We start from the raw sequence: 57,671 nt of genomic DNA on the forward strand, positions 1-57,671 counted from the left end.
GGGTGGTTTATTGTTTCGCACACTAGCGAGCTCAACTAGGTCTAAAGACAATAAAAAAAAACTGAGCCAAAACATAAGTTTTGACTCAGACCTTTTGTTTAATCTGCAATATGCGCATTAACATGCTCTAATAGCTCATACTGGATTATTTAATACAAATTGAATCCAAAAATACATGTCCTTCGAAGTTATCAAACCGCTTTGACGCATATTCAATTTGCTTTTTTTGTTCAGTACTCTCCCAATTCTTAATATCATTCATTAGACATTCATTTGAGTCATACGACTTAAAAAACAAATTCTTTTTATCTGATCTATTTTCATTCAACACCCATTTATTTACGTACGTAGAATTTTTTAACTCTTTTGGAACCCACATCGTAAAATCTGTGTTATTTCTTAATATCCATTTCATAATTAATCATCCACCTTAATTTTGATGCCACTGTTCAACTGCGTTCTTATTAGTAATGAAGCAAAATTGCTGTTTAGCTGCTTAAAATCTTCAGCTGCAATCTCAGCTTTAACTTAAGAATCCTGTGTGGTTCATCAATTACGGCGATAACTCTATGTCCGCTTTAATGAGCCATTTTAGAAAGAATAAAGGAAACTATTAATACAACTATCACTGCGCCTATAATTGAAGGGATGATAGCCATTCCTGCGAGACTCGGCCCCCAAGAACCTAAAATTGCTTGCCCGACAGATGCTCCGACTAAACCGGCAATAATGTTACCGATCCACCCCATTGCTGCACCTTTGTTAGTAATTGCTCCTGCAATGACACCGATAATGGCACCTACAATTAAAACCCATAACCAATACATATTTTATTTCCCCCTAAGGCCCCTTACAGGCCAGTAATTTTGTAGCCGTTTCTAACACTATTTCAATAATGCCTCTAAAAATTGATACTTAATAACAAACTTAAAAAAAATAAGCCAATCCTTAACCTGTTCCACCACCTTCTAAATCAGCTTTTGTATAATCGTTGTCACCCTTAAGCTCATAGAAACCGGCCCTCCCAGTAAATAAAAATATTAAGCTTGGTTTAATTTGCCAACTTTTGGTTCAAGCTTACATGTAAGAGTAGCATTTACAATTACAACTGTCAAAGATCTTGTTTGCAGTTTTAAAATTATAAACGTTTTTTTGAAGTACTTCATGTAAAATCTGTTTCTCAAAAAAGACACAAAAAAACAGTCCAGCAAGATAAAGTTTAAGCTTTTTACACTTTTCTTTTCATCTTTTTTCGATCTAACTAACTCTATCTTTAACAATCTTGGAGTTTTCCAACATCACTATTGACTTCATTAATTATCTCGCTGGACTGCTGTAAAATAAGGGATTTCCCAAACTCTAACCTCTTTTCTAACTGCCTTGCGACAGCTCTTTTTGTTCGGCTAACATACAAGTACATCGCCGAACCTTCGATTATAGCGTTTGCTATAATCCCTTACACTTTGTAGTATACAGTATTTTGAATTTTTTGCAAGCGTTTGCAACTACTAATAAAATGCCCATTTTTAAAATTACTTATTGACATATCACCTCTTCTATAGCATACTATGAGCAACTTTTAAAGAGAGGATGAATCATATTATGAAATTTACTTTTAACATCTGGCAAAGCTGGCGTAGCTGAAAGTAAGTTTACCATTTGCGTAGACTTGCTTTAATTCTTTGGTTTTAAAGAGAGTCTATGCTGGTATGATGATTCCTGAACGACAGAGATCTATCTAACCGCGTAGTCTGCACACTATGCGGTTTTTTGTTATTTCATTTTATCCATACACTCTCTTCTTGCAATTATTAACTAGTAAAAGGAGAACATAAAAATGACAACTACAATAAAAAAAGGTTACTTTGGTGAATTTGGCGGACAATTTGTCCCCGCACAAGTAAAAAAAGCGTTAAATGAACTTGAAAAGACATATTTCAAATACAAGGATGACAAAGCTTTCAAAGACGAATTAGCATACTACCTTCACGATTATTCGGGCCGCAAAACGCCTCTTTACTACGCTGAAAGTCTGACCAAATACCTTGGGGGCGCCAAAATATATTTAAAGCGCGAAGATTTAAACCACTTAGGTGCTCATAAACTGAATAATGTTTTAGGCCAAATACTACTTGCCAAACGTCAAGGCAAAAAAAAAGTTGTTGCTGAAACCGGCGCTGGGCAACATGGTGTCGCAACAGCGGCAGCAGCAGCTAAGTTTGGGATGAAATGTGATATTTTCATGGGCGCTGAGGACACTGCACGGCAAAGACTGAACGTTTTCAGAATGGAATTGATGGGAGCAACAGTACACTCTGTTACAGCAGGAACAGCAACCTTAAAAAATGCAGTTGATGCGGCTTTAAATTATTTTGCTGAGCATCTTGATGACACTTTCTATGTCCTTGGTTCTGCAGTTGGTCCTTATCCTTATCCAATGATTGTTAAAGATTTTCAAAGTGTAATCAGTAAGGAAGCCCGCGAGCAAATTCTTAGCAAAGAGGGACGTTTGCCAGATGCAGTCCTTGCCTGCGTCGGCGGCGGTTCGAATGCGATCGGAATGTTTGCAGAGTTTATTGCTGACAAAAATGTTCGCCTGATTGGAGCTGAAGCAGCTGGCAAGGGCGTTAATTCTCCAGAAAATGCTGCAACGATGACTAATGGCACAATTGGAATTTCTGATGGTATGAAAACTTATGTTCTGCAGGACGAAAAGGGAAATGTTTTGCCAGCATATTCAATTTCGGCTGGACTTGATTATCCAGGTGTTGGCCCTGAACACGCATTTCTCAAGGATTCTCACCGTGCTGAATACGTACCAATCACAGATAAAGAAGCAGTAGCTGCTTTTGAACTTCTTTCCAAAACTGAAGGAATTATCCCTGCATTAGAAAGTGCCCATGCTCTTGCAGAAGCAATTAAGCTGGTCCCGACAATGGATAAAGAACAGCTCGTTATCGTTAATGTTTCTGGACGCGGTGACAAAGATGTCGAACAGGTTGCACGTTTCATGAAAAAATTATGATTAGCAAGATTCCTGAGATATTTCAATACGCAATATTGTAAATTAGTATCAAGTGCGAATTACTCGTAGCACAGAAAAAGACTGACTATTGAAACATGTCAATGTGCTTATTGCAGATTAAAATAAAGTGGCTGGGTCAAAAGTGAAATTTTAGCCTAGTTACTCTACTTATTCCGGATAAACGTGTGACATAAGTCAAAATTTTCCGTCTAACCTCGAATTACTCATAGCAAATTATTCGCTATGAGTAATTTCTTGTTAGTACTCAAATTTTACCGACTTATGTCACACTCTCTTTATTACCTGCCAATATTCAAACTTTTCAACCTGCTCAAAAGATTTTAAAATACTGCGTACAACAATTTTCCAACCTTACGAACAGAGTATCTTTTCCTTATTTGCTATTGCATAATCCTTTAGTTGTGCATCTCAAACTAAAGTTCACGTAAAAAACGTTTAGCAACCCAGTAATACCATTTTGCGGCTGGCAATAACCCTGCATCATCAACTTTCAAATCAGAATGATGCCAGTCAGAGCTTGCATTACTGCCAATAAAAGCAAAAACACTGGGGACTCGCTGGCTGAAGTATGAAAAGTCTTCGCCGGCATTAGAAGGCTGAGGAAAAACTAATTTTAAATGTTTTTTTGTCTCGTCAGCCGCGATGCGCGTCAACTCCTCATCATTATTGACGACATCAGGACCGGCTATCCACTCGACAGACGCACGTACTCCAAAAGAAGCAGCTTGTCCAGCAACTATTTCTTTAAAGCGTTCCTGAGCTGTTTGCCTTGCACTCTTGGAAAAAGTACGTACGGTCCCTTCAAACCACGCTTCTTCAGGTAAAACATTCCATGTATTGCCTCCTGCAATATGCGTAACTGAGACAACTGCGGATTGTTGGGGATCTTCACTTCGACTCACAATTGACTGCAAAGCACTGACCGTAGTTGCCAATACCAGAATTGAATCTCTGCCCAGTTGTGGCATTGCTGCGTGAGTGCCGATTCCGTGAAAGACTACTTTAAATTGATCTACTGCTGCCATCAAACCGCCAGGTAGAATACCGATTTCACCGGCATTCAAGTCTGGTTTATTGTGAAACCCGATAATAGCATCCATGTCCTTTATTCCGCCTGCTGCCTCAACTTCTTGTGCACCTGAATGGGTTTCTTCAGCCGGCTGAAAGATAAGCCTCGCGGTTCCGCCTAAAGAATCTTTTTCAGCGGCTAAAAGTACGGCTGCACCCAACAATGCCGCCATGTGAAAATCATGTCCGCAAGCGTGCATTACTCCAGTATTTTGCGAAGCAAACGGTAGGTGTGTTGTTTCTTCAATAGGCAGCGCATCAATATCCGAGCGTAAACCGACTATCGGCTGCCCCTTTCCAATTTCAGCAATTACTCCTGTGTTCAGGCTGCTGGGCGTAATAATCCGATACCCAAGTTTTTTTAACTCCTGTGTTAAAAACTTAGTTGTTGTGAATTCTTGATCTGAGATTTCAGGATGCTGATGCAAAAAATGTCGCTTTTGAATTATTTCTTTTTCAAGTTGTGTATCTATAACCATGTTTGTCTGCTCCTTACGTTAACGTATTTTTATGTCAACGAATTAATAAATTGATCAATTCGTTTTGAAGTTTGTCCAGCTAATAACTCTCTAGCGTCCCCTTGATCAAGAATTTCTCCTCTTTCAAGAAAAACGGCATTATCAGCAATTTGACGTGCAAATTCCATCTCATGCGTTACCAGTACCATAGTGATTCTCTCTTGGGCCAGGCCAGCAATAGTATGCAGCACACTTCCAACTAACTCAGGATCTAATGCTGAGGTAGGTTCATCTAATAAAACGACACGCGGCTTAACTGCGATTGCACGTGCGATAGATACTCGCTGCTGCTGACCCCCAGATAATTTTACCGGGTACTGGTCAGCTGCCTCACTCAGCCCAACTTTATTCAGAATTGATACAGCCTGTTCGTCAGCACTTTTTTTATCAGCCAGCCCGCTATAAATCAAGGGATTAGCCACATTTTCTTTAACAGTTAAATTTTTAAACAGATTAAACTGTTGAAAGACCATGGAGGAATTCTTTCTTAAGTCACGGATAGTTTTAATATCAATTTTTCCTGCTCTTGCGCTTACGTCTGCAACCTTAATAGAACCTGCAGTGGGTAATTGCAAGAGATTTAAAGTACGCAGCAGGGTAGTTTTTCCAGAACCGCTGGGCCCGATAAAGACAGTCACAGTTCCAGCTTCAATCTTTAAATTAATGTGTTTCAAAATCTGTTTCTTTCCCAAATTGACCGAAAGATCTTTCAACTCGATTAGCGCCATCTAAATCCCTCCGATATGGTTTGCCTAAAGCCCGTTCTGCTAACCCTTGCAGCCAAGTGTAAATAATGATTAATATCCAGTATAAGATACCGACTGCTAGGTAAGTCTCAAAGTATCTAAAAGATTCTCCTGCTAACATCTTTCCTTCTCCGAATAGTTCAGTCAGTCCCAAAGTAAAAGCCAACGAGGTCTCTTTTAGTAAACTGACAAAAGTGTTACCAGTTGCAGGTAAAGCATTTAAAGCTGCTTGTGGAAAAATCACATGTCTAAATAATGTAAAGCGAGGAATATTCAATGATTGCCCTGCTTCTATCTGCCCCACATCGACAGAAGCAAAAGCAGCTCGAAAAATTTCAGCCAGATAAGCAGATTCCTTAAATCCCAGACCCGCAATAGCTGCTAATAAAGCAGGTACTCCACGCAATGACGGAAAAAGCTGCGGAAGGCCATAGTAAATTAAAAATAACTGTACTAAAGTCGGCATTCCGCGAAAAAGAGAAACATAGATATTAGCAAACCATTTTAAAAAAGGAAAAGCTGTCAGTTGCAATGAAGTGATAATCATTCCAAGCAAAACTGCCAAAAGCATTGCAAAAACTGCCATCACTAAAGTAATAGGAAGATATGCAGGCAATTGCAGAAATATTTTGATAAAATACTGCCAACTAAAATTCACTTATCATCAGCCCCTTTGCTTTTTTGTAATAATCAACTTCTTTAAACGGTTATTTTTTAATTCAGTTAACGCTTCTACATCCAAAACTTTCAGTAAGTAGACTGTTTCGTGATCCGCATATTTTCTTACCCGCTCAAATGGCTGAAAACCTAGAGTTTGGTATGCTTGCTGCAGCCATGGATGCTCACTTGCAGTTCCTAACGTAACCGCTGAAGCATGCAGTTCTTGTTGAATATACTTGGAAATTACTTCTTCTATAATTTTTTTAGCATACCCTCGCCGCGTAAAAGCCGGTGAAGTCGCTATCCAGCCTAAATGAGGCAATTGAAAGGGGCCTGGATTTGCAGACCACGGTAGCCGAACTGAAATTGTCGTTACTAATCTGCCGCCAATCCAATAGCCAAAGACTGGGGTAGTTTTTAAATGAGCTATGACTTTCTCTTCTTCAACAGCTGCCGCAGTAAAATGAATTCCTAAGATCTCATCACTTTGGTAAGCTTGATGCAGTAAAGTTGTTAATTCAGCAGCATTTACTGCCCTTATTTTCTCAAGATGCATCTTCAGCACTTCCTTTAAACTAAAATGATTTCCAGCTGTTTAAGAAAAAAGCTTTTGCATTTATACACAGATTGTATAAGGCAAAAGCTTTCAAACAGAGCTGTGCTAACTTTTGAAAGAGATTAATTCCAACTAATAATCAGACACTGCTGTAAACAGGTTTAAATATCATTACAACTGATGAATGGAACTGCTCATTACCAATTTTCCGCACTATTTTAAATTTTGAGTGATATCGTACCCAAAATACTTATTGGAAAGTTTTGCAATCGTTCCATCTTGCTTTAATTTGGCAATCTCACTATTAAATTTTTCTTCCAGTTTCTTGCCCCTCACATCCTTAGTAAAAGGAAATGCAATCTTTACCGTGGCAGCATTTCCATTAAGGATCTTCCAGTTATATCCTTTTTTCTTGATGAGAGCAGCTAAATTATTACGTGTGTTTATTACCCCATCGACGTGTCCAACTAGCAAAGCCTGATAAATATCATCACGTCCTTCAAAAGTTTTAATATTAATTTTTGAATCGTATGCTTTTAAATTTTCAGTATTATTAGAAGCAACTGCGCCCGCCACCGTTTTTCCTTCTAGATCCTTCAGAGTTTTATAACTTGTCTTTTTTGCAACTGCTACAGTTGTCTCTTCAGTATTATAAGGATTAGAAAAACGATATTTTTCAGTCCTTTCAGTAGTAATGGCAACATCATTCGCGATTGTATCAATTTTGCCGTTATCTAATTGACCAAATAAACCGTCAAAATCTCCAGTAATCCAATTTGATTTATAGCCCAGCTTCTTAGCAATTATATTTGCTAAATCAACATCAAAACCTACCAGCTTCCCATCTTTTTTATAAGCAGTTGGAAAACTGGTTCCTGTTGCTGCAAACGTAAGTACTTTTTTATTTTCATTAGTTGAACTAGTTCCTTGAGTTTTCCCCAACTGAACTGTCGTCAAAAAAATCAATATTGCAGCAATAATTACTCCAGCTCCGATTAATAAACCTTTTCTTTTCATATTTTTTCCTCATTATTAGTTTAATATTCCGCCACTGTAAAATATATTCCTACGTTATTTGCCCAATTGTTGTTTCAACTCGCTGACCATCCATTTGGGATTCGTGAACTTCGAGCAAAAATTAATCCATTCAGGTCCTGAAACCATAACCTGCAGGTGTAATTGCTCCAACAGCTTTTTGCGACTAAGCGGACACTTTGGAGAACCTTCAGGAAAAGAAACCTGAACTGATTCAAAATTCCCTGACTTAAGTTTCACCGTAAGCTTTGTTGGGCGTGCAGCTGAATCAGATGTTTCAAGATCGTTCTTATGACTCACACAAGGCTGCCACTTCACAAAATTTTTTGATACTTTAGGACATTCAAAAAGTTCGTCACTAACATCGCCACTTCTAAAAACCTGCCAGATAATGTATTCAATTGAAAACTTGCCTTCCTTGCCTGTCATCGGCAACCGATATCGCAGCGCATGGTCTCCTCCGCTTGGAAAATGGACATTTACAGTTTGACAATCTTTTGTTCGAATTCCCCTTTGATAAAGAATTTTAGCTGCATCATAGCCTGACATTGCTGCTGAACAAAAAGGGTGTTGTTTAAACCACAAACCTGGTTGGCTGATCTCCGCGGGATGCAACCATAACTTACACATTTCTTGGGCTGAAAAATCTATTCCTGCGATCGTTTTAAACCAGCCGCGCGTATTGCTGAAAGGATCCTCGTTAGCCTTAAATCCGTTTTCAACAAGTACATAAGCGCTAACAGCATCTCGTGCAGCCATCCCAGCATTAAATGGTTTACCATCGCTTCCTGCTTGAATCTCAAGCCCGCTTGTTTGAGTTGCAGCTAGTGAAAGCAGACTGCACATTTGTTTTACCGTTACTTTTTTGTATACTCCAACTGCTGCTGCAGCTGCCAAGGTTCCGATCATCCCAGTAGTATGCCATCCTCGCAAAGCAAGTTGCGGATTCAACAATTTACCAAATTTACCAGCTAACTCGACACCCTGGATAAAGGCCCACAAAAAATCTTTTAATTTATCGTCAGGTGCAGTTATGGAAAATAATGCTGACATAATTACAGCACTAGGATGGCCGCGAAAGTGTGCTTGAGTATCAAATCAAGAAAATGAGCTGTAAATCCATTTACAAAGGCAGCTCTTTCCGGTGTTAAAGCATCGTTAGATATTATGGGCAGCCTCTCATTTTGTCTCTTATAAAAACTCAGTAATTGCTGTACCTCTTTCAACTTTTCAGCACGCCGTAACACAGTTAAATAGTTTATTAGTGCATCCTGCGCATAATTAGTGAACCAACCATTTTCAATTTTGTTCAGTAAAGTTTCTGCAAGCAGACTAGTATTTGTTTCCTGAAAAGAACTATTCAAATCGGTTTCGATCATTTGGTTCCTCCCAAATGCTCAAATCTGGTCCTTTAGGAATGATTCTTTTTAAATCACTGATTGGTGTATGATCTACCTGATAGAAACGCTTCTTAATTGCATCGAAATCAGTATTGTTTTTAAATGCCGGCAAAGAGTAAAGATCTTTTGCATAATTCCAAAGGTTAGGATAGTCAACTAAACGTTTTTTATTTACGTAGTATTTTTGGTAAAAAACTGTGTCAAAGCGGACTAAAGTTACAAATAAACGGATGTCCGAGTCAGTAATCTGATTGCCAAAAAGATATCGTTGATTATTCAAACGTTCTTCCAACCAATCCAGCCGGTTAAATACTCGGTCATAATATTTTTCATAATCGGCTTGAGAGCGTGCCAATCCTGCTTCATTAACTGCAGCATTTATATCCGTATAAAGAATTTTGTTTAGTGCATCAATATCTGCTTGAAGATCTTCTGGATAAACATCTGGTGCTTGAGGAGCCTGGTACTCTTTCCATGCAATTGCCAGTTCATCAATCAAGGTATTGTAATTATTGTTGATTACCTTGCCAGTTTCAACATCTACAAGTGCTGGTACAGTCGTACGAATCTTATATGTCGGATCCGCTTGCAGGTAGCTTTCAGACAAAGCCTTGATATGCAGAACCGGATCTTCATTATTTTCGTCCAGTGTAAAGAACCAATCACCGACAACACCCGCTGGACGCAAAGGGTCTACGACCCCTTTTGAAATTACTTCATCCAGCCCCAGAAGATCAATTGCGATTGCAATCCTTGTAGCCCAAGGGCAGTGCTTAGACCAAATCAAACGGTATTTTCCAGGTTTTACAGCAAGCGTGCCATCCGTAAAAAGCTGATTAAATTGTGGTGCTTGACTTAACTCGTATTTTTTTCGTTCATTAAAATTGGATTTAACTGGCTGATTATCATAGTTTTTCTGCTTTTGATCAGCCCGAGGGTTGGCTACTCGGCTTTTCGAAAAGTCTATCGGGCAAGCAGAAAGTTTTTCTGTAACATCAATTTTTGTTAATTCACTAGCTAAAACAGTTTCTTTTATTTTAGTCATTGTTTATTCCCCGCATTCATAAATGTAAAGTGGTTTAACGTTCACAACATTTCACGACAAGTAAAGTAATATTTACATATCGCTTTTAAATAGTGTTGATAAAAAAGTGTGTACCGCTAAAAATTATTATCTACATTCGGGTACTTCTCCGTCCGGCTCCCCGCCATAGTGCCAGCCATTTATTGACTTTATGCTGTCTTAATCTGCACATCTTCAATCTCCTCCAAATAAAAAACCCCGCAGTCGTTTTAGACTACGAGGCGATTTCATCGCGGTACCACTCGTCATTCAAATACTGAGTTCCCTCAATATTTCTTATTGGATCTTTCAGCTTCAAGCTTATTATCTCTGCACTTTAACGGGCACTGCCGCCAACTGCTTATTTTTCAACTCACAGCTGGAAAACCTCAGAAAAGACCATCTTCAAGTGTATTTCATTGGCTAATCTCAGCTAGTAAGCCTCTCTGTTTATGAAAAAAACACTTTACTCATCTTTTGATAAATATTTTTCAATACAATAATTTAATGCCGTTTAGTTTGGGACTGGATTAAAACTTATGTTTTGGCCCAGCTTCTTTATATTCAGTTTCAATAGTCAGCCCTTTTCGTTTATATATGACAAACAAAAAGCCCCTTACAAACTATTACAGCTTGTAAGGGACGAAAAAAATCGCGGTACCACCCTTAATTCGTGTCAACCAAACAAGTTGACACCTCAACAGTACATCTTAATACTTGGGAAATTAACGGTTCCTACCGAACACTCAGCTTCCACCGAATGATTCTTTTTCAAAGTTCATCTTCGCTCTTACATTCAATATCCATTTTCAGCTTTCCTGGATTCTCTACAAAAAAACGTAAAAACTACTCTTCTTTTCATAAGATGATTAATATTTGATTAATAATGTTAAGTGAATTCTAATCTGATTTCATGACCTTGTCAACAGTTTTTTGAAATAATTTCAAGACAATTAATATCATCAAAAGATGCCTAGAAAGAAAAATATTTGCGTTAAATAAAAACACTACATATGCACAACCACCCTTAACCAAGACATTCAGCAAATTTCACTTTTTAATACGCACACTGCTTAACAGATTTCAAAAATTTTTAGTAGTTCAATTCAAAAAAATATACCGCTAAAGTTGTTTCAAACACTGTTATTAAAAACTTTAATTGTAAAACCAACTTCATATAGTTAAAAAATCATAAGCACAAACTATAGTAAAATTAAGTTCACTCAATTCAATTCTTTGCTAACCAAGAACTCTCCTTCAACCCCTATCCTATAATTGGTATATGTGTTAAATTATTGCACATAGAAAAAAATTCTTTTAAAAAAGAGGTTATTAAGCTAATGCGAGTTGAAAAAGATTCAATTGGTACAGTAAATATTCCAGATGAAGCTTACTATGGAATTCATTCTAAAAGAGCACAATTAAATTTTCCTATCACAGATGAAAAAGTCCATCCGTTACTGCTGAAAAGTTTACTCTTAGTAAAAATAGCCTGTGCACAGGCTAACTATGGAGCAGATAATCTTTCCTATAAAAAGTATCAGGCAATCACTACTGCCGCAAAACAAGTCTATGCTAATTTTACTGATTACCAAGCTGAATTTATTGTACCTGCAATCCAGGGCGGAGCAGGTACCAGTACCAACATGAATGTTAACGAAGTTGTTGCTAATCGTGCTTTGGAATTAATGGGTCATGCTAAGGGTGATTACCATTTCTTACACCCTAATGATGATGTCAACCGTGGTCAATCAACCAATGACGTTTATCCAACCGGTGCCCACCTAGCATTACTGAAACTCAATCAAACATTAATTACAGAGATAGATCAACTTGTTACTCTTCTCAGCAATCTTGCTGTAAAACATCAAAAAACTCTTAAGTTAGGAAGAACTCAGCTGGAAGATGCTGTTCCAACTACCTATGGTGCTGCTTTCAGTGCATACAAAAATCTTTTTAGCCGTGCTTTGCAACGTATCAAACAAGCAAATGAAGCTTTGTTTGCGATTCCGCTTGGAGGAACTGCGATTGGCACGGGACTTACCGCTGTGCCTCAATATATTACAAAAGTAGTTCCTTTTTTAGCTAAACTAACGGGATTAGACTTAAAACAAGCTGATAATTTACCGGATGCAGTACAAAACACTGACTGTTTTTTAATGACAGCAGATGCATATAAAAATCTTGCAGTTGGTCTTTCAAAAATGTCTAATGACTTGAGATTGCTTGGGAGCGGTCCACGAGCTGGTCTTGGAGAACTGGCTTTGCCTAAAGTGCAAGCTGGTTCTTCAATTATGCCGGGTAAAATCAATCCCGTAATTCCTGAAGTTATCAATCAAATTGCTTTTCAAGTCATTGGTTACAACAGCACCATCACTATGTGCAGTGAAGCCGGTCAATTAGAACTAAATGCTTTTGAGCCAGTAATGTTCCACGATCTCTTTGATGCCGCGCAATTACTGCAAAAAGGAATCAGGACTCTCAGCGACAGGTGCCTCAAAGATCTTAAAGTCAATACAAAGCGCTGTGTACAATTAACTGAAAGTTCAGCAGAGATTGCCACAATCTTAGCTCCCAAATTAGGTTATGTACGTGCAACTTCACTTGTCAAAACCGCTCTTGAACAAAATACTTCCATCCGGGCACTTCTAAAAGAACAGCTCAAGTTATCGCCAGCTGAAATCGAAAAATTACTTGCTCCTCAAACTTTGTTAGGCAGTTTAAATAATATTAAAAAAGTACAGCCCACAAGTTCTGCTCTTTAATTAGTTGTTGGCTTATTTGTTTTTTCAATTAAATCTTGCACTTGAAAAGATGCAATATTATTGAACATTGAAAAGCATGCTACTTTAAAAAGATATCATCTCAAAATGAGCTATATCCCAACTAACTTTAAGGGATATAGCTCGGTTTTTAAAAACATATTGGTAGCTTGTTACTAAGAAATCTTTGCAGCAAAAAAATCTTTGCAGCAAAAAAATCTTTCGCTATACCCTGTTTCTTAATTATAGCCATTAAGTTTTTATCCTTGGGAGACTTGCTACTCTATTGCTAAAATCAACCAGTTTGCTCAAATTCATTTTTTATCAATCAATAATCTTGCTGGCAAAACAAGCAGTAGCAGTGTCATTAAAACCATGCAGCCTAACCCAATCCAAAATCCTGAACTAATTGCCGAACTCAAAAGACCAGCTAATGACCTAAAAATTGGTTTAAGTATCTGCCGAATTTCCAAGGGGAGCTTTAATAAAATCTTTGCTAAAAATCCAGAATTTAAATAATAGTTTCATGTTTAAGAACACCTATCATTGATGAAGGTGTTTGCTGCCATTTAAAATTATTCAACCAATTTTGAAGATGATTAGTCACAATTGTCATGGCAATTGTTGGTAAGGCCGTCATCCCAATTGTTTTAAAAAATTGAGCAGCTCCTGTAACTGCCCCGATTTAATCTTGTTTAAAGTTACTTTGAGCTAAGGATGAAAATGTTGGAATGCAAGCTCCCATTTCAATGCCGACAACCATTAAGCCCAATAAGATTATCGAACTGTTAGTTGAAATCGTTAACTTGGTTAATGGATAATTGCCAGCAATGCTTAACAAGCCACCTAAAATGGTAATTACCTTATATCGTTTAGTTTTTTCAACTACAATTCACTAACATTGAAATTATCATTGCAATCATCATAGGTGTTAAGAAACTGCTTGCAGGTTGCGATGAATGATGGTGAACTGTTCTTAAATATAACGGAACAAACGTTAAAATGACTGCTAACACGCCATTCGCCAAAACTTGGGCCGAAAACACTCGTAACAATTCCCATAGAACCAAGAATTCCTATATATTTAGTCTGCTTAGTTGGTGAAAACAATAGTCCAACCGCAGCCAATGAATTAGAAATTAACACACCACCGCCAATTTCTTAAATTGCTCTACCGCTAATCAATACCCAAATGTTGGAGGCAGCTGCAGCTAACAATGAACCAATCAGAAATGTAAAAATTCCAAATAAATAAATTTTTTTAAAACCATAAATATCTGATAATTTACCCAGTAATGGAATCGCAATCGCCATTGTTAAGAAATAAATTGTAATTGACCAAGTATAATACTATTCTCCTTGAAGAGCTGAAATAATCTTAGGCATGGCAGTCGAAACAACCAATAAGTCCAAACTTGATGCCAAGATTGCTAGACTTAGTCCGAATAGAATGCTAAAACGCTGTTTTGGTTTCATTGAGAAGCTCCTTTGACTTGTTAAACCGACCAGTTGGTTTAATTTTTGCAAAATAAAAATAAATTCTAAAAAAATATCTATTTATCACTTTTGCTAATTATAAAAGTAAAATGTCGTTTCAATATTTGATCAGCTGTTGGCAAACCAATACTTTCTGAAGCATAACTAATCATTACTCCTTCAACCAGATCCATAATCACTTGAGCTAACTCAGACATTTGACCAGCAAGATCAAATCTTACTAATTGCTTAATGATAGCTGAAAGAATTTGCTTTTCTGATTTTTAACGTAAAATTTTTACACTCTCTAGTCTCTGAGTTGCTTCTGTGATAAAAATCAGAAGGTTTATAATTTCTTCCCGTTTTTCTGCAGACTTAATCAGCTTGAGCAAATAATTTCAATAAGCCTCTAAAAAGGCCCCCATCGAAGAAACAGTTTGGCAAAAAAGCCTTGAGTCCCAATCTGATATGCTCACGACAAATAATCTTGAACTGTCTGTTCATATAAATCATCTTTGGATTTAAAATAATGGTAAATAGCTCCCTTGGACATCCCTGACTCTGCTACAATTTAATTCATCGAAATACCATTATAACCATGCTTGATAAAAGCAGTTAATGCAACTTCAAGAATCTTTTTACGACTATTTTGCATATCAATCTCCTTATAAACCAACTGGTCGGTTCTTGATAGTTATAATCGCATAAATAAAATTTTCGATACCAGAAAAATCACAACTTCTAAATACCTTGTGAATTTTCAAAAGTAAAAGTTTCAGCATAATTAAAAAACCCTGCTTCTGGAATATAAAAACGCCCTAAAGAACTTAATCTTTAAAGGACGTAAATTTTACTATGCTTTTCTAATTTATCAATACTCATTATTTTTTTAAATATGATAACGGTTTGTTAACCTCAACTTTAGTTCCATAGTACTTATCTTTAAGGGGTGCCTGAATAGACTTCTTCATCGTATACCAGATCTCAGCAGCATGCTGCGAAGAAGAAATTCCAGTATTACAATAACCATTGTGTTCATAAAAACGGATCCGTGATTGCAAGCAGGTTAACACTATACTTTTGCGACCTTTTGTCCGGGCTGTTTCTTCCAATGCCGCCAGAAGATGACTGCCGATATGCTTTCTTCGCCATTGAGGGGCAACTGCAATTGTTAGGATCATCTGATTACCGCCGAATGGCAAATTGTCAACTGCCCGTTCATACATCCAGTCTGAAAGCTCGCTTTCTTGCACTGCAGGTCCGCAGACAAAACCGATTGCAGCGCTATTTTCACGTGCTACTAAAAATGTTCCCGCAAAATGAGCAATTCTGTCCAAATACTGAATACGAGTACCCGCCTCAGCGGCAGAAAAACCAGCTTGTTCAATTGCGATAATTTGGTCTATGTCTTTAGGGGTAACTGTAGTGATCTCCATTATCGTCTATCTTCTCTTTTCTGACTAATTAAGAGCAAAAAATTATTATTTCAGGCTTCCTACAAAGCTGTCAAAAAACTGCTGCATTTTAGGATCAGCTGCTGCCAGCATTTCCGGATGCCACTGAACTGCAAGAATCTGATCACTGTCTTTGCTTTCCAGCCCTTCCATTACACCGTCTTTGGCAAATGCAGCTGCTTTCAATCCCGCAGCAATATTGCGAACAGCTTGATGATGACGACTGTTAACCAACTGACGCGAACCATACAGTCTGTTCAAACGTGTGCCGCTTTCAAATTCCACGTAATGTGTCGGCTCTGCGGTTGGAGCAGCTTGAAAATGCTTAATTAGATGCTCAGTTTGATTGCCATATTCACTTTCCAGATCCTGGTAAACTGTTCCGCCCAGTGCAATGTTGATTACCTGCATCCCACGGCAAATTCCCAGCATTTTTTTGCCGGCAACCAATGCTCTTTTTACCAAAGCCAATTCTAAGCGATCACGTTTAATATCGCTAAAGCCCATCTTAACATGGGGTTCTTCCCCATAAAAAGCGGGTAAAACGTCCGGTCCACCGGTAAAGAAGAAACCATCGCAAACACTTAAATAATAATCTAAGGACCCGATTGCCTGACTTGGAATCATGAGTGGAGTGCCGCCTGCTTTAATGATTCCGTTTATATCAGCCTCATTAACGTAATAACGAGGCGTTCCTTTAATACTGGCAATCCCTGCTGGAATCCCAACTATGACATTTTCACTCATAAAATTCCACCCATTCTCTCTAAAATTTGCATATTTTATTAATTGTATCTTAATAATAGCAAATTCTCATATTTTTTAAAGGTCAATTCAAATCGCCCCCTTATAAAAGATTTTAATCAGTTTAAAATTCATAATTGCAAACAGACTTGCAGCAAGTTCAAAATATCATCTTTATTTTTATTAAATTATCCTCAAAAGTATTTGAAGCACCAGCTCATACCATGGTAACAATTTTAGACTTGAATAATTAATTATTGACAGATTCTAATTAAACAACTACTCTAAAATTAACATCGATAGTTGATAAGTTTGAGAGGAGCTTCTGCGATGATTTACGAACACTATTCATTAATGTGTAATTGCTGTTCATGTTGTGAAATGCACAACATGTTCTTTGAATTGCCGTTCGTGAAGCAGAATCACTCTATTTGCTAGAAAAATTTTTATTTTTCGTAGTAGAGCCTTCAGTCACGAATAGACTGGAGGCTCTTTTTATTTACTTGATAATGTTATTTTTAATTGTAGGGGGAGTATCATGAAAAAGGGATTATTAGCACTAGCCGGTGTTGCTTTAACAACTGCAGTGTTCCTGACAGCTTGCGGAAAAAGTAGCTCTTCAAGCAGCAGTTCGAAGCAAATCTTAAATGTAGCATCTAATGCCGAAATGGCAACACTCAACACTATTAAATATAGTGACACTACCAGTCTGGAGGCTTTGCAGAATTCGTTCGAAGGCTTATATCGTTTCAATTCAAAAAATAAGCCGGTGCTTGCTGGAGCAGCCAACGTTTCTGTCAGCAAGGATCAAAAAACTTACACATTTAATTTACGTAAAAATGCCAAGTGGTCAAATGGTGATGCTGTAACCGCTGAAGACTACGTATATGCTTGGCGCAAGATGGTTGATCCAAAATCAGCATCGCCTAATTCCCAGCGCTTTCAACCAATTAAAAACGGCACTCAAATTGCAGCCGGCAAATTAGCACCTAAAGAGCTTGGCATCAAGGCTCTCGGAAATTATAAACTCCAAATCACTTTGGAATCTCCTATCAGTTATTTCTCAGAACTGATGACCGGAGCACCTTTTTATCCGCAAGACAAAAAGGTTGCTGAAAAATATGGCAGCAACTACGGTACTACTTCAGCAAAAGCTGTTTACAATGGTCCCTTTACGGTTGCCAACTGGACAGGTACTAATCTCAAATGGAATTACGTGAAAAACAAAGATTATTGGGATAAGAAAAATGTTAAACTCAATAAGGTTAACGTGCAAGTCGTGAAAGATGCTGCCACCGGCGGAAATCTCTACAAGACTAACAAACTCGACTATGTAATGTTGACAACTGATTATATTAAACAATATGAACGTACAGCCGGCTATCATTCCAAACCGATTCCGTTAATCGGTTCTCTGTCGTTTAACGTTCACCGTAGTACAACTGCAAACGTTCATTTCCGCAAAGCGATTGCAATGGGCTTCGATAAAAAAACATTGGTTAACAACGTCCTGCATGTCGGCTCCTCGTTAAATGGAATTGTACCGAAGAATTTTGCTTATAATTCTAAAACAGGCGATGATTATCGGCAAAATGCTGGTAACATGCTGAGTTACAACTTGAAAGAAGCACGGCAGCAATGGGCCGAAGCCAAGAAAGAACTCGGCAAAAATAAAATTACGATTCAATTGCTGACCTCTGATACGACAGATTCCAAACAGATTGGCGCATACCTGCAAAGCAAACTGGAAACCAATTTGCCCGGCTTAACTGTGGAACTGCGCTCGATTCCGTTGAAGTCCCGCTTAGCAGCAACTACTGCCTATAACTACGATATCGTTTACGGTACTTGGCAGCCGGACTATGCCGATCCGGTCAACTTCATCAGCGATGGCGGACAGTATCATTTAGATGATGACTACAATAACAGCAACTTCCGCAACCTGTTGAATCAAGCAGCTACTACCTACGCAACTAATCCTACAAAACGTTGGGATACTTTGATCCAAGCAGAGAAGCAGTTGCTGCAAAAAGATGCATTCACTGCTCCTGTCTATCAAGGTGGTATGTCATACCTGCTGAAAAACAAGGTTAAGGGCTTGCAGATTTCACCTTATGGGACAGTGCTGTTTTACCGTAATGTGGAGATTAAGTAGAAACTATTTCTAACCGCTCAGCGAATTAACATAAAGTTAGTAAAACTGCTCCTATCCTAGTATTTGGTACACAAATGTCTAAATATTTGTGTACCAAATACTAGGATAGGAGTTTTTATATGAAACGATATACTGATGATTTTAAAGCGAGCATTATCAAAATGTACACCGAGGAAAAGAGATCTGTGCGTTCTCTTTCAGAAGAATATGCAGTGTCTCCTGCATCAATTCATAACTGGATTAAAGATGCAAAATCTGTTGAACTTGATGATGGAACTGAAGTTACTTCTAAAGAATTTAAAAAATTACAAAAAGAGAACCAACGTCTCAAGGAGGAATTGGAGATTTTAAAAGCTGAGGCGGTGTTACTGGGAAAGCATTAGGGCGAGTTAAAACTCTTGTTTTCGTTAAGATTCAGTTATCCTATCACCGCCTATCCTTAATACTTTCAACTTTAAGATTAGCTCGCAGCACCTATTACCATTGGTTGAACTATCGACCTAGTCAACACGATCGTGTTGACCGTCATTTAAAAGAAATCATTCGAAAAATTTGGGAAGAAAACTATCGCGCTTATGGTTATCCAAGAATCAAACTAGCATTAAGTAGACTGGAAATTATAGTTGGTGTCAAACGAATTTTTCGGCTAATGCAAGAAATGAAGATTCACTCTCTCATGCATCGACGTTTTAAAAAAACTGGTACTCATGTTGATTATTTACAACGTCCCAATCTGATTAAAAACAAGCCAAAAGCTAGTACTTGGCGAGCTAATATTACTTATCTTGAGCTACGACCTGGAACTTAGGTATATCTTAGTTCAGTGTATGAGCCAAAGGCTCATAAGATACTCGCATATAAAATAGGACGACAGATGAATGTCAAACTAGTAGTAGACACAGTTAACTAAGCACTTGAACATCATAAAAGGCCAGCATATTTTCATTCAGATATGGGTTCACAATATACGAGCTGTGATGTTGAAAACTTGCTTAGACGACATCAAATCTTCCATTCATATTCTAAGCAAGGATATCCTTACGATAATAGCCCAATAGAAGCTTTTCACTCATTATTAAAACGAGAATTTGTTTTTCAAACGCACTTCTCAAGCTTTGAGGACTTAATTCTCAGAATCTCAAATTATATTAATTGGTTCAACACTGAAAGAATCAGAACAAGTGTCTAGAAAAACATGTACCAAATATTGACTTAGGAGCACCATGCCAATTGTAGTTTTTCTAACTTTGTTTGTCTCATAATAAAAATAGCCCACTGATCTTCTCAATATAAGTAAGGCCTTACCATTCAAAGCCTACTGTCTTTTAAATATTCTTGTATTTAAAAATCTCAAAATGATTATACTTAACTTAAAGTATAGCTTTCCCCTTAAATAACCACACTTCTTTCTTTGATTTGTATATTATTACTGCCCACTTATATGAGATAAAATTACCATTGCTAAAATTAGGTAATATTATCTTTTTAAAGTGAACCAACAAATTTCACTTCTTTTTTTAATAACCAAAAAAACCGTCATACTTAATTAAACTAACAAAATTAACTTCTTTAACTGGATTATTAATTAAAATCTCACTTTTAACCGTTCCTAAAACATTTCAGTGTATATTAGATCTAAACAACTAGATTGTGTGCAGTGCTTATTTCTTCTAAAGCACGCATATGAACCAATAATATTCATAATTTTACGCCATTTTCAAAAACAATATTGAGAGGATTAGATAATCGTGAATAACACGTCATTAATTACAGCATATCCGCAAGTCAAAGATCTCATGGATGAAAAACCAATTTTTTGGCGAAATCCAGATTATGGTCAGCCTGCTGATCTGCCGTTTTCCAAAGCAGATATTTTTGATGCAGTTGCAAGATGGGAAAGATTTGCTCCTTATTTGGAGAAAGTTTTCCCTGAAACAGCAGCAGCTCATGGAGTTATCGAGTCCCCGCTGATCAGACTTGATCAGCTGCAAGACAGTTGGTCTGAAGTAACCGACCAGAAGCTGCCTGGCAGATTATTTTTAAAAGCTGATAGTCAATTACCTATTTCAGGATCCATTAAATCACGCGGAGGCATTTATGAAGTTTTAAAATTTGCTGAACACGTTGCAATGGCCAAATCAGACCTTGTCTATCAAGACAATTATCAAGTGTTGGCAAGTGAAAAATACCGGAATATATTTTCAAGCTATGGCGTCATTGTTGCTTCTACTGGAAACCTTGCACTGAGCGTCGGCATTGCAGCAGCCTCATTCGGGTTCAAAACCACTGTTTACATGTCCCACGATGCTCGTCAGTGGAAAAAAGACAAATTACGGAACCATGGTGTCACTGTTAAAGAATTCAACACTGATTTTTCCAATGTAATTACTCAAGCAAGAAAAGACAGCTTAGCGGATCCTAGTATCCATTTCGTAGACGACGAAGGCTCTAGTGATTTGTTCTTAGGCTATGCTGTTGCGGCAGTGGGTTTACAGAAACAATTGAAGGAACAGCATGTTAAAATCGATCACGAACATCCGGTCGTAGTTTACTTGCCGGCAGGTGTCGGCGGCAGCCCAAGTGGAGTCACATTCGGTTTGAAGACAATCGTCGGGCCTTATATTCATGCGATCTTCTGCGAACCTGTTCATGTACCTTCAGTAACCTTGGGAATGATGACTAAGCTGAATAATAAAATCTGCGTTCAAGACATCGGTTTAGACGGACTGACAGCAGCAGATGGATTAGCGGTCAGCCGACCATCCAGGTTAGCCGGTAAAGTAATGCGTACACTATTATTCGGCAGTGTCACATTTAAAGATAGCGAAATATATCGTTTTGCTGCAAAGTTAATGGATACACATCAGATTACAGTTGAGCCTTCAGCCGCTGCTGGTTTTACCGCAATCACACCATTGATTAACAACATTCCGGTATTCAATAATGAGAACACCACGCATATTGTATGGGCAACTGGTGGTAATATGATGCCGGAAAGCGAACGCGTGGCAAATTACAATAAAGGAAAAGTATTACTATAAGAAAGTAGTCCAAAGTACTGTTATTAACTGGTTCTCCATCCTAAATTAACAATATACTGGATCATAAGTACCGATAATAAATAGGGGCTGAGTCAAAAGTTAACTTTTGACTCAGCCCCACTGTTTTAATCTGCAATATGCACATTAACGTATTTCAATAGTCAGCCCATTTCGTTTACGTTTAACGACTATTGGTACACTTCCTATTTTAAATAATATATTTTTTATTCGATGATTTTAAAGTCTTTTGTTAGATTTTGTTCAAGTCTTTCAGAAATCTTTGCTAATTCGGCAACGTTAGCAGTGAAAGTTTCCATTGTTGCTAAAACTTCTTCTGAATTAGCTGAAACTTCTTCTGCCCCTGCAGAATTTTCTTCTGTTGAAGCTGAAATATTCTCCAAATCCCCTAATACTGTATTTTGAATTCCTTCGATGCTTAAACTTGCTTTTTCAATATGGCGAATCCCGTCGAGTATATCCAAACCTTTGGAATAAACGGTTTGTGATGATTCAATTGCATTTTTAATAAGTTTTGCTTGCTTTTCGCCACCAGCAAGTGAAGTAGAAGTTTGTGCAACCATCTGTGCAGACTGTTTTTGAATCGTTTTAATAATGTCCTTAATTTCTTTAGTAGACTCCTTAGTCTCATCCGAAAGTTTTCTGATTTCAGCAGCAACCACGGCAAACCCTTTTCCTGCTTCACCTGCACTAGCTGCCTCAATTGAGGCATTCAATGCCAATAAATTCGTTTGATGTGAAATTTCATTAATAACACCAATAATTTTATTCACGTTTTGAATATTATCATTCATTTTCTCAGCACCACTCATTAATTCTCCCATTTTAGCTAATTCAGCATGCCAATTAGAATTAACTTCACCTGTAAGCGCAATATTTTCTTGATTCATGCTGCTTGATTCTTGTGACTTGTTACTCATTTCTTTCACGTTGCCGTGCATTACTTGAATCGTATCAGTAAGTTCACGCATTTGGGTCACGCCTTTTTGTGTTTCATCGGCTTGTGATCCTGTAACTTCAGCGATTCCTGTGATTGTTTTGGCAACTTCTTCAGTAGCACTGCTTGTTTGCTGCGATAATTCAAATAACGATTTTGACATTGTAGCAACTTTTTTTCCTTCTTTTTGAACTCCTTGAATCAAATTTCCTACTGAATCGATCATACTGTTATATTCAAAAGCTAAGCGTTGCGGCTCAATTCCATGCTTATGCGGATGCACAAAATGATTAACTTTTCTTTCAAAGAAATTTTTGGCCTTTAAGCGCTCCGGATTAATTTTTTCAAATTTTCCTTTTCCAGCTTCTGCAAAGAAGAAACTAAGCATATTAACAATTCGTTTAATTACACGTACAAAAGCAAAAGTCATTAAAAGTGAAAATATCAACATTATCACTAATATGACAATCGAAGATTTAACCAAGGAGTGCAGTTCCGGAGTTAGTTCATCACTTTTAAATTGAGCAAGAACAACTGTCCCACTCTCTTTTCCACCTTGATCATAGTAAACTTTTTCAATGGGAGAAGTGCCAGCTACTGTGATATTCCCAGATTTTTTCGAAGTTTTTTTAATTTTTTTAAAAGCCATAGTTTTAGCTATACTTTTGCCGATCATTTTTTTATCTTTTGCGGCAATCACAACACCATTATTTGATACCAACATCGCATTTCCCGTTCTACCAACATTCAAATGATTAAGAACCTCTTGTGCATCATCATATAAAACCACAAATGAAAGTACCCCTACTTGCCCTTTTGAATTGCGGACAGCTTTAGAAATGCTAATAACATTACTTTTTGAAGTGCTATCATAATACATTTTGGACCAGTAGACGTGGCCCATATTCTTAATTGCACCTTTATACCACGACTGTGTAGTAGGATCAAAGGCACTTGAAGTCTTATATGTTGCAGCATATTTGCCATCAGATGTTGCAAAAATTGTATTATACAGCGCGTCATTTTCTTTTTCTGCTGTTGTGATCTTCTTTTTAATATCATGCAATACAAATTGTTTTTTAAAAAGATTTTCTGCGCTCAGCGTTGTCAACGCTTTTCTAACCGAAACATCCATACAATCACGTGTATCCAATACCGTTTTAACAGCACTTTCGCGTGTGTTAGCCGATCTTTGCAATAAAAGATTCTTGGTGCTGTGATATGCGCTAAGCAGCATCACAACAATTGGGATCAATGCAAGTATGAGTAACATTGCTGCAACTGCCTTACCCACACTTTTGTTTCTTCGTTCCATAAAATATAAACTCCCTTACTTATTTTTCCGCCTTTTTTCTCCACGAAAAAAGGACAATACCTGTTTATATCGGACAAAACAATATAGAGTTAATAGGTATCAAAATTTTTTATTTTATTCTATAAATTATCATGCTCATTTAGATGAACAAAATAGTTTGTATTGAAAGCTCTTGCAATATTAGTATATTAAACGAATCATAAAGTAATGTCTTTAATTACAAAGGCATTTATTTGTTTAATCCAACTCGGCTATGAAATTAAATATAAGCTAATAATATAAATAATTTTAAAATTAAAAAGAAACGGCAAAAAATTTCACAGTTTCCTTCATTATTAGCTAAACAAGAATGATGCGGTAAAAGCTATCTGTTCTAACACTGAACTCAAAAATCAAAACTGTGCAGTCGATACTTTTGCAAACAGTTCTTGTTGCAGCATGTTCATCAACTCGGCTTTTGGTTGAACCCATTCTGGATTAGTTGCATTATTCAGTGCAAAGCGAATAGAGATCAAAGAAAGTTCGCCATAAAATTGTGCAAGAAAATCAATGGAAAATTTTTTATTCAGCTTTTGCTGTTCTAGGTAGTTTCTACAGTTCTACGAGAGGAACTGATGTCGTTGTCAGCTACATTCAACAAAAAACGTAACTTTGGTCATTTTTACCAAACAAACAGCCGACTTAATTAAAAAATTACGAAATTACAGCCATGGTACAACTTCGTTTAAAAGCAGCGGCATCTATGCCATCCAAGAAACAGATATGATTTTAATGGTCATTCAAAAAAATGAAATTTTCCTTTTGAAAAAGATCATCCTTGATAGCGACACGAATGCTTTTATCAGTGTCCAAACTACTGGCTTCACTAGTGGCAACTACATTCGTAGATTTTAGACTAAATAAAGTTTACTGCTTATTGTAATTTAGAGTTGCACCTTTTAAAGAACAAACAGCTAGAAAATATTAAACCTTTAGTGATATGTTATGAGTAGATGTTATTCTTTCACACTAAAGTTGCCCTATTGCAATAAACAATTCTCTTTTAGTCAGTCTGTGAAAGCAGCATCTCAAATTAAAACAAGGCAGGTCAGTGTAATGCTTCTAAAAAACAAAAAGATTCTGATAGTTGGCGGTACATCAGGATTCGGAAAACAAGTAGCGCTTCAAAGTTTAGCCTTAGGAGCAAAAGTCAGCATAATTGGAAGAAGCAAAAACAAACTTAAATATTTTGTCAATGAACAAAAAAGTAAAAGCTATGCTTTACAAGGAACCGTACTTGATGCTTCTGAACAGGATCAATTAACTGCCTTTTTTTCAAAAAATAACTTTTATGATCACATTATCTCAACACTAGGCGGTGCGATGGGCGGCGGCTTTCTTGATAGTCAGCTTGCAGATATCCGTAAAGCGATTGAAGATAAGTTCTTTGTAAACCTACAATTAGCACAAGCAGCTGTGCCTTTTATAAATGCTGGCGGCTCGATCACCTTCACTTCTGGAACTGGCGGTCATCCCAGCAATGCTTCCGGAGCTATCGTTGGTAATCAGGCAATCAATACACTAGTCAAGGGCTTAGCACTTGAAATGAAGAGTGAGCGAAAACGGGCTAATGCTGTTGCCCCTACTTGGAGTCCCACAGGCCTTTGGCGCAACCTAACAAATGAGCAGCTTGTCCAACGGGAAAAAGAAGTTGCAGCACAGACTCCACTTGGCCGAACTGCGCATATTAACGAAGTAGCTTCAGCTTATGTCTACCTGATGTCGAATGATTTTATAACCGGACAGGTCTTAAACGTTGATGGAGGTGTCAGTGCTTCCTAGCATCATTTATCTACTTTTCACACCTGTCTTTTAATCATTTCTGTTTTTTACTGGCTTATTTCTCCAAATTTTCTCCCAAGTATGCTATGTTGAAGTTAAATATAGTCGTTTTTTTACATTTTGGCTAATGTCTTGTTATCTGAAATACTAAAAAGGGAGGGAAGAACAATGAAATCAATTCTAACTATTTTGCAGCGGCAGTATGACTTAATTGAAAAAGAATTGATCCGCTATCAAAATAATCCTTATGATGCAGACCGGACCCATGACTTACGCGTTGCTATCCGTACTTTACGCGGCCTATTCAAATTCTTAAAGCGAGACTTACCACCTGATATCTTCGCTGACATTGATAAAAGTCTCAGTAAAGCAGCCAAAATTTTCAATGACTTGCGAGAATTCGACGTGTTGATCGCTAAATCCAGTGAATTTGCCTATAATCATCCCGAAAAAAGAACCGATTACCGCCACTTCTTCCAAAATTTTCGTACCAAACGAAAAAAAGTGATGCGCAAAACTTTGACAAAGACAGTCCAAAAGAAACTAACAACCAACCTTACCAAAGTCAAAGATCAGCTGGGAATCCTTGATTTTGATGAAGAAACCGATTGGAACAAATATATCTACCAAGAATTAAAACGGCGAAAAAAGAAGTTGACAAAATTCTATGATGATCTGGACTTTAAGGATTACACTCGTGTACACCACATTCGTAAAAAAGCAAAGACTTTAAGGTATTCAGCAACTTACTTTATGGATTTCGCTCCTAAAAAAGCAAAAAAAGTTAGAAAAAAAGCAAAAAAAATTCAGGATGTCTGTGGCAACATTACTGACGCACACGTAAATTACGGCTTGTTATATGATTTTGCAGCACAAAGTGACAACCAGAATGATAAAAACCTGCTGCTGCGTATTGCCCAAGCCCAACAGAAAGTTTATAACCCGGATAAAAAAGAAGATTAACTCTGAGAGATGACGTACTTTGAACGTTAATTGCAGATTAAAACAAAAAAGGGCTGGGTCAAAAGTGAAATTTTAACCTAGTTCCTCTATTTATTCCGGATAAACGTGTTCCATAAGTCAAAATTTTCCGTCTACCCTCGAATTACTCATAGCAAATTACTCGCTATGTTCGTAATTTCTTGTTAGTACTCAAATTTTACCGACTTATGTCACACTCTCTCTTTTGTACTCTCTTGTGATTTCCATATTAACGCGTTTCAGTGATCAATCTTTTCTGCTTAGCCGTGAATTACTCATAGTCAAATTCGGACTATGTTCGTAATTCACGGTTAATATTCAAAACCTAACGACTGTTGGCACACTCCCTTATTATTCTATAAATAAAAGTTCAAGTTTACCTTATTTAGTAACAAATTGTTCAGAAACGTATTCTGCATACAGTTTATGGTTACTCAGCAGCTCTTGATGTGTCCCTGAGCCGGTCACTTCACCCTGTTCAATAAAGTAGATCTTGTCGGCATCTACAATCGTTGACAAACGATGTGCAATTACTAATGTCGTCCGATTTTGCATCAACTGTTCAAGCGCACGCTGCACCATTGCTTCAGATTCCGAATCCAAACTCGCTGTTGCTTCATCCAGCATCAAAATTTTAGGATCACGTAAAAAAGCCCGTGCAATCGCTAAACGTTGGCGCTGTCCACCTGAAACCTTCACTCCGCGTTCTCCGACCTGTGTATTTAGTTTTTCAGGCATCTTATCAACAAACTTATCCGCATAGGCCAATTGCAAAACTTCCCACAAGCGTTCATCTGTAAACTTTTTTTCCAATCCATACGTCAAATTATCACGAATTGTACCAGCCATAATTGAAGAATCTTGTGATACAAAACCGATTTGCGAGCGCCATGAACTAAGTGAAACATCTTCAATATTGCGGCTGCCAATACTGATAGTACCTCCGGTAGGTTCGTAAAAACGTTCAAGCAGTTGAAAGATCGTTGATTTTCCGCCACCAGAAGGACCGGCAAAAGCTACAATCGTGTTAGGCTTTGCTTCAAATGAGATATTATGCAGAATCGGCTTGCCTGCTTCATATTCAAAATCAACATGATCAGCTGTCAAGACTGATCCTTCAACGTCAGTATCTTCTCCTTTATCGAATTCTTCAACGGGTTCGTCCAACAGGGTAATCAACCGCTGTGTTGCACCTTGTGTTTTAGCAAAAGTTGAACCAAATGTACCAATACTTACTAAAGCCGGCATAATTTGAAATAAATACATAATAAAACTAAACAGCGTGCCCATTGATGATTCGCCTTTAGCAACACGCAGCGAACCGACAACTAGGATCAGGGCAAACAACCCCATCATCACCATCGTCATAATTGGCCCCATCACACCATCAACAATGGCTTCGCGCCGGCCAAATTTAAACAAGTTCTGTATTTGAACAATACCCTGTTTCAAAACATGCTGTTCAGCACCCGAAGACTTCACTAACCGCATTTCAGCAAGAGTTTCTTGAGATTCGCCACTAAAATCTGCCATAGCGTCTTGTGTACCTCGGCCTATTTTTGAAGCAAAAAGCATGACCGGTGTTACCAGTAATGCGGTGATTGGCACTGCGATGAATATCCAAATTGCCATGTGCCAATCAGTGGTAAACATTAAAATCACCGCGCCTACCATTGAAATCATGCTAGTCAAAAAATTAGGCAGTGTATTGGCAACCAGCGTTTTTACCTGTGAAGTATCGTTTGTCAAACGTGAAGTCGTTTCTCCAGACTTTACATTGTCAAAATACGGCATTTTAAAGATAACCAGTTTGTCCCAAACAATTTCCCGCAAATTACGTACTAGCTGCTCGCCAGCCACACCCGTCAAAAAATTTCCAATAGCTGAAATGACAGCTCCTCCAATAAAGAGAATCAAGACCAGGGCAATAATTTTTCCATCAAGGTGGACATTTTGTAGATTCTGAGCTCCAAATGTATTAATCAGCTTTCCCGAATACTTTGGAGTCAATAAGTTAAAGACCACACCGATAATTGAGAAAAATAAACCTGGTATCATCCACTTATATTGCGGGCGTGCTATTTTTATAATCTTCCAAAGCCCTGCAGCATTTGCTTTGGACTGCACTTTATCCTCCTTGGCGATTATCTGGTGCGTTTCAAGTGTTCTATCTGCCATTGATCCTTCTCCTTTGTCTTATTTCAAGTTATACAAGCAAAAACTTTCACTTTTCGTAAAAGACAGTCACTAATTCTTATCCACCTGCATTGAATCATATTTTTTATAAACGTTCATCATCATTAGGATGAAAATCATGCTTGTGTTCTTGCATCTTTTGAAAACGCCAAAATTTATTTTCATGAATTTTATGCATTCTCGCAGGATCAATGAAACGATCAAAGTGAAATTGCAGGTGTTTATCCATTTTACTGCGCACTTCAGCAAGATATTCATCCGATGTCACATGTTTATTCAATTTACGCAAGCTTTTACCAAATTGCTCGCGTTCATCATTGTCAAACACATCAAACAACGCTGTCTGAAAATCAGTTTGTTTGCGTTCTAACGACTCTAATTGTTTCCGGCCCTTGGAAGTAATTTTTGCGCGGACTACCCGCGCATCTTCCTCATCTTTAATACGTTGAATATAACCTTGCGCCTCTAACTTTTTTATAATTTGTGTAACCGATGCAGGCCGTATCGCTAAAATATCAGCGATGGCCCCTGCCGTTAACTCGTTGTCGGTTTCTGCCAAAACGCGTAATAAACGGCGGCGGTTGTCTGGGCGCTGATTATTATGGCGGCCATAAAGGCTGCGTGCCGCAAACCAGATTGCAGGCTGGCGTGCCAAAGTTGTCAATTCGTCAAAAATTTCTTTGTTATCCATTTTTTACACCCCATTAATTAAATTCACCATTTTAGTTAGTTTTATATTTTTTAACAAACTAAACTTTACAGGAACTAATTAGTTTTGTCAACATCAAACTAAATATTTTTGAAGGTCCACAGTAGTTATTAAATTACTGCTGTAAAAATCTCGTTTAAACAACTTACGCTTTAATTTTTCTAAGAAATGTTTTATTATGTAGATGAATAATATTGTAAAAAAATTCACAAGGAGGTATCTTATATGTCGGAACGCAGTTATGATTTTTTAATGCCAAGTGTTAATTTTTTTGGACCGGGTGTTATTACCAAGGTTGGTAGCAGAGCAAAAATGCTCGGAATGAAGAAGCCGGTCATTGTTACTGAAAGGTTTCTTGAACAACTAAAGGATGGTCCAGTCGAACAGACTATCAATTCTTTAAAAGCTGCTGGCGTTGATTACGTTATTTATAATGGTGTTGAGCCTAATCCAAAAATTCACAATATCAAAGAAGTTAAAAAGTTATACGAAAATTCAGGCGCTGATTCCATCATTACTGTTGGTGGCGGTTCATCGCATGATACCGGTAAAGGTGCTGGAATTATTTTAACTAATGGCGCTGACATTACTAAGCTGGCTGGGATCGAAACCTTAGATAAACCGCTTCCGCCATTAATAGCCGTTAATACCACTGCAGGGACTGGATCAGAATTAACTCGGCACGCAGTTATTACCAATGAAGAAACTCATTTAAAGTTTGTTGTTGTTTCATGGAGAAACATACCGCTTGTTTCATTCAATGATCCGACTCTAATGCTGGATGTTCCCAAGTCGGTAACTGCTGCGACTGGTATGGATGCCTTTGTTCAATCAGTTGAACCCTACGTTTCTGTTGATCGTAATCCAATTACTGACTCGCAATGTATTGAAGCCATAAAGTTAATTGAAACATCTCTGCGGCAAGCAGTTGCTAATGGTCATAATCTTGAAGCTCGTACTAAAATGGTTGAAGCTGAAATGCTTGCTGGAATGGCATTCAACAATGCTAATTTAGGTTACGTTCATGCAATGGCTCATCAACTTGGCGGTCAATATGATGCCCCCCATGGTGTCTGCTGTGCCCTGCTCTTACCTTATGTTGAAAAGTATAATATTATTGCCTGCCCTGAAAGATTTGCTGAATTAGCAGAAATTATGGGTGAAAACACTACCGGTTTATCAACCCGCGATGCTGCAATGCTTTCCATCAAAGCCATGAAACAGCTTTCTGAAGATGTCGGTATTCCAAAAACCATTAAAGAAATCGGTGCTAAACCGGAAGACTTTGAATTAATGGCAGAAAATGCCTTAAAAGACGGAAATGCATTTTCCAATCCTCGTAAAGGAACTAAAAAAGACATTATTAAAATTTTCCAAGCAGCCTATAATGGGGATATCTAGCCTGCAATGTAAGGAAACTTTTATAAAAAAATCAAAGTGGACTTTTTAAAACAATTAAAGCTGATCTCTTTAATTGCAAACAAGCAGTTCTAAGAAAACAAATACACCTTTTAGATGGCATTATTCAAGTAATATTCTGGATAAAGCCATCTTTTTTATTGTATTAATCAGCTTACTAATTAAAACGACTAATTTCATTTTTTAATTGGTCGGGCTGGAAAAATATAAAAGGACCAGGTCAAAATGTAACTTTTGACCCAGTCCCTCCGTTTTAACCTGAACTATGCAAATAACGTGTTTCAATAGTCAGTCTTTTTTGTTTACCCATGAAGTTACTCATAGTCAAGCTCAACTATGTCTGTAACTCACAGTTAATACTCAAAACCTAGCGACCATCGGTACACCCCTCCTTTTTTCTATCTTACAGTTTCCGTAAATGGTAAACATTTTAAGCTTTTTTACCGTTCCGTAATACTATTGATTATTTTAGCAGCTGGCTCATTTTAGCTTGTTTACGTTTTTCCAAGCGAGCTAAAAACGGCATAATCAGACCGGCCCCAAACAATACAAAAACGGAAAAGAGATTCATCAGCAGCTGCTGAGCATAAGCTGCAGTTCCAAATTTTACATCCTGAGGAATAAAACTCATCAGTGCACAAAGAAAAGAAAAAACGAAGCACCAGCTGCCTACTGCAATCGCAACAGCTTTATTTTTAATAAAGACAAATGAAGAATTAAACTTGTCGGCTTGCAGCCTAACAGCAATGAAAGCTAGAAAGACCCAGCAATTTTTAAACGGAAAAACAATGCCGTTTAAATTCAGCAACCAATTAAAAATCGAATTGATGTCAGGTAATGTTCCGCTCATCAATAATAAAAAGAGGCATAGTCCGCTGGTCAAGAGATAGCTGTTTAGAGGCCGGCCGTTTTTATTACGTTTACTCATCCATTGCGGCATAAAACTGGCCGCGGTATCTCCGGCGATTACCCAACTCGCCGCATCCAATAAAACTGCCAGCTGAGCCATCATATAAATCGCTTGAACAATAGAAAAAATGTACAGTAAAAAGTTGCCTAACCCTATCTGCTGACCCAGTAATTGAAAAGCATAATATGAACCGTTCATTTTAAGGTCGTGTGGCAAATCATTAGCATTGAAGAAAATTGCTAAGGAAAGAGTACCGAAAACTGTCAAAAAAGCAGTCATAAGCGCAACAAGCCACATTGCTTTAGGAAAATCCTTTTTCGGATTACGCATGCGGATCAAATAGGGAGCAACGAGCTCAGCACCGCAGACTGCAAACATTAACAGCCCAGTTGTCGAAAAATATTGCAGGCTGAGATGTGGAACAAAAGAACTTAAATTAAAGGGCTGGGTAGCAATCTGTCCTCCATGAGTAAGGGAATAAACGGTCATGACAACAAACAAAACAGTCATCAAGAACATTGCCCCGCCACCGATCGTTGCCATTACTTCCATTGAATGTTTAAAAAAATTCTGCAGTAGAATAAAAATCAAAATAATGATAAAAGTCAGCAACCCAAAGGTAAAATTTGACATCTGTTTTCCCAAGGAATTATTGCCTGTAATCAGCCAGCCAAATGAAATAATAACTGAATTTGCAACATCAACAATGTATGGCAGACTAGCTGCCCAATACATCCAGGCTGTCCAGTAGCCTAAAGTATCAGTTGTACTGTGGCGTACCCAAGAAGAAAGTCCTCCTTCTTCTTTGTCAGTAAAAGTAGCTCCCAACTGACTGACCGACATTTCATAAGGAATCACGAAAGCAACAACCATAAATATCCAGGTAAAAACAACTGACAATCCTTGGTTTTGTAAGGGATAAAGAATATCATCAAAGCCGATAATTGTTACAAAATCCAAAAAGGCGATTATCGGCCAACTAATATAATGCTTTTTGTTAGGTAAAGAATCCATGTTGTTTTGTTAACTCCTTCTAAAAGATAAAGGTTTATTTGGTCTTTTAATTCCTTAGATTAGGCGGTTTACAAAACAGCAGCAAAAATAATTTCATTTTTCTGCTTCCTTATTTTTACGATTCATAATAATAATATGTATAAAAAACTATTTACAAAAATTATTGCCTGCAATTTGCGTTACTGTGTTGTTAGAAATCAAGTTTAAAAATGAAGATCTGTTGTCAATCAGCTAATATTCTTTGTTCGTTATGTATCAAAAAATCTTTGCAGAATATTTTTTTAAACCAGATTTACTTTACCAAGTTGGAAAAATTTATTACTGAATCAATATTAGCTTTATCCTTGGTTGTAATCACATAAAACTTATGTTTAATAGGAAAAGAAGGAGCATCTAATGACCTCAGAGGTGTACTCTTTCTTAGCGCTTAAAAAAGTATCCGGCAAAATTGAAATCCCAATATTCTCAGAGATTCCCTCCTTGATATTATCATATTGTTGCATACGGATAAAATTCCCAATGCCAATATTATTACTTTACAGCCATTTCTCTAAAATCTCCCCTGTATCCAAACCCTTCTCACAGATAATAAACTTCTCCTTTTTCAAACTGTTAATTGAGAGATTCTTTCCCTTAGTTAAAGGACTATCCTCATCAGATACTAGAAAAAGATTCTCATAACCAACTTCACCAACTATAAAAAAGTGCTGGTCACCCACATACCTCTGTGGTAAAGGTGAAAAAATAATATCCACTAACCGGGTCTCTAAACCTTTAAAAGCATCTGCAGTATTGGTTATTGAAAAAAATGAATATTAGGGTGCTGAAAGCGAAAGTCACACGCAACAGTTGCAAGTAAGTATCAATAGAAGTAGTTCCAATTCTAATTAATTTCTTCAAAAGTGAACTTTTCGGTTTCAGTACATCTGAACATTTTTTACATAAATGCAAGATGTTCTCTGCATAACTCAACAAGATATAACCCGAGTCAGTTGGAACATATTCTCCATGTATTTTTTTAATTAATTTTACTTTAAATTTTTCTTCTAAGCTTTGGACATGCGACATCACTATTGCTGGATAACACGCAGTTTCTTAGCAGTTAATGAGTAACTTTTATACTTAGCTAATGCAATTGGTGACCTCGTTGTTTTAGGAAATCAGTGATATTTTTGATCCTGTAACAAAGCAAAAGTTTAAATAACGTTATACGTTAAAAATTATGTGGTAAAAGCTGAAAGTCTTTAAACATTCATGAGACATTAGTTATATCGTGAAAGCCGGACTATGATTGTAATTTGCAGTTAATGCTCAGAGTCTAACGACTATTGGCACACTCCCCCTATTCTATTTAGTTAATTTTAATCTGAACTTTTCCCTACTGGCATCCACAAAGGGTGTTAAGTATGACCTAGTTTTCAAAATCAAAATAAATTATGTCTCATCCTTTTAATCACTAACAAGTAAAAAGTATTAACATTTAGAAATAAGCATGAATAAATAAACTTAACGCTAAACCTAATGCAGCAATTCCAATCACTAATTTAATCAAATAATCTGGTATCCAGCGAACAATTTGAGGACCGATCAAACCGCCAATTAAGAATCCGACTCCTAATGGCAGTATTAATACCCAATGAATCTTAGTCTGCAATAAATAAACTATCGTTGAAACACAGTTGGCTGCACCCAATGCCAGATTTTTTTGCGCATTATACTCCGCGAAGGGAGCATTACTGATCACTGAAAGCATTGATAACATCAAAACCCCACCGGCTGCACCAAAATAACCGCTATAAATACCTACTAATAAAACACCAATCCAAGCTCCCACTGTTTTTAAAGTCACCTTAGATATTTTGGAAGTCGTATTAACCTGAATATGACGTGGTACCAATACTAGGATACCTGCAGCCAAGATAAAAAAGGGCACTACTTTTTGAAAAGTTGCTTCAGGAATAGCAAATAACAATAGCGCACCAATAATGCAACCAATAATAGTTAATGGTAAAAGCATGCACAAGTCACGAGTATGCCCCTTTAATTCTCGATGTGATGCTAACGCGGATCCTACACCAGTAAAAATTAGACCGGCAGTATTAGTCACATTAGCTGTTACCGGCGGCAACCCTAGAACCAATAAAGCAGGATAAGATACTAAAGAAGCCAATCCGCCTACAGTGCTAACTACCCCTGCAATGATACCAACTAGTAATAAAAACAAACTCATCATTAATAAATTCACGCCATCACTTTCTTCCTATACATTAGGTTCAGACTACCATGTGCATTTTTTTATAGTCAAATAACCATGATTTAATAAAAAATAATTATAGAATTCTTGACCAGCTTTTTATTAATTATAACCACACGCTTGCAATAACTATTACGAATAAAACCTTTTTTCACTTAATTATCGTATTAAAAACTACTATGTTTAAAATATTTCTTCAAAACAATGCTTAAAAATGCGGACTTTTATGCTCAAGTAAGGCTATTTACTATCTCAGTATTTGAATCGGTACATCAAGTTGCATGTTTATTAGATATTGATATCATGGGTAACCCTATCCCGATAAAAAACAAAAAAATAAGGGCCAGCTCCTCTTAAAAGAAACTGGACCATATTTATTTTTACTTTATTTAAGTTTAAAATTTTTAGGACAACTTATATTGTCATCCCAAAATAGTAGGACAACCTATAAAATACCTTCCAGTAAGCCAAAGTATATTGTTAAGATTAGTAGATCAGCAGAGCCGCCTAAACTTAAATTCTTTTTAAGAAAAAACTCGTTTAACTCGGCAAGCTTAGCTCTTCCTTCTTTTTTACAACTTCCGCCTAACAAAAGGTATTCGTCTGCCTGCTCATGTACCCGCTTAACAATAGTATTTGTCCCTGCACGTTTTATTAGATTGCTGTCATTCGAACAACTGACAATGATCATGAAAGTATCCAAAAGCCTTTGATTATGTGTTCCCTTACTTTGTCGTAAAAATGGCAGGGCAACATTCATCACAGTTGGGTACCCATCTTCAGCTTCTCCTCGAATTCCACTTTCACCATACTTTAAATACTGTTGTTCACCTGCTGTAAGTTCATTTACCGGCTTAAATTGTATTTTTGCGAAATCTTTTTTCACCAGCCCATGCACCATTTTTTTTTCAACTTCAACGATTTTATCCAAGTTTAAATTACCACAACTTAATACATAGCCAGTTGCAGTTACTAAAATTCCTAAAGAAAAAATTGCGCCTTTGTGTGTATTAATTCCCTTGGTAGCAAGCAGCATAGTATGTTCTGCAGTAATTCCATATGCACGAACCTTGGTGAACAATTCGCTAAAATCTCTAGCAGTATAGTTCCAGCCAGCCGTAAAAGCTTGGGCAAAATAAGACTCCAAGCTGATTGCACTGTCTATGAAATTAAAAACATTCATATCAGGATGAGGACCCGAACTAAGGGGATCAACTAAACCCGGTTTAGGCAAAACCGTTACTTCATAAAGCAATGCCTTAGTCGCTATCCTGACAATTTCATCCCGATTATCATCAAGACCCTTTGATTTTACTTGATCCAATCGTTCCATAGTCATTACCTTCGCTTTGTCCAAACTTTTTCCAATAGATTTCGCTAACCTTTTTCTGCAGTTCAGCAACTGAATGTTTTCGAGACCGGGAGCATTCTTTCGCTGGCCTTTCACAAACCAGACAAGTTCGCGGTTTTATTTTTACATCTGAGCGTGACAGCGCCTTTGCGCTGCTTATTTCCGAATTTAGAACATCAGCATCAAATAGCCGCCCTGAGGGGTAGTTATCTTCAAACTTAACAGCTGCTTCTTTTATCAGCTTGGGTGCAGTATCAACAACCAAGAAGGATTCGCTGCCTGTTCGAAGCCTTAACCTTATTTCCTTAACAGGTTTATCTGCAATTATCATGATGCTCTTTTTCAAAAAAGCATACCCATCTTCAAATAATTGATTAATCCGTGCGTTATTTTTAATGGGTCCCGGAATATTTAACTTAGTTGCAATTAAAGTCTTTTGCGGGAATTGACGTAATAATTCTTTTTGAATTTCACTTCGTCTATCACGCCAGCTTAAAACAGCCAAGATATTCTGTTCAAAACCATCTTCAAAGATTGATCTCAACAGTAGAACCCCCAAACACATCCTTAATAATATCAAAAATCCTTATTTCTTAACTTCTTTAATCGCGTCAATAATAGTACCATCACGATACTCAACTAAAGCAACGGTTTTATCGGTATATTCAATTGGGTTAGGAGTACCAACTAATTTTGCAGCCATTTTTTGAAGCTCTTCAATCGAATAAATTTTAACTCCCGGTAATTTGCTGAGTTTAGCAATCAAATCTTTACGTTTAGGATTAATTGCAATCCCTACTTCTGTAACCAGCACATCAACCGAATCTCCCGGGGTTACGACGGTAGTCACATCAGGAACTACAGTAGCCAGTCTTCCACGTACCAGCGGAGCACTGATGATAGTCAATTTAGCAGTAGCAGCATCTTGATGTCCGCCCACAGCTCCGCGAATAACACCGTCAGAACCAGACATAACATTGACATTAAACTTAGTATCAATCTCTAAAGCAGATAAAATCACAACATCAAGCTGATCAACCATTGCACCTTTGTTATACGGGTCAGCATACCACGAAGCATCTATCTCCTGCTGCTTATTATTAGTATGCATCGATTCAGCAGCACCTTTGTCAAAGTCTTGCACATCCATAACTTTGGCAATTAATCCTTCATTAAGCAAGTCTGTGGTTGGCTTAGTAATCCCTCCAAGTGCAAACGAGGCCTTAATGTTATTGTCGATCATTGATTGCCTCAGGTATCGTGTTACTGCGAGTGCGGCACCGCCAGAACCTGTTTGAAATGAAAAACCATTTTTAAAGTAAGGCGAATTAACAATAACTTTATTTACAGTTTTAGCAATCTTAAGTTCTTTAGGATCTTTAGTAAAGCGGGTCGCTCCAGAACCTATTTTATCCGGGTCCCCAACTTTATCAACTTTAACTACATAGTCAACTTGAGTTTGTTTAATTGAAGCTGGAGTATTTGGATATGGGACCAAATTGTCAGTTAACAAAACAACCTTGTTCGCATACTGTGCGTCCATCAGAGCATAACCCAGTGAACCAAAAACAGCGTTACCTTCCATACCATTTGCATTTCCAAGCTTATCAGCATTCGGGACCCCAAGAAAAGCTACATCAATTTTAATTGCGCCTTCCTCAATAGCACGTGCTCGACCGCCATGTGAACGAAAAACAACCGGATTTTTCAGGCCACCGTGTGAAACAAATTCGCCTAATTCACCACGCATACCAGAACTGGTAATGGCAGTGATAGTTCCCTTTTTAATAGCCTCAATAACTAAATTATTCATCACACCAGTAAGTGAAGAAGGAGCCAAAGTAAGTTCCTTAATTCCGGAATCAATAATAATTCTCATTACTTGATTGAAAACAAAATCTCCATTACGAAAATGATGGTGAAATGAAATCGTCATCCCATTTTTAACATTATCCTTAACCACTTTCTCAAGAGATTCAACAAGTTTGCCTTCACCAGTTGTAGTTCTTACCTTTGGCGCTACTCTTTGAATTTCGGGATTGCCGATTTCTGTACTTTTGTAGGGCCTTAAGTTTAACTTATTCATAATATTTTCCGGTAACTCACGTTCTACACTATTTTTCAATATAGTCACCTTCCTCATTTAATAAGTGAGCAGCTTTAGCTAACTGTACTACTCTTTGTGCACGAAGAACTACTGGACGATCAACCATTTGACCATTCATTGAAATGACCCCTGAGCCTTTTTCATTCGCTTCTTTAATAGCGTCCATTACATTAAGAGCATTTTCAATCTCTTTGCGGGTAGGCTCGTAAACTTTATTAACCATTTCAATTTGCCGTGGGTTAACAAGCGATTTGCCATCAAATCCAAGTTGATGGATATGTTTAGTTTCCCGATAAAAGCCTTCTGGGTCGTCCATATTAGTAAATACTGTATCAAATGCAGCTATTCCTGCAGCACGTGCAGCATGAAGAACCATATTTCTCGCAAACTCTAATTCAGCACCATCGGGATAGCGATGTGTTTTCATATCAGTAGTATAATCTTCCGCTGATAGCGCTAACCCAATCATTCGTTTAGAAGCACATGCAATTTCGTAAGCATTCAACACGCCCTTTGCGCTCTCAATTGCAGCCATTAAATGAATAGAGCCGGCAGGAACTCCGAATTCTTTCTCTGCTTTTTCAACTAGTTGTTCTAATTTTTTAATCATGTTCGCATTTTCAGTCTTAGGCAACCGTATAACGTCAACTTTGGCCTTTACCATCGCTTTAATATCATTTTCATAGTATGGTGTATCTAACCCGTTTATCCGTACTACTAATTCAGCATTACCATAATCCACTGTAGATAACGCCTCATAAACTAAGGTACGTGCTGCATCTTTTTCCGTCATTGAAACAGCGTCTTCTAGGTCAAACATAATTGAATCTGCACCATAAATACCGGCATCTTTTACCATAGCCGGGTTGTTCCCAGGCACAAACATCATAGTTCTACGCAAGCGTTCTTCTTCATTAACCATATTAGAGCACCTCCCATTCAGGACTATCAGCAATTTCCAAAGCTCGTTGGCTTGCAGTAATAGTACGTGCTTTAATGACACAGTCTAAAGCACCCTTATCAACAGCTGTGACTTTTGCATTTTCAATATTAAATGATTTCAAAACTGAGGTAATAACTTTTCTAATTTGATCACCAAATTGTTTTTCAACATCTGATTTCAAAGTAACCTGGATTCCTTCAGTTCCTTTGCTTAACATTATTTGAATATCTGAAGATTCCAAGGTTCCTGCAATTGCTGTACGTTTAATTTCCATTAATATTTATTCCCCTTTCAATTCTTGCATGCAATTCAGCAAAATTATCCTCTATAAATTTATACGTAGTTTGCGGTACAAAGTTACATATCGCTTTAACATTGTTAGCAGCAATCATCTTCCTTACTTTAGTTGCCGTAATAACACTGCCGGTATCATCTTTTTGCCTAGCAGCTTCTACGACAGTTACACGAGGGGGCAGTTCATCTTTTAATACTTTATTATAGATACCTGTCGTTTTAGAAAACGGCTCAGTACCAATATATCTTTTTTTAATATTTAATTCAGAAGCAATTTTATTTCTAAATATTCTTGCATCTATAGTAGTCTGATATTTAATCTTATCTTCCTTATCAGGCAGAAAATAAGAAGGAAAAGTAAGATAACTTACCATATAACTGCCCCCGTCAACTACGATAACATTCTTCAAATCAGCAACTCCTCGAGTTACCAATTTAAATCTTTCGCTAGTTGAAAAAAGTGAAACGTCATTATTTACCACAAATACATAAACAAGATCATTTTCTCTGGCTGCTCTTTCAACTAAGTAACGATGCCCCTTAGTAAAAGGATTAGCATTCATGACAATCGCTGCCACTGTTTTATGAACTTGATTCGTTACCCGTGGAACATGAGAGAGATATGTTTCAATATTAGCTGCTCCTGATTCAAGTATGGCTCCTTTTTTTGAATAAGCTAATTCGTTAAAACCAATATATTGAAAACTCTTTTCGTATTTTCGTTTTGTGAACACAAAAACATGAAAAATACCCTTTTGCGCTAATTTGTTAATCAGCTCGGAAACAATAGTGTTAAAGCTTGATCCTGGGACTGTGTCCTCATTACAAACTCCGATATATTTTAAAACATTTCCAGCAATCGAACCAGTTCCAAGTAATTTTGAACTTTTATAGATCCCAATAGTTTCATCAATCTTTTCAACTTCTTGTTCACTAAAATCAGAAATACCTAGTGATTTCAAAAAGTCTTCCCACTTCCGCCTAACGCTTGTTTTTTTCAAATTAAGTTTAACAATTTGAAAACTGATATTTTTCACATCCTTTCTTAATTCAACTAAATATTCTGAAGCAACATAATAATCGGTACAACAATTACAAATAATATGGAAGTCGAAACAACAATGTTCGTCGCAAATTTCACATCACTATGATACGTATCTGCCAAAATGGGCAAAACCGCTAAAGACGGGGTAGCTGCTTGAATAATCAAAGTTTGATGAAAAATGTCATTGATTTGAAAACCAGCATGAATTCCAATCATAATAAGTACTGCCATAATAATAGGAGAAACAATAAAACGTCCAATCAATGTAGTAATGACATTTACATCAAATTTCATATTAAAAATGCCAAACGACCGTAACATAATCCCAATATAAATAAGTGATAAGGGTGTCACTAAGTTGCCAACATCTGTCAAAGCTGTAGTCGCAAAAGTTGCCTTAGACAAAACATTTTTTAACGGCTCAAAGTAAATAAAAGGAAGTGCGAAAATAAATCCCCACAACGGCGTTGGAATCAGGTGATGCCAATCAAACTTGGCATTACCTCCATTTGCTACAGTAGGATCATTGCCTGCAATTACCCAAACACCTAATGTCCAAATAATAACAGTGTTAACAATATAATAAACTAATAAATACGGAACTGAAATTTCACCAAACAAAGCCACATTTAACGGCATGCCAATAAAAACTGTATTAGCCCCGTTAATCGCCGTCATCATCAAACCACGCCGCGCTTTTGGTACTCGTGTCATTTTTACAAATATCCATGCAAGAAGATAGCCAATCAAGATTGAAAGGATTGTATAGATCAACCCTTCTGAAAGTACTGCTAATCGACTTGGAACAAAAAACTTGTTCATGGCACTAAAAATTGAGCAGGGAAGCGCAATTTTCATAATTAACTTTGATAATGCCCCTGAAAATTTTTTATCAAACCAGCCTTTAAACTCACCATAGTAACCAACTGCAATCATTAAAATAATCGCGATAACACTTTGAATTGACGTAACAAATACATCCATGGTACCAGCCTCCTTGAGATTAAGGAAAATTGTTCAAAAGTCTTCAAATATGATAGTTATGATAGTTTCGGGCTTGTTGGCTTAATTCCTAAATCCCTTTTATTTTATTATTTTTTTTGATAGCTTTTTGTAATAGCTTGTGTGACAGTATCTACAACCCCTGGATCAAAAACGCCGGGAATTATTTTTTCTTTGGTAGGATTCTCTACCATCTCTGCTAATGCCTTGGCAACAGTTTTCTCTACTTCAAAATCAACTTTTTTTAAACCGCTATGAAGCAAACCTTTAAATAAACCTGGGAAAACAAGAATATTATTAACTTGATTTGGGTATTGGCTTGAACCGGTAGCAACAATCTCTGCTCCAGCATCAAGCGCAACTTGGGGATCAATTTCAGGAACCGGATTAGCTAGAGCAAATATGATTGCTCCAGCTGCCATTTTTTTTACTTGTGCAGCTGACAACACATTTGCATCTGACAAACCAATGAATACATCTTGACCAGCAATTACGTTTTCGAGCTTTTTTCCCTTTACATCATAATTAATCTCAGCAGCTAATTTTTTCTGATACTCATTATAATCAGCAGAATCTGCTCGTATGACTCCCTTAACATCTACCAAAGTAATTTTATTAATCCCAGCATTTTTCAGCAAAGCAGCCGTTGCAAGACCCGCGGCCCCCACTCCATTAACTACTACCTTCAAATCAGTCAAAGGTTTATCAGCTACTTTAGCTGCATTAATCAGTCCTGCAAGAACTACTATTGCGGTTCCTTCTTGATCATCATGGTAAACAGGAATATTGATTTCCTTGCTTAGCTTTTCTTCAATTTCAAAGCATTTAGGTGCAGCAATATCTTCTAAATGAATTCCAGCAAAAGATTTTGAAATATTTTTGATTGTTTCAACAAACTCATCTGCTGTAACCTGTTCCACTGCCAGTGGCAGTGCATTAACTCCAGAAAAGTCTTTATACAATAAAGACTTGCCTTCGACTACCGGTAATCCACCAGCAGGTCCGATATTTCCAAGCCCAAGAACTGCTGAACCATCTGTAACAACCGCAATCAGCTTACCGCTTAAGGTCAGCCTTTTTTTCATTTCTGGATGCTGCTCAATTTCTTTCGAAAGGTTAGCCACTCCAGGTGTATACGCTTTACTCAAATCACTGCGGTTTTTAACAGCCATCTGTGGGGCAATCCCCAAAACACCAATATGTTTTTCATGAAGTCCCAGAATCTCCTCTTTATTCATTAATCGTTTCTCCTCCAATATTCATGTGTAAAAAATAACAATTGCTATCAACTGAATATACTACACTATTTTTTAAATTTATCAAATATTAATTTGTTTTTTTAATTTTTTAAAATAAATAAGCGCTTTATATTGGAAATTTAAATTATTATTTTATTTTTGTAATAGCTAATGCTCTAAAATTCACAAATATAGCTGATATTAAAATATATTGAGTTACCTTTAAATGCTATACTTAAATAAAAGAATGGGGGTAGTAACGATGGACAGTCTATCTTATCAGGAAAAGTTGGCTCGAATTGCCCAAGATTACTATTTATCAAAAATGACAATTTCACAGTTAACCAAAAAATACCAGATCAGCCGTTATCTAATTAGCAGATATCTGGATGATGCACTCTCTTCAGGGATAGTTAACATTGAAATTAAGTCTCCAACTGCTAGAAATTTTCAACTTGAATCTGTTTTCAAAAAAAAATTTGCAATAGCTCATATTTACATTTTAAAAAATGAAAACAACCCTAGCAGTGACGGCTCCAACATTATTAAATACGCAGCGGAGCAAATTCAAACAATTATTAATCAGTCCAATATAGTCGGGCTATCCTGGGGAGGAACAGTTTTCAACATCATTGATCATTTTCATAGTGATGTAAAACCTAAATTAACATTTACACAATTTATGGGGGAAAATATGAAATACAATTCTCTCGCAGGTTCAACCCGAATGACTGAAAGGGCAGCTAATAAGCTGGGAGCACAGTATGTAACCATGCCTGCACCCCTTTATATCACTAATAATACTATCAGAAAGGAGCTTCCTGAAGAACCCGCACTACGTAAAACTTTTAAAATGGCCCATAAGATGGATATGTTATTTTGCGGTCTTGGAACGTTTTCTTCAATCAATTCAATTCCAGCCTGGAAACAAAGCAAAAGTTTGATTTTTCCAGACGTTGACCCTTCTAAGATTGCCGGAATGCTTTTCGGGCGTCCTTACGATATTAATGGTAATTTTTTAATACCCACAAAGGACACAACTTTAAGTATTGATCTGCAGTCAATTATGGCTACGCCGAGAAAATTCGGTATACTAAAAAGCCGGTTCAAAACCAATGCAGCGCTTGGCGCTTTGCGCGGCAATATATTAACCGACTTAATAATGGATGAAAGCATTGCTCAGAGAATTCTTTCAGCTGATAAAGAGATGTAGTTAAACTTTTTTCAAAAAATTGAACATTATGTTATTATACGCGGCTGCTTGTTCAGCCATAACAATGTGTCCGCAATTATCAATTACCCTCGCTTCTCCCATAGGCGCTAAGGCTACTGCTGCTTCTGCAAAGTCTGGATTAAAGTAAGGGGATTGTCTGCCCGCAATAATTAGAAGCGGTACCTTTAAACAACTGATAATATCACGCCAATCTTGAAAAGAATGGTCTACCAAAAATAAATAGTTAAGCTGTCTATCATAAGGATGGGCTGCATTAACTTTTTTTATCTTAGAAAAAAGTTCATCGTCAATCCGAGTGAAGGTTGCATGCCTAAAAGACATCATAAGTTCCTCAGGGAAGTTATCCCATGTTAAATTTTTAAAGCCATAAGGCCAATCCGGAGTAGAAATCATTTTAGGGCTTTGGTCAACGTCAATAATTGCTTTAACTTCTTTATAGCCGTATAAAGAAATATAGGCAAAGATTGTGGCTGCCCCCATTGAATTTCCTATAAAGATTACATTATCAGCTTTCAGGTATTCAAGTAATTCATGGATATCAATTGCATGACGGGAAATTCTTAATCCCCTTGTTGTATGTTGGGATTCCCCTTGGTTTCTTGCATCCACATTAATGACACGGTACCCTGCATTTATTAGGGCTGTTACTTGGCTACTCCAAATTAAGCGGCTGCCGCCAATTCCACTTAGAAGTATCACTGGCTGCTGCTCCTTTTTTCCATAATCATCGAATGCAATTTTAATATCGTCAGAGGTTTTAAAAAACATTTTTTAACCTTCTTTTAAATTTTTTATGTTTTAATTACACTGAATATTGAACAAGTATAAATAAAAACTATTATTTTATTCAAAATAACTCTTTTAAGTTTGCAAAAACTAAGGCCCTTACTTAAGTAATATACCTCTTTTTGCTGGTAATTGAATCTTCAAGTAATTTAATAATAGTGAAATTTATCCAAGCTTATCCGTTTTGGTCATAAACACAATGTGTACGTTTGGCAAATTCAATTAGTTCAAAGTTAAATTTTTACTTCTTGTAAAACAAAACACAGTAAAAAATCTGCACATAAAATAAGGTCCAACCCTTTTAAAAAGAGCTGAACCTTATTTGTTTTATTATATTTGGGTTTAAAGTTTTTCTTTCTTAACAACTTTCAACTGATTATCCAGGTCATAAACAACTGGCTGGCCGGTGGTCATTTCAACACCCATGATATCTTCATCTGAGATACCTTCGATGTACTTTGTAAGAGCACGCAATGAGTTACCATGTGCTGCGATAATGACGTTCTTGCCGTCTAATAATTTAGGAGCAATTTGGTCTTCCCAGAATGGATCTCAAAAGAGCTCACAAAGCCTATCATACCGCTATTTTTCATTAAATATTGAGTTGACAACTTGGACCAGTTTTCGTCAAAATAATGGTACAAAACGTTATGAAAAGGAACTTTAGCACACTAAAATTAATCATGTCTTCATTTCAAGCATTTGGAAGGGAAGACTACATTACACATCAGAGATGAATTGAAAAACATACCCTATTTGCCCTAAATGCCCTGCGTATGTTTCTGTATTGTATGTAAATAGATATTTTTTAAATTATTTATCAATATTTTTTAAGCATAATCAGCCTCTACCCGTATTTTCTTGAATTTATTATAGTGACTAAAAATTTACCTCCATGTTGTATTACCAGGATATTATTGTTATTTGTATGATACCTTTACAAATTAGATAAAATTATTTGTATTCGTATGCTCTCCTACGAAAATATTGTTATGCCAAGAATTATTGTAAAACTATTTCTTTAGATACAATTTTTTTGGTTTATGTTATGGAAATTGTGGAATAAAAAGAAAGCTTCAGCTTTCTTGACTGAAACTAACTCAATAATTTAATTTTCACTCTTTTTCGATAACACATCCCTTACTTCGTTTGGTAAGATTCCCATGAAATAATTTTCAATGTTATCCCAGAACCATTTTGAATAGTTGATGATTCTTTTCTTAACACTTGGCTCGGGCTGCTCTTTCATAAATAGATATTTAAGCATCTCAACACTAGTATAGTGCTTGAGTTGAACATCCTGTAATATATTATTTTGATAAAATTTACCTTGTTTAATTGCTTTTTCCAATGGATAAACTGAGTTCATTCTCAAATAGATCTGCGGATTATTCCCCCCAATTATTTGGTAATTTAACATTTTCCTTGCTTCACCAATACCTAAAGCAGCAATTTTTGCATCAATATCATCCCCCCGTGAGCGAAAATAGAACGAAATGACTTTATTAGTTTCCTTAACAAAGTTATCATCAGGTTTTAAAATATTCGTTATTGAACCCATTATAAATCTTGAAAACACATCTCCATCCTGGTAAATGATGTACCTTTGTTTGTTTTCACTGCTATTAGTTCTTTCTGCAATAAACTTGATATCTTTAATTTTTCCAAACTCGAACGCTGAGTTAATGATCGCCTGGGCAAAAGCACGGGCCTCAAACTTATCTGAAATCTTCAAAGATCTCATAAAGTGATCCCCAAGACCATCGATCGTAAACTGACTTCCAGTAATCTTTTGTTTATTAATAAAATTTTCAAATGAGTTAAGTATAATCTTGTAATGGGATAGTAGATTTTCAATAGTAATATTATTGTTCAATGCAACTTCAACACCTGAGGTATAAGCAAATTTTTCAAATAAATTTTTATGCTCAAGTTTTTTACGTTCATCTACATTAAACAACGCAAATTTGAAACTTGGGAATGACATTCTTTTATAATATTTTTCCCAAATTCCACTCAGATTTACTTGATAAACAGCCGCATATGTGTTGCTTTTTAAATCCACTTCTTTGGAAAAATATTTACCAAGTCTTGACTTAATGAGAGTTACTTCAAGTTCTGATGTAACAAAAATCAAGTCATTACCAAAAAGGCTTCTAGGACGTGCAACAAAAGGCGAATATCCCAATTTATTTGGTGAAGAAAAGTCTTTCTCAATCATCAGAAGTACTGTTTTTACCTTATTGTCAAGAGAATCTTCATCACGTTTGTTTTGTACAAAAATATATTTGAAATCTTCGGGACTAATAATTAGATTACGATTGTTACCCTTTTCTTTATATACTGATAGGATTTTCCGCATCACTTCAAGTATCTGATCCTTTCTAATCGCTGACATACCATGAAGCTGCCTGACTTCATTCATATCGCGAGAAAGAAAGTCAATCATTCCAAAGCCATGAGGAACCTTACTTTTATCTCGGGCAGCACGACCAATTTCCTGAATATAATCAACAACATTTCCAGTTGGAGCATAATGGTAAACATTAGTTATATCAGGAATATCTATTCCCATTCCAAATGCTTTCGTAGCTAAAATAAATTGAAGTTCACCAGATTTGTATTCTGATAACACTTCGTCTTTTTCTTCTTTCTGGAGAGTTCCAAAGTATTTACCAGTTTTTTTTGCAATTTCTGGTTCATTTTGAACGACAAAATTATAAAAATCTATTAACAATCTCACGGTTGGAAAGTATAGAAGAGACTTTTGCTTTTTCTTCATCGCCATTTTCAAGTGTTTTAACGCAAGTGTGTTCTTCGTTTTGCGATAGTCTCTACCTTCAGCATCTAAATCTTTTTCACTACTTCTAACACTCATCAATAAATCATCACGACGAACATCTCCGAAGTAAGAAATCGGGCTTATCATATTTAAGCTATTACGAGTATCCAAATACATATCTTCTCGCCCACCATAAATTGCAGTGGCAGTAAATGTTACAATTGGAAATTTATACTTTTTTCGTAATTTAGCAAGATATATACCTAAATACCAATAGTCAGCTCGGAATGATTTTCCCCAGGTCGTTACGATGTGTGCTTCATCAATAATAACTACACCAATACTTCTATCACCAATTAGCATTTTTATATCACTTCTAGCTTGTAATGTTTCTGGAGATAAATAAAGTATATCCACTTCTTGACTTTGAACCTTCGCTAAGATTTTTTCTTTCTCAAATGGTGGTGTATTTCCATTAATTGTTGCAGATGTATTTACACCTTTTCTCCTCATGTTATCAACTTGATCATTCATCAAACCAATCAGTGGAGAAATTACAAGTGTTAGTGGTTTATCATTAAAATATTTTTCTGCTAAATATAATGCTGGAATCTGAAACATGACAGATTTACCTGCACCGGTTGATGCAGTTATATAAACATCACGGAACGATTCGCCATGCATAGCATTTTCAGCTTGTATCACAATATCATCAATAATCTGTGCTTGTGAAATATTAATTGTTTCCTTTAAGTGGCTCTCAATATTTTTATAAAACTTTATTTCACGGTAACTGTCATAACCATAGATGTCTTTTAATATTTTGATATATTCATCTTCGTTCTCGATAATTTGACGTCTTATGGATAAAGTTGAAAAATAAAAATTAACTTCAGAAAAAGCTGAAATAATATTTAGTCTTTCGAGATATTTATTTGGGAGTGTATCTGCTGCCCCTGAAAAAAATAATACAATATTCGGTTTACTAGATTTAGTTAGAATTTCTGATTCAAGGTCCAAAAAGGGAATTTCATCATCAGAAAGTTCAATACGTTGAATATTTTCTAATGGATATTCAACAGAATAGTCTACATTTATAGGAGATGCTTCATAATATGGAACAATTTCAATTTTTTCTTCAAATTCAGGATATGTCACATAATAGTTACCAGTTTGTTTTGAATAATCAATCTGGCCATAGAAAAATGAAACATTTTCAAGCAATTTTTCCTGTTCAGGTTCCAACTCATTATCTTCTTGATAATAAAGATAATGATAAATATTATCTACATTCGAAAGTGTTCTCCTATATGGATACTGCTTGTCGTATAAATTATTCGCAAGAACAAACACTGGCATTTTATTAATGATCAGCTGTTCCTTAAAAAATTGATATTCTTCGATGGTCATCCATTTATAAGGTTCATCAAATGTTCTGTTGTCGATCACTTCATCAACAACTTGTTCTCGAATAACATCAAGATTTAACTTGTCATAATAGTCAATATCAAAAGTAAAATATTTACTTGAGACGGGTAACACTTCTTTGTCAAATCCCATCAATACTACAATGCTATTTCTACGAGACCTTATCAACTCTTTTATTTTATTTTCAATCATGATAGAAACCCATCAACCTTTCAATAACATTTGGATGTCGTAATTTTCTAATAGCCTTCGATTCTATTTGTCTAATTCTTTCCCTAGTGACTCCTTGAACTTCACCTATTTCTTCAAGAGTATGTTTTACTCCATCAATTAATCCAAATCTGAGCAATAATATTGTCTCTTCCCTATTGGTTAAATGTTCTTTAAATATATTTTTCAATTCTTGCTTTAATGCTTCTTCTTCAGCAGATTCCTCTGGGGTTTTATTATTTTTGTCAGGAATAAAATCACATAGGTAACTTTTCTCCTCATTTCCAATTGGAATATCTAGGCTGGTTAAATTTGCCATATTTCGATATAACTTTAAGTTTCTAAGTTCTTTTTTCGATATTTCTAAGTCATCAGCTAATTCATCATCAGTAGCAGTCCTACTATTTTCATTCCAAAATTGTGCTTCGATTTTAGTAAACCTTATGATTCTTTCTCTCATGTGTACAGGAACACGAATCGTTGTACTGCAGTCAGCAATACTTCTCGTAATTCCTTGCCTAATCCACCATGTTGCATAAGTTGAAAATTGATTGCCTAAACTAATATCAAATTTTTCAGCTGCTTTCATCAAACCTTGTATCCCAGCCTGTGCCATATCGTTTACATCAAATGCGGGAGTAGATAATTTTGCATACCGATTTACAATTTTCCAAACTAATCTTTCATTTGCCTTTGCAAGATCATCTAATACGGTCCTTTTTTTCTCAAAATCAATATCATCATTATGTAAGTCAATTAGGTATTCAAAGTTTTTACTTTTATCTACAACATCTTGTAAAAAAGACAATTCTGCGTTGAATTTTTCATCGTCTAAGACCTCATCGAGACAGTCTAAATCTAAATCATCAAGAAAATCAAAGTCCCCTAAATCCATTTCATTATGTACATCGTTAATTATAGAATAACCGGAGGAATCTAAGTGTGTCCTAACTTTTTTTTGAAGATCAGAATTAATATTTTCTACTTCAAACCACTTATCAAGGTTACTTTGTTTTAATTCCTTTTTAGGGCCAATCATTATAAAAAGTTTATCTAATTTTTTCTTTAAATAATATTTTGAATACTCTATGGTAATATTCAAATCCCCAAGTTCTTTATATACTGCATCTTTTTCATCCGCACTGATTGAATAATCATGGAAGAGACTATCTATAACTCTACTCTTAATCTTACTACCGAACATCAGGTTATCATTGATGTATTCAATTATAGTTTCCAAATTTTGTGTCATTGCTAATCCTCCTCCCCGTAGTAATTGCAATATCTTGTCAATCATTAATTTTACTTATATCATTCGCTACAAAACAACAACCATACATATCTTGATTAGTAAATGCTAATAACATTAGTCGGTAAATCTAAAAAGCTTACACATATACATTTGCACAAGAAAAATGATTTTTTCTATTTTGTATGTAGTCAAAATTTAATTTTTGTTTTCGCTGATAATTTTTTTCAATTCAGAAAAGGAAAGTATCTCATTTTTATGTCGGTGTACCATTCGGTGACAATTAGAACACAAAGGAATTAAATCTTTAAAAGGATCTACAATGATTTCTTCTTCAGTACTAAACAATGGCTTAATGTGATGAATTTCTATATAGTCCGCACCTAAATTCCCATAAACCTTACTAAAATTAAACCCACAAGCCGCACAACTTAGTCCATGATACTCAAATAGCCTTTCGCCTATTCTCAGGACTACGCTCATATTTAGTTGTATATATAAATTTCTTTTTACCCTCGTATATCACCGATTCTAGTGGGTTAAAAGAAAAGTCTCCAATTAAATTTTCAATTTTATTAGCAATGTTTGAAGGTACCTTACGTATGCTCTGGATGTTACCATTAATTCCTAAATCATTTAACTGTCCCCAATTTATTATTGAAGAAATATATTGTATTTTCTGAAGAGTGAACCATGGTGGAGTATTGCCAAAATCCATTGTAGAGCTTGAAAATTCTGAGTCATCAATGTGATAATTAGTTACATTAGTTTCCAAGACACTTGCCTTTACAATTAATCCTTGTGTTGGCTTAGCTTCATAAATATAAACAACATCCCCCCACGTTTACCATTTTAGTTTTTCCTTGCTTCCAGTGTATTTTCTCTAAGGCTTCAAAACTTTCTCGTGCCCTATAATATTTAGGATTAGATGGAAAAATAAAGAACTTCATTGTTACATCTCCCTTTAAGCAGATAATTATCCTCAAAGCTAAATATTAACTCACTATTTTAATATCATAATAACATTTAGCATCACAGAGAAGTGTACACTTTGACCATCATCTTTATTTATTCAACTTCAAGAACTTGCTTTTTTATGGCACTTGATAATACACCTTTCCATCTTTAAGTAAGAGATTAGTTTCTTGTGTAAATAAATCCATGGATACTTCTTGTGGTTCAAAGCTTTTTAAGTTTTGCTGATACTGAATTATTTTTTCTACATCTGAATCTATTTTTTCATATTGCCATTTCTCGTTGAATTTAGCCGCTAAACCAAAGATCATACCTTCAATACCTTGCTTAGAATATCGATGATTGTCTAAATCTACGTTGTACTCATCTCGTTTCTTTTCATGCCATCCTTTTATAACTTCAAAAAGTTGATTAGCTTTTTCTAAATATTCATTATAGATGTCAAAGTATCCTTACCCTACCCCATTTTTATTACTAAATAACAATGACAAACGACCAATTTCTCTAAGAATTGACAATAAACATTGTTGAAAAAATAGCACCCCCTTTTAATTCACCTACTTTTTTTAAGTAACCATTAATTCTATCTTTATCTGGGCTCGCCACTAAAGAATTAATTTCATCGTTGACTTGTTCCATTAGTTCTGTTGCTTTATCACGATAGTTCATTAAGGTATTTCTGTGTATAGTTCTAGTCTCAACATCATTTAAAATTTCAACACTAAATCTAGCACAGTCTTTTAGATTCATAATTAGTGAACGAATCCTACTTTTAAATTCACGTTACTGAAACTCTTTAATTTCAGTAATTGAATTATTTAAATAATTCATTTTGGAACTGATTTCAGTCATATAATATTGACCAACAACCATTGAAACAGCATTCATTACATTAGCCGTTGATAACATTTTTGATGGCTTTGCCTCTTTTAATAAGGCTTGACCTTTAATTTTTCCATTTTTCCCCTGGACAAAACCTCGAAGATAATCACCATCTCCATGGGCTTTAACTAAAGTTTCTCCTTTTTGTATAACAACTTCATAAAGCCCATTTTTACTATTTCCAATAGAAACATTCTTAGTAATTAACTCAGCAAACTTTGGAGATAATGAAATGGGTTCATCTAAAACTGCACTATCTGTAATTTCATGTAACTGTTTATTCAATATATCTTTATCCGTTTTAGAAATAAATTTAAGCTCATTTTTGTTTTCTAAGTCTTCGTTATTCTTCTTCATCCAAAAAACCATAGTAACGCCCCTTTTTAATCCCCAAAATTCTTCTAAAAAATAAATATTTGCGATAACTGTTCACAGATATTTACTACTATTACATAATTCTAATTTTAGAATAATGAGTTCTTTAAATTATTTCAACTTATTTCATTATATAAAGTAAATAAATTTAACAACGATAGTTGATTTATATTTCTTAGAGCATATTAAACATGCACTGTTGTAGATTGGAAACAGCGTAAGTTAGAAAAAGTTTTTGATTTTTCAATTTCTACAAACTCTCTATCTCGTGTACATTTGAACTATGATGAAGGTGAGATTAAGACTGTCCATTATGGGGACATTCTTGTAAAATATGGGCCAATTCTAGATATTAGTAGGGACAAAATTTCTTTTATAACAGATGGCGCACTGGATAAATATAGAAACAGTTTATTGGAGAATGGGGACATTATTTTTACTGATGCTGTGGAAGACGAAACGGTTGGAAAAGCTGTTGAAGTTAATGGTATAAAAGACAATTATGTTGTATCAGGACTTCATACAATCGTAGCTAGACCAAAAGAAAAAATGGTTGTTTTTTTTTGCGGGATATTACATTAATTCAGATACATATCATAGACAACTTTTGCCTTTAATGCAGGGAACCAAAATTTCTTCAATTAGTAAAAGTAATCTTCAAAAAACGATAGTTTCATATCCAAAAAGCACAAATGAATAGTCTAAAATCGGTATCTTCTTCAAGCAACTCGACGATACTATTACCCTTCATCAACAAAAGCTTTTTCTCTTAAAGCAATTTAAAAAAGGATTTCTACAAAAGTTGTTTATCTAAATATGGTTTCAAATTCAACTCCTCTCCTAGATAATTAATCAAACAGCTGTTAAAGCTGTTAAAAAATTTAGGAGGGTATTCTTTTATGGTTTCAAAAAAATCTTCGCAACTTTTTTTCAGATACTTTGCAGATTGGATAAATGTATACAAAGTAAATGCTGTGCGCGAGGTGACATTAAACAAATATTACATGAGTTTACAATGGTTAAGAAAATTAGCACCTAAACTTAAAGTTAGCGAACTCAACAGGCGCACATATCAGCAGTTAATTAATGACTACGCAATTGAACACGAGAAACAAACTACGATGGATTTTCATCACCAAATCAAAAGTGCGATTTTAGATGCACTAGATGAGGGTATAATTAAACAAAATCCAACACGGAAAATCACTATTAAAGGCAAAACTCCAAGAAAGAAGAAAGTTAAATATTTAAGCCAGACTGATTTACAATTGCTTTTGCGACAACTCCAACTTGGAAAAGAATTAAATTGGGACTGGTTTATCTTACTTATTGCCAAAACAGGTATTCGTTTTGCTGAAGGATTAGCTTTGACACCAAATGACTTTGACTTTGGTACTCAGATGCTAACAATTAATAAAACTTGGAACTACCGTACCGCAGAAGGAAAGTTTCAGCCAACGAAAAATATTTCCTCAATTAGGAAGATACAATTAGATTGGCAAACCGCAATGCAATTTTCACAAATGATTAAAAATCATAACGGACAACAGCTAATTTTTGTTAACGGAAGGTTCTTTAATTCGACAATAAATCATCTTTTAGAAATACTATGTAAACAAACACATATTCCAGTAATTTCTATACATGGGTTAAGGCATACACATGCATCATTATTATTATTTGCAGGGGTTTCAATCGCTACAGTTGCTCAAAGATTAGGGCACTCTAGCATGACTACGACTCAGGAGACTTATCTGCATATCATTACAGAGCTTGAAGCTCAAGACAGTCAAAAAATTATGCAACAGATGGCAACATTAATATGATAAAAAAGCTCGGGTGACTAAAACCGGTTCTACAATATTGGGTGTTGATGGAAGTTCATCAACACCCAATTTTCATGTACAATAAAAGGACAAGTCCTCAAATGCACCACCCTATACCGACCAAAGTAAAAGTAAAGGCAAGTGAGAAAACATGTCCCAAGAACATTCTATCGAAAATATCTACCACTAATTAAAAACATGATGGCAAATAACTATTCAAACGACCCACTAAAAGGGGTCAATAGGAAAATCAAACAAATTAAACGTACCGCATATGGATATAGAAACTGGTCACATTTTTACACTCGAATTAGAATTGAATTTACGATTAAAATAAAAAAAAGAAAACCAATTCGAAAATAAATTGATTTTCTCATAAAGATTTCTCATCAACAGCGGTTGACAAAGAGCCTAAAAAAGCCATGGTCCCTTTGAGGGAAGCCATGGCTTTTGTTATTTATTATCGTTTGTTATTAAAGCTTTTCTTTCTTAACAACTTTCAACTGATCATCCAGGTCATAAACAACTGGCTGGCCGGTGGTCATTTCAACACCCATGATATCTTCATCTGAGATACCTTCGATGTACTTTGTAAGAGCACGCAATGAGTTACCATGTGCTGCGATAATGACGTTCTTGCCGTCTAATAATTTAGGAGCAATTTGGTCTTCCCAGAATGGAATTACACGTTCCAAAGTAACTTTCAGGTTTTCGCCGCCTGGAATTGCACGTGGATCAAGATCTGCGTAACGACGATCCTTTGCTGCAGAGCCTTCATCATCAGCACTCAATAATGGGGGTAAAACATCGTAAGAACGACGCCAGATGTGAACCTGTTCGTCACCATACTTTTCAGCAGCCTTTGCTTTATTCTTAGCCTGCAATGCGCCATAATGACGTTCGTTCAAGCGCCAAGTCTTTACTTCAGGAACCCAAAGTTGACCTGATTCTTCCAAAGCATAGTGCAGAGTCTTGATAGCACGCGTCAAAACAGATGTATAAGCTTGGTCAAATTCAAGACCTGCTTCTTTAATCTTACGTCCTGCTTCTTTAGCTTCTTCTACACCTTTTTCACTTAAATCAACATCTACCCAGCCAGTGAAAAGGTTTTTCAAGTTCCATTCACTTTGTCCGTGACGAATAAAAACTAATTTTGTCATAGTTAGCGAAAACCTCTTTCATATTTGATTTGTTTACACCACATATTTTACACTGAAACACAAAAAATTCATAGTGAAACTAAAAGCAAATTACGAAAAGCTTGCTTAAGTTCATAATCTGTAAACCAAGCCATACTCTCTTTAGTTTTGAATAGCAGCACACAGCGCATCCGCAGCCTTTTCAATATTAGCCGGAGTAGTTGCCAAGTTAACTCGGATAAAGCCTTTGCCGACGGGTCCGAATTCTTCGCCGAAATCTACCGCCAGCCTTGCGCGGTGTTTAATTACCCATTCTAGTTTTTCCGGCGGAATAACCTGTGAAAGATCAATCCAAGCGAGATAGGTTCCTTCCAGGTCATAGACCGTAATCTGTGGAAATGCAGTCGTCAACCGCTTTTTCAAATATTCATAGTTATGTTTAATTACCGAAAACATCCCGGCTAGCCACTTCGCTCCATGCCTATAAGCTGCCTCGCTTGCAACCTTTCCAAGCAGGCTGCCAGCTGGATCATGCAATCTCTCAATACAATGATCATAGCGTTCCCGCAATTGCGGATTGGGAATAATAACGTGGCTGTTCTGCAGTGCTGCTAAATTAAATGTCTTTGAAGCAGAATCAAGCATTATTACATTATCCCGATAATAGCCATTCTTAATAGATAATGCAGACACAAAAGGCCGCTGTCCGACTATCAAGTCATGATGGATCTCATCTGAGATCAACAGCACCTTTTCTTGCCGGCAGATCTCCAGTAAATCTTCAAGTTCGCTACTGCCCCAAACACGTCCGACCGGATTATGCGGAGAACACAGCAGCAGGAGTTTAACATTTTTTTCCTTCATCTTTGCTTGAATATCAGCCAGGTCCATCTCATAATGCGTTCCATTTCTTTTAAGGTTGGAAACAACCGGCTGCCGCTCGTTGCTGACAATCACATTCATAAAAGGCCCATAAACAGGCTGAAGAAGCATGACGGCATCTCCTGGTTCACTCAGACAGCTGACCAAAACACTAAGAGACTGCACTACCCCTGTCCCAAAGCGCATCCAGTCGCGTTCCAATTCAGTCCCGTAACGAGATTTTTGCCACTTGAAGTATGCTTCATAATAACTGTCGGGAGTAAGAGAATATCCGTAAGCCCCATGTGCGATTCTTTCTTGCAGTGCAGTCGTCACTGCGTCTGGAACTTTAAATTCTGTGTCCGCAACCCATAAAGGCAAAAGGTCATTTGAACCAAACTTATCTTTCATCCCATCCCATTTTACAGAAGCGCTTTGACGCCGCTCAACCGCATATTTTTCAACAAATTCTGTTAATTCCATTTTAAAAATTCCCCTTATGATTTCAGTTTTTCTTTAATATTTTTAAGACGATTATTGTGTGTTCTGATAGGCTTTACCCCTAAAATGTCTAATAAAAATGTAAAGATCGGAATACCGACAATCAGTCCCCACACACCGAAAAGTTCTTCTGAAATAAAGAGTA

Annotated in this window: 54 protein-coding genes and 2 pseudogenes (1 of these 56 running past the window's edge); 13 read left to right on the forward strand and 43 right to left on the reverse strand. The window is 36.3% G+C overall.

What is annotated here, in order from left to right; all coding sequences use genetic code 11:
• Positions 1–578 precede the first annotated feature (578 nt).
• On the reverse strand, positions 579–827 hold the full coding sequence (locus FD46_RS02870; RefSeq protein ID WP_057895688.1) for a GlsB/YeaQ/YmgE family stress response membrane protein: 249 nt from the start codon (positions 825–827) through the stop codon (positions 579–581).
• A 1,010-nt stretch (positions 828–1,837) separates the two neighbouring features.
• Between FD46_RS02870 and trpB the strand changes: the two genes are divergently transcribed.
• Entirely contained in the window at positions 1,838–3,025 is a 1,188-nt protein-coding gene (gene trpB, locus FD46_RS02880) for a tryptophan synthase subunit beta (RefSeq protein WP_057895690.1), read from the forward strand.
• Between the two features lie 434 nt (positions 3,026–3,459).
• Here the strand turns inward: trpB and FD46_RS02885 are convergent, their stop codons facing one another.
• The 8 genes from FD46_RS02885 to FD46_RS02920 all read right to left on the reverse strand — a co-directional run bounded on the left by FD46_RS02885 (position 3,460) and on the right by FD46_RS02920 (position 10,074).
• Entirely contained in the window at positions 3,460–4,593 is a 1,134-nt protein-coding gene (locus FD46_RS02885) for an amidohydrolase (protein WP_057895691.1), read from the reverse strand.
• 29 nt (positions 4,594–4,622) lie between these two features.
• Positions 4,623–5,360 (reverse strand): amino acid ABC transporter ATP-binding protein, encoded by a 738-nt coding sequence (locus tag FD46_RS02890; RefSeq protein ID WP_057895692.1) that lies wholly within the window; start codon positions 5,358–5,360, stop codon positions 4,623–4,625.
• Positions 5,293–6,036: an amino acid ABC transporter permease gene (locus FD46_RS02895; RefSeq protein WP_057895693.1), complete on the reverse strand. Its 744-nt coding sequence runs from the start codon at positions 6,034–6,036 to the stop codon at positions 5,293–5,295. The genes FD46_RS02890 and FD46_RS02895 overlap by 68 nt, the downstream gene beginning before the upstream one ends.
• A gap of 6 nt (positions 6,037–6,042) precedes the next feature.
• A complete protein-coding gene (locus FD46_RS02900) occupies positions 6,043–6,594 on the reverse strand; it encodes a GNAT family N-acetyltransferase (RefSeq protein WP_057895694.1) in 552 nt (183 codons plus the stop codon).
• A gap of 213 nt (positions 6,595–6,807) precedes the next feature.
• The gene (locus FD46_RS02905; protein ID WP_057895695.1) at positions 6,808–7,611 is read right to left on the reverse strand and encodes a transporter substrate-binding domain-containing protein; all 804 of its coding nucleotides are present in this window, start codon (positions 7,609–7,611) and stop codon (positions 6,808–6,810) included.
• 54 nt (positions 7,612–7,665) lie between these two features.
• Positions 7,666–8,682, reverse strand: coding sequence for an MmgE/PrpD family protein (locus tag FD46_RS02910; protein WP_057895696.1), 1,017 nt, complete (start codon positions 8,680–8,682; stop codon positions 7,666–7,668).
• A 2-nt stretch (positions 8,683–8,684) separates the two neighbouring features.
• On the reverse strand, positions 8,685–9,008 hold the full coding sequence (locus tag FD46_RS02915) for a hypothetical protein (protein ID WP_057895697.1): 324 nt from the start codon (positions 9,006–9,008) through the stop codon (positions 8,685–8,687).
• Complete coding sequence (locus tag FD46_RS02920) at positions 8,986–10,074, reverse strand: glutathione S-transferase C-terminal domain-containing protein (RefSeq protein ID WP_057895698.1); 1,089 nt, start codon at positions 10,072–10,074, stop codon at positions 8,986–8,988. Before FD46_RS02920 ends, FD46_RS02915 begins: the two co-directional genes overlap by 23 nt.
• 1,358 nt (positions 10,075–11,432) lie before the next feature.
• Here FD46_RS02920 and FD46_RS02925 point away from each other — a divergent pair.
• Positions 11,433–12,857 carry an aspartate ammonia-lyase gene (locus FD46_RS02925; RefSeq protein WP_057895699.1) on the forward strand — a complete coding sequence of 475 codons (1,425 nt, stop codon included), beginning with the start codon at positions 11,433–11,435 and terminating at the stop codon, positions 12,855–12,857.
• 508 nt (positions 12,858–13,365) lie between these two features.
• On the opposite strand, the gene FD46_RS10655 is transcribed toward FD46_RS02925, so the two are convergent.
• From FD46_RS10655 to FD46_RS02935, 8 genes are all read right to left on the reverse strand, one after another.
• Positions 13,366–13,494, reverse strand: coding sequence for a hypothetical protein (locus FD46_RS10655; protein ID WP_268872841.1), 129 nt, complete (start codon positions 13,492–13,494; stop codon positions 13,366–13,368).
• Between the two features lie 245 nt (positions 13,495–13,739).
• Positions 13,740–14,000, reverse strand: coding sequence for a hypothetical protein (locus FD46_RS10330; RefSeq protein ID WP_157047078.1), 261 nt, complete (start codon positions 13,998–14,000; stop codon positions 13,740–13,742).
• A gap of 15 nt (positions 14,001–14,015) precedes the next feature.
• Positions 14,016–14,189 carry an MFS transporter gene (locus FD46_RS10165; protein WP_268872843.1) on the reverse strand — a complete coding sequence of 58 codons (174 nt, stop codon included), beginning with the start codon at positions 14,187–14,189 and terminating at the stop codon, positions 14,016–14,018.
• A 15-nt stretch (positions 14,190–14,204) separates the two neighbouring features.
• Positions 14,205–14,330, reverse strand: coding sequence for a hypothetical protein (locus tag FD46_RS10660; RefSeq protein WP_268872842.1), 126 nt, complete (start codon positions 14,328–14,330; stop codon positions 14,205–14,207).
• A 77-nt stretch (positions 14,331–14,407) separates the two neighbouring features.
• Positions 14,408–14,548 carry a hypothetical protein gene (locus FD46_RS10535; RefSeq protein ID WP_235805540.1) on the reverse strand — a complete coding sequence of 47 codons (141 nt, stop codon included), beginning with the start codon at positions 14,546–14,548 and terminating at the stop codon, positions 14,408–14,410.
• 254 nt (positions 14,549–14,802) lie between these two features.
• The gene (locus FD46_RS10725) at positions 14,803–14,901 is read right to left on the reverse strand and encodes a TetR/AcrR family transcriptional regulator (protein WP_420805340.1); all 99 of its coding nucleotides are present in this window, start codon (positions 14,899–14,901) and stop codon (positions 14,803–14,805) included.
• Positions 14,902–15,211: 310 nt separating this feature from the next.
• Positions 15,212–15,766: a GNAT family N-acetyltransferase gene (locus tag FD46_RS02930; RefSeq protein WP_083479351.1), complete on the reverse strand. Its 555-nt coding sequence runs from the start codon at positions 15,764–15,766 to the stop codon at positions 15,212–15,214.
• Between the two features lie 45 nt (positions 15,767–15,811).
• Complete coding sequence (locus tag FD46_RS02935; RefSeq protein ID WP_057895700.1) at positions 15,812–16,531, reverse strand: gamma-glutamyl-gamma-aminobutyrate hydrolase family protein; 720 nt, start codon at positions 16,529–16,531, stop codon at positions 15,812–15,814.
• 535 nt (positions 16,532–17,066) lie between these two features.
• On the opposite strand from FD46_RS02935, the gene FD46_RS02940 reads away from it, so the two are divergent.
• The 3 genes and pseudogenes from FD46_RS02940 to FD46_RS02950 all read left to right on the forward strand — a co-directional run bounded on the left by FD46_RS02940 (position 17,067) and on the right by FD46_RS02950 (position 21,724).
• Complete coding sequence (locus tag FD46_RS02940) at positions 17,067–18,683, forward strand: peptide ABC transporter substrate-binding protein (RefSeq protein ID WP_057895701.1); 1,617 nt, start codon at positions 17,067–17,069, stop codon at positions 18,681–18,683.
• A 119-nt stretch (positions 18,684–18,802) separates the two neighbouring features.
• Positions 18,803–19,872, forward strand: a pseudogene (locus tag FD46_RS10175) (IS3 family transposase).
• Positions 19,873–20,431: 559 nt separating this feature from the next.
• Positions 20,432–21,724 (forward strand): D-serine ammonia-lyase, encoded by a 1,293-nt coding sequence (locus FD46_RS02950; protein ID WP_187329015.1) that lies wholly within the window; start codon positions 20,432–20,434, stop codon positions 21,722–21,724.
• Between the two features lie 224 nt (positions 21,725–21,948).
• On the opposite strand, the gene FD46_RS02955 is transcribed toward FD46_RS02950, so the two are convergent.
• Positions 21,949–23,994, reverse strand: coding sequence for a methyl-accepting chemotaxis protein (locus FD46_RS02955; protein ID WP_057895703.1), 2,046 nt, complete (start codon positions 23,992–23,994; stop codon positions 21,949–21,951).
• A gap of 651 nt (positions 23,995–24,645) precedes the next feature.
• On the opposite strand from FD46_RS02955, the gene FD46_RS02960 reads away from it, so the two are divergent.
• The 3 genes from FD46_RS02960 to FD46_RS02970 all read left to right on the forward strand — a co-directional run bounded on the left by FD46_RS02960 (position 24,646) and on the right by FD46_RS02970 (position 26,778).
• Positions 24,646–24,888, forward strand: coding sequence for a DUF2179 domain-containing protein (locus tag FD46_RS02960; protein ID WP_057895704.1), 243 nt, complete (start codon positions 24,646–24,648; stop codon positions 24,886–24,888).
• Positions 24,889–25,089: 201 nt separating this feature from the next.
• Positions 25,090–25,815 (forward strand): SDR family oxidoreductase, encoded by a 726-nt coding sequence (locus tag FD46_RS02965; protein WP_057895705.1) that lies wholly within the window; start codon positions 25,090–25,092, stop codon positions 25,813–25,815.
• A 168-nt stretch (positions 25,816–25,983) separates the two neighbouring features.
• Positions 25,984–26,778, forward strand: coding sequence for a CHAD domain-containing protein (locus tag FD46_RS02970; protein ID WP_057895706.1), 795 nt, complete (start codon positions 25,984–25,986; stop codon positions 26,776–26,778).
• A 399-nt stretch (positions 26,779–27,177) separates the two neighbouring features.
• On the opposite strand, the gene FD46_RS02975 is transcribed toward FD46_RS02970, so the two are convergent.
• Both FD46_RS02975 and FD46_RS02980 read right to left on the reverse strand, forming a co-directional pair.
• The gene (locus FD46_RS02975; protein WP_057895707.1) at positions 27,178–28,974 is read right to left on the reverse strand and encodes an ABC transporter ATP-binding protein; all 1,797 of its coding nucleotides are present in this window, start codon (positions 28,972–28,974) and stop codon (positions 27,178–27,180) included.
• Between the two features lie 103 nt (positions 28,975–29,077).
• Positions 29,078–29,683: a MarR family winged helix-turn-helix transcriptional regulator gene (locus FD46_RS02980; RefSeq protein WP_057895708.1), complete on the reverse strand. Its 606-nt coding sequence runs from the start codon at positions 29,681–29,683 to the stop codon at positions 29,078–29,080.
• Between the two features lie 243 nt (positions 29,684–29,926).
• Between FD46_RS02980 and FD46_RS02985 the strand changes: the two genes are divergently transcribed.
• Positions 29,927–31,102 carry an iron-containing alcohol dehydrogenase gene (locus tag FD46_RS02985; protein ID WP_057895709.1) on the forward strand — a complete coding sequence of 392 codons (1,176 nt, stop codon included), beginning with the start codon at positions 29,927–29,929 and terminating at the stop codon, positions 31,100–31,102.
• Positions 31,103–31,583: 481 nt separating this feature from the next.
• Here the strand turns inward: FD46_RS02985 and FD46_RS02990 are convergent, their stop codons facing one another.
• The 11 genes from FD46_RS02990 to FD46_RS03040 form a co-directional block, all read right to left on the reverse strand.
• Positions 31,584–33,044: an APC family permease gene (locus FD46_RS02990; protein WP_057895710.1), complete on the reverse strand. Its 1,461-nt coding sequence runs from the start codon at positions 33,042–33,044 to the stop codon at positions 31,584–31,586.
• A 536-nt stretch (positions 33,045–33,580) separates the two neighbouring features.
• Positions 33,581–33,799: a type 2 periplasmic-binding domain-containing protein gene (locus FD46_RS02995; protein ID WP_057895711.1), complete on the reverse strand. Its 219-nt coding sequence runs from the start codon at positions 33,797–33,799 to the stop codon at positions 33,581–33,583.
• A 725-nt stretch (positions 33,800–34,524) separates the two neighbouring features.
• A complete protein-coding gene (locus tag FD46_RS03000; RefSeq protein WP_057895869.1) occupies positions 34,525–35,277 on the reverse strand; it encodes a TSUP family transporter in 753 nt (250 codons plus the stop codon).
• Positions 35,278–35,743: 466 nt separating this feature from the next.
• On the reverse strand, positions 35,744–36,631 hold the full coding sequence (gene citG, locus FD46_RS03005) for a triphosphoribosyl-dephospho-CoA synthase CitG (RefSeq protein WP_057895712.1): 888 nt from the start codon (positions 36,629–36,631) through the stop codon (positions 35,744–35,746).
• Entirely contained in the window at positions 36,594–37,193 is a 600-nt protein-coding gene (citX, locus tag FD46_RS03010) for a citrate lyase holo-[acyl-carrier protein] synthase (RefSeq protein ID WP_235805542.1), read from the reverse strand. Before citX ends, citG begins: the two co-directional genes overlap by 38 nt.
• 42 nt (positions 37,194–37,235) lie before the next feature.
• On the reverse strand, positions 37,236–38,774 hold the full coding sequence (citF, locus tag FD46_RS03015) for a citrate lyase subunit alpha (RefSeq protein WP_057895713.1): 1,539 nt from the start codon (positions 38,772–38,774) through the stop codon (positions 37,236–37,238).
• Entirely contained in the window at positions 38,764–39,678 is a 915-nt protein-coding gene (citE, locus tag FD46_RS03020) for a citrate (pro-3S)-lyase subunit beta (RefSeq protein WP_057895714.1), read from the reverse strand. Before citE ends, citF begins: the two co-directional genes overlap by 11 nt.
• 1 nt (position 39,679) lies before the next feature.
• Positions 39,680–39,973: a citrate lyase acyl carrier protein gene (gene citD, locus FD46_RS03025; protein WP_057895715.1), complete on the reverse strand. Its 294-nt coding sequence runs from the start codon at positions 39,971–39,973 to the stop codon at positions 39,680–39,682.
• Positions 39,963–40,994 (reverse strand): [citrate (pro-3S)-lyase] ligase, encoded by a 1,032-nt coding sequence (gene citC / locus FD46_RS03030; protein WP_235805543.1) that lies wholly within the window; start codon positions 40,992–40,994, stop codon positions 39,963–39,965. Before citC ends, citD begins: the two co-directional genes overlap by 11 nt.
• 53 nt (positions 40,995–41,047) lie before the next feature.
• Positions 41,048–42,022 carry an AEC family transporter gene (locus FD46_RS03035; RefSeq protein WP_057895716.1) on the reverse strand — a complete coding sequence of 325 codons (975 nt, stop codon included), beginning with the start codon at positions 42,020–42,022 and terminating at the stop codon, positions 41,048–41,050.
• A 107-nt stretch (positions 42,023–42,129) separates the two neighbouring features.
• Entirely contained in the window at positions 42,130–43,278 is a 1,149-nt protein-coding gene (locus FD46_RS03040; protein ID WP_057895717.1) for an NAD(P)-dependent malic enzyme, read from the reverse strand.
• A gap of 262 nt (positions 43,279–43,540) precedes the next feature.
• On the opposite strand from FD46_RS03040, the gene FD46_RS03045 reads away from it, so the two are divergent.
• Positions 43,541–44,491: a sugar-binding transcriptional regulator gene (locus FD46_RS03045; RefSeq protein ID WP_057895718.1), complete on the forward strand. Its 951-nt coding sequence runs from the start codon at positions 43,541–43,543 to the stop codon at positions 44,489–44,491.
• Here FD46_RS03045 and FD46_RS03050 read toward each other — a convergent pair whose 3' ends face one another.
• From FD46_RS03050 to FD46_RS03080, 9 genes and pseudogenes are all read right to left on the reverse strand, one after another.
• The gene (locus tag FD46_RS03050) at positions 44,492–45,280 is read right to left on the reverse strand and encodes an alpha/beta fold hydrolase (RefSeq protein ID WP_057895719.1); all 789 of its coding nucleotides are present in this window, start codon (positions 45,278–45,280) and stop codon (positions 44,492–44,494) included.
• 360 nt (positions 45,281–45,640) lie between these two features.
• Positions 45,641–45,847 (reverse strand): annotated as a pseudogene (locus FD46_RS10180) (2,3-bisphosphoglycerate-dependent phosphoglycerate mutase); the annotation flags it as partial.
• A gap of 559 nt (positions 45,848–46,406) precedes the next feature.
• Entirely contained in the window at positions 46,407–49,700 is a 3,294-nt protein-coding gene (locus FD46_RS03055; RefSeq protein ID WP_057895720.1) for a DEAD/DEAH box helicase, read from the reverse strand.
• Positions 49,693–50,970 carry a sigma-70 family RNA polymerase sigma factor gene (locus FD46_RS03060; protein ID WP_057895721.1) on the reverse strand — a complete coding sequence of 426 codons (1,278 nt, stop codon included), beginning with the start codon at positions 50,968–50,970 and terminating at the stop codon, positions 49,693–49,695. Before FD46_RS03060 ends, FD46_RS03055 begins: the two co-directional genes overlap by 8 nt.
• A 195-nt stretch (positions 50,971–51,165) precedes the next feature.
• A complete protein-coding gene (locus FD46_RS10730; protein ID WP_157047079.1) occupies positions 51,166–51,450 on the reverse strand; it encodes an HNH endonuclease in 285 nt (94 codons plus the stop codon).
• Positions 51,413–51,742 carry a hypothetical protein gene (locus tag FD46_RS10400; protein WP_057895722.1) on the reverse strand — a complete coding sequence of 110 codons (330 nt, stop codon included), beginning with the start codon at positions 51,740–51,742 and terminating at the stop codon, positions 51,413–51,415. Before FD46_RS10400 ends, FD46_RS10730 begins: the two co-directional genes overlap by 38 nt.
• 319 nt (positions 51,743–52,061) lie before the next feature.
• Entirely contained in the window at positions 52,062–52,253 is a 192-nt protein-coding gene (locus FD46_RS03070) for a hypothetical protein (RefSeq protein ID WP_057895723.1), read from the reverse strand.
• A gap of 193 nt (positions 52,254–52,446) precedes the next feature.
• The gene (locus FD46_RS03075; RefSeq protein WP_057895724.1) at positions 52,447–52,692 is read right to left on the reverse strand and encodes a hypothetical protein; all 246 of its coding nucleotides are present in this window, start codon (positions 52,690–52,692) and stop codon (positions 52,447–52,449) included.
• Between the two features lie 33 nt (positions 52,693–52,725).
• Positions 52,726–53,193, reverse strand: a complete 468-nt coding sequence (locus FD46_RS03080) for a hypothetical protein (RefSeq protein WP_057895725.1) — start codon at positions 53,191–53,193, stop codon at positions 52,726–52,728.
• Positions 53,194–53,475: 282 nt separating this feature from the next.
• Between FD46_RS03080 and FD46_RS03085 the strand changes: the two genes are divergently transcribed.
• The 3 genes from FD46_RS03085 to FD46_RS10195 all read left to right on the forward strand — a co-directional run bounded on the left by FD46_RS03085 (position 53,476) and on the right by FD46_RS10195 (position 55,388).
• A complete protein-coding gene (locus tag FD46_RS03085) occupies positions 53,476–53,781 on the forward strand; it encodes a restriction endonuclease subunit S domain-containing protein (RefSeq protein ID WP_057895726.1) in 306 nt (101 codons plus the stop codon).
• Between the two features lie 317 nt (positions 53,782–54,098).
• Positions 54,099–55,025, forward strand: coding sequence for a site-specific integrase (locus tag FD46_RS03090; RefSeq protein ID WP_057895727.1), 927 nt, complete (start codon positions 54,099–54,101; stop codon positions 55,023–55,025).
• A 141-nt stretch (positions 55,026–55,166) separates the two neighbouring features.
• Positions 55,167–55,388: a transposase gene (locus FD46_RS10195; protein ID WP_157047080.1), complete on the forward strand. Its 222-nt coding sequence runs from the start codon at positions 55,167–55,169 to the stop codon at positions 55,386–55,388.
• 110 nt (positions 55,389–55,498) lie between these two features.
• Here the strand turns inward: FD46_RS10195 and FD46_RS03095 are convergent, their stop codons facing one another.
• The 3 genes from FD46_RS03095 to FD46_RS03105 all read right to left on the reverse strand — a co-directional run.
• The gene (locus FD46_RS03095; protein ID WP_057895728.1) at positions 55,499–56,185 is read right to left on the reverse strand and encodes a 2,3-diphosphoglycerate-dependent phosphoglycerate mutase; all 687 of its coding nucleotides are present in this window, start codon (positions 56,183–56,185) and stop codon (positions 55,499–55,501) included.
• Between the two features lie 141 nt (positions 56,186–56,326).
• Positions 56,327–57,508: a MalY/PatB family protein gene (locus tag FD46_RS03100; RefSeq protein WP_057895729.1), complete on the reverse strand. Its 1,182-nt coding sequence runs from the start codon at positions 57,506–57,508 to the stop codon at positions 56,327–56,329.
• Between the two features lie 14 nt (positions 57,509–57,522).
• On the reverse strand, positions 57,523–57,671 hold the final stretch of the coding sequence (locus FD46_RS03105) for an AI-2E family transporter (RefSeq protein ID WP_057895872.1). The gene runs 904 nt beyond the window's last position; 149 of the gene's 1,053 nt are visible here — the last part of the coding sequence; its start codon lies off the right edge, out of view — the gene reads right to left on this strand; it ends in the stop codon at positions 57,523–57,525.

This window comes from Liquorilactobacillus oeni DSM 19972 (assembly GCF_001436275.1).
Taxonomy (GTDB): domain Bacteria; phylum Bacillota; class Bacilli; order Lactobacillales; family Lactobacillaceae; genus Liquorilactobacillus; species Liquorilactobacillus oeni.

Bases quoted from the DNA above. Each gene is read 5' to 3' on its own strand.
- FD46_RS02870 (WP_057895688.1), bottom strand. From the start codon at position 827: ATGTATTGGTTATGGGTTTTAATTGTAGGTGCCATTATCGGTGTCATT.
- trpB (WP_057895690.1), top strand. From the start codon at position 1,838: ATGACAACTACAATAAAAAAAGGTTACTTTGGTGAATTTGGCGGACAA.
- FD46_RS02885 (WP_057895691.1), bottom strand. From the start codon at position 4,593: ATGGTTATAGATACACAACTTGAAAAAGAAATAATTCAAAAGCGACAT.
- FD46_RS02890 (WP_057895692.1), bottom strand. From the start codon at position 5,360: ATGGCGCTAATCGAGTTGAAAGATCTTTCGGTCAATTTGGGAAAGAAA.
- FD46_RS02900 (WP_057895694.1), bottom strand. From the start codon at position 6,594: ATGCATCTTGAGAAAATAAGGGCAGTAAATGCTGCTGAATTAACAACT.
- FD46_RS02905 (WP_057895695.1), bottom strand. From the start codon at position 7,611: ATGAAAAGAAAAGGTTTATTAATCGGAGCTGGAGTAATTATTGCTGCA.
- FD46_RS02910 (WP_057895696.1), bottom strand. From the start codon at position 8,682: ATGTCAGCATTATTTTCCATAACTGCACCTGACGATAAATTAAAAGAT.
- FD46_RS02915 (WP_057895697.1), bottom strand. From the start codon at position 9,008: ATGATCGAAACCGATTTGAATAGTTCTTTTCAGGAAACAAATACTAGT.
- FD46_RS02920 (WP_057895698.1), bottom strand. From the start codon at position 10,074: ATGACTAAAATAAAAGAAACTGTTTTAGCTAGTGAATTAACAAAAATT.
- FD46_RS02925 (WP_057895699.1), top strand. From the start codon at position 11,433: ATGCGAGTTGAAAAAGATTCAATTGGTACAGTAAATATTCCAGATGAA.
- FD46_RS10655 (WP_268872841.1), bottom strand. From the start codon at position 13,494: ATGACGGCCTTACCAACAATTGCCATGACAATTGTGACTAATCATCTT.
- FD46_RS10660 (WP_268872842.1), bottom strand. From the start codon at position 14,330: ATGAAACCAAAACAGCGTTTTAGCATTCTATTCGGACTAAGTCTAGCA.
- FD46_RS10535 (WP_235805540.1), bottom strand. From the start codon at position 14,548: ATGTCTGAGTTAGCTCAAGTGATTATGGATCTGGTTGAAGGAGTAATG.
- FD46_RS02930 (WP_083479351.1), bottom strand. From the start codon at position 15,766: ATGGAGATCACTACAGTTACCCCTAAAGACATAGACCAAATTATCGCA.
- FD46_RS02935 (WP_057895700.1), bottom strand. From the start codon at position 16,531: ATGAGTGAAAATGTCATAGTTGGGATTCCAGCAGGGATTGCCAGTATT.
- FD46_RS02940 (WP_057895701.1), top strand. From the start codon at position 17,067: ATGAAAAAGGGATTATTAGCACTAGCCGGTGTTGCTTTAACAACTGCA.
- FD46_RS02955 (WP_057895703.1), bottom strand. From the start codon at position 23,994: ATGGAACGAAGAAACAAAAGTGTGGGTAAGGCAGTTGCAGCAATGTTA.
- FD46_RS02965 (WP_057895705.1), top strand. From the start codon at position 25,090: ATGCTTCTAAAAAACAAAAAGATTCTGATAGTTGGCGGTACATCAGGA.
- FD46_RS02970 (WP_057895706.1), top strand. From the start codon at position 25,984: ATGAAATCAATTCTAACTATTTTGCAGCGGCAGTATGACTTAATTGAA.
- FD46_RS02975 (WP_057895707.1), bottom strand. From the start codon at position 28,974: ATGGCAGATAGAACACTTGAAACGCACCAGATAATCGCCAAGGAGGAT.
- FD46_RS02980 (WP_057895708.1), bottom strand. From the start codon at position 29,683: ATGGATAACAAAGAAATTTTTGACGAATTGACAACTTTGGCACGCCAG.
- FD46_RS02985 (WP_057895709.1), top strand. From the start codon at position 29,927: ATGTCGGAACGCAGTTATGATTTTTTAATGCCAAGTGTTAATTTTTTT.
- FD46_RS02990 (WP_057895710.1), bottom strand. From the start codon at position 33,044: ATGGATTCTTTACCTAACAAAAAGCATTATATTAGTTGGCCGATAATC.
- FD46_RS03000 (WP_057895869.1), bottom strand. From the start codon at position 35,277: ATGATGAGTTTGTTTTTATTACTAGTTGGTATCATTGCAGGGGTAGTT.
- citG (WP_057895712.1), bottom strand. From the start codon at position 36,631: ATGGAACGATTGGATCAAGTAAAATCAAAGGGTCTTGATGATAATCGG.
- citE (WP_057895714.1), bottom strand. From the start codon at position 39,678: ATGGTTAATGAAGAAGAACGCTTGCGTAGAACTATGATGTTTGTGCCT.
- citD (WP_057895715.1), bottom strand. From the start codon at position 39,973: ATGGAAATTAAACGTACAGCAATTGCAGGAACCTTGGAATCTTCAGAT.
- FD46_RS03035 (WP_057895716.1), bottom strand. From the start codon at position 42,022: ATGGATGTATTTGTTACGTCAATTCAAAGTGTTATCGCGATTATTTTA.
- FD46_RS03040 (WP_057895717.1), bottom strand. From the start codon at position 43,278: ATGAATAAAGAGGAGATTCTGGGACTTCATGAAAAACATATTGGTGTT.
- FD46_RS03045 (WP_057895718.1), top strand. From the start codon at position 43,541: ATGGACAGTCTATCTTATCAGGAAAAGTTGGCTCGAATTGCCCAAGAT.
- FD46_RS03050 (WP_057895719.1), bottom strand. From the start codon at position 45,280: ATGTTTTTTAAAACCTCTGACGATATTAAAATTGCATTCGATGATTAT.
- FD46_RS03055 (WP_057895720.1), bottom strand. From the start codon at position 49,700: ATGATTGAAAATAAAATAAAAGAGTTGATAAGGTCTCGTAGAAATAGC.
- FD46_RS03060 (WP_057895721.1), bottom strand. From the start codon at position 50,970: ATGACACAAAATTTGGAAACTATAATTGAATACATCAATGATAACCTG.
- FD46_RS10730 (WP_157047079.1), bottom strand. From the start codon at position 51,450: ATGAGCGTAGTCCTGAGAATAGGCGAAAGGCTATTTGAGTATCATGGA.
- FD46_RS03070 (WP_057895723.1), bottom strand. From the start codon at position 52,253: ATGATCTTTGGTTTAGCGGCTAAATTCAACGAGAAATGGCAATATGAA.
- FD46_RS03075 (WP_057895724.1), bottom strand. From the start codon at position 52,692: ATGAATCTAAAAGACTGTGCTAGATTTAGTGTTGAAATTTTAAATGAT.
- FD46_RS03080 (WP_057895725.1), bottom strand. From the start codon at position 53,193: ATGGTTTTTTGGATGAAGAAGAATAACGAAGACTTAGAAAACAAAAAT.
- FD46_RS03090 (WP_057895727.1), top strand. From the start codon at position 54,099: ATGGTTTCAAAAAAATCTTCGCAACTTTTTTTCAGATACTTTGCAGAT.
- FD46_RS03095 (WP_057895728.1), bottom strand. From the start codon at position 56,185: ATGACAAAATTAGTTTTTATTCGTCACGGACAAAGTGAATGGAACTTG.
- FD46_RS03100 (WP_057895729.1), bottom strand. From the start codon at position 57,508: ATGGAATTAACAGAATTTGTTGAAAAATATGCGGTTGAGCGGCGTCAA.